Source organism: Pseudogemmobacter bohemicus, from assembly GCF_003290025.1.
Taxonomy (GTDB): Bacteria; Pseudomonadota; Alphaproteobacteria; order Rhodobacterales; family Rhodobacteraceae; genus Pseudogemmobacter; species Pseudogemmobacter bohemicus.
On record NZ_QNHG01000004.1, the window covers coordinates 333,886 to 391,556 of the forward strand.

Genomic DNA, 57,671 nt, shown 5'->3' on the forward strand with positions numbered 1-57,671 from the left:
AAAAGGCGCTGGTGCTGAACCTCGCCAATATCGTCAGCATCTCGACGGCCTATGCCATCCTGATCCGGCTGCCGCGCGAGATCTGTGAACTGCGCCAGCCGGTCTCGATGCTGTGGATCTTGCTGGCGGCGCTTGGGGGCGGGTTTGCCTCGGGTCTGATTGGCGGTTTGGCCAGCCCGCGCTACTGGGGCGGCGATGTGCTCAGCGGTATCGTCTACTGGACGGCCGGCGAATTCGTCACCTTCATCGCCTTTCTGCCGGTGATCCTGTCGGCCCCGCCCCTGGCCGAGATCAGGAAATACTGGTACCGGCTGGATCTGGTGAACCGCTCCGATCTGGTTCCCGCCATGATGGTACTGCTGTCCTTCATCGCCTCGCTGCTGATCGGCGGGCCCGGCGCGGTAGCCTTCCCGGTCCTGGCGCTTCTTTGGTGCGGCCTGACATGGTCGGTCTTTGCCACGGCGGTGCTGACGCTTGTGTTTGGGGTCATGGCGCTTGGGGTGATTGCCAGCGGTATGGTTCCGCATCTGCATGGCGTACCCGACAAGGCCGCGCTGTCCTCGTTCCGTCTGGGGGCCTCGGCGATTGCGCTGGTGCCGATCACCCTCGCCATCGTGATGCACAGCCGTAACGAGTTGACCGACCGCCTGCGCTATTTGGCCAGCCATGACGCGCTGACCGGGGCGACCAACCGGGCCGCATTTCACGAACAGGCCTCAAAACGGCTTGCTGCCGCTGATCGCAGCACGGCGATGATGATGATCGACCTCGACCATTTCAAATCGGTGAATGACACCTGGGGCCATGCCGCAGGGGACGAGGTTCTGCGCGAAACCGCGCGGCGCGTGGTCCGGATGCTGCGCCCGGGTGATCTCTTCGCGCGGGTCGGCGGTGAGGAATTCGTGGTGATGATCAACGAAGTCACCCTTGAACAGGCTCAATCGGTAGCCCAGCGCCTTCTGACTGTCATCTCCGAGCAGCCGGTCAGGGTGGGGAATCCGCCAATCCTGATCGCGGTCACCACCAGTATCGGGCTGGCCGTTGCGAGGCCCGGCAGCGCGAGCTCTCCCGATGCGCTGATGCAGCAGGCCGATCATGCGCTTTATCAGGCCAAGCATGACGGGCGGAACAGGGTGGTCACCGCCGGGCTGAATGGAAAGTAGCCCATTATGGGGCGGAGCCGCGTATCTCGCCTCAGAACTTCCTTGTGTCCATGCCAGGCCAGCCACTATTCGGGGCAGATTTCTCACGCGGATCCCCGGAATGACCCGATCATGTCACGAATCTGCCCGCTTCGCCGCGCAGATTGCCGTCAGAAAGGGCCTGACAGGGGCCCGGTTCTGACAGTTGCCAAAATCGGGTCAGCTGATCAATGGACGAAAAATGACGAGACAAGGGCCCGACGCCCCACCAGGAGCAGTTCAGTTATGATCGGAAAAATTTTCCTTAGCCTGGGCCTCACGGTCCTGCTCGCCGCCTGCGGCGGTGGCGGTGGCGGCTTTGAGACCAATTACAACCAGGTCGAGCAAAGCGTGGCCCGCAACTGGCGCGTTGCCAAAGTAGAGGTAGTGGTGCCGAATTCGCTGACCGTTTCGGAGAAGAACTCCTATATGCCGAATGCCGATATCGTCTGGCATGGTGATCCGACAGGCGATCGCCGGGCACAGGTGGCTGCGATCTTCCGCGATGCGATCGGGAAAGGCACTGCCGGCCTGCGCGGGAAACAGCCTGTAACCCTGCGCGTCGTGGTGACCCAGTTCCATGCGCTGACGCCGAAAGCGCGTGGTATGGGCGGCAATGTCGGGGTCCATGATATCCGCTTTGACGCCCGGATCTATGATGGCCGCAGCGGAGAACCGCTGACTGATAATTTCCCGATCAAGGCAGATATTGCAGCCCTGGTCGGCCAGAACGCAGCAGATGCCGATGCGCGCGGCTTCACACAGAAGGTCGAGATTTCCGAGCATCTGGAGACGGTGTTCCGCAACTGGCTCGGCGGCTATGGTGATGACCCGAGAAACAGCTTCAGCCGGCTTGGCCGCTGACTAAGGTAGTATTAAGACAAACGCCGCCTGTCCGCGCGACAGGCGGCGTTTTCATTTGTAAGCACAGCCCCGGCGCCAGACAATTTGATAAAATTATTCCACCCTGCAGACAGAATCATTGAACCCACATAAAGTCTGACTTAACGCTTGTGCAGTGGCGGATCACAACGCGCCGCCCCTCGGCCTGAACAGGCACTTTCGGGGAATTTCGGGTGTCTCAGCTCAGCGATACAATCACGGCGGAATCCTCTGATCAGCAGCGTCTGCTGGCCGAGCGGTTGCGCCGGTTGCGCAAGGCCAGCGGTCTGTCGCTGCGCCAGCTGGCCGATGCGACCGGCACCTCGGCCAGTTTCCTCAGCCAGCTGGAGCGCGGCCTGACCGGCGCCAGCACCTCAACCCTGATCCGCATCGCCAATGCCTTTGGCTGCTCGATAGCCGAGCTTTTCGCCGGCACCGACAGCGCGCAGAACCCGGTATTGCGCCGCCGCGACAGGCCCACGCTGCCCGAGATGAGCGGTCATCGCAAAGCGCTCCTCTCCCGCCGACCCCTTACCCAGTTCGAGGCCTATATCTCGGAATTCGAGCCCGGCGGCTCGACAGGCGACGAGGCCTATAGCCATGGCGATTCGCATGAGATGATCCTGGTGCTGGCCGGCCAGGTGCAGATTGATCTCGGCCCGCTCAGCTATCAGCTCGATGAGGGCGACAGTATCGAATTCCAAAGTTCGGTCCCCCATCGGGTTGCCAATTCCGGCACGGGCCCGGCCTCGGTGCTGTTCGTGACTTCGCCGCCCACTTCGACCACCGGCTATCTCGACACATTCCGCGCTGGCCACAGCGAAAAATCCGGGGACGACCGGGCGCAAGCCATCGCCCGGGCAGAACGACAATAAATATAACACTTCCAACACCTTACCAACAGGGAGCAACTGCCATGAAGCTGAAAACCCTTACCGGCCTCTCGCTGGCCCTCAGCCTCGGCCTCGCCGTCCAGGCCCAGGCCGAAGGCCCCGTCGCAGGCGAGACCGCTGAAGGCTCGCTTGCCGGCAAAACGCTGACTTTCGTGTCCTATGGTGGCATCTACCAGGACGGCCAGGTCGCCGCGCTTGAGGATTTCGTCGCGAAATCCGGCGTCACGCTGCTCTCGGACGGCCCGACCGAGCTGGCGAAAATCCAGGCCCAGGTCGAATCCGGCAATGTGATGTGGGATGTCGTCGATACCGGCGATTACATGCCCTATGTCCATTGCGGCACCCTGTTCCAGAAGCTGGATTTCTCAAAGCTCGACATTTCGAAAGTGCCCGAAGGTCAGGTCGGAGAATGCTCGGTCCCTGCGATGAACTACGCGGTCATGTTCCTCTACAATAAAGAAAAATGGCCGGAAAACGGCCCGACCTCCTGGGCGGATTTCTTTGATACCGAGAAATTCCCCGGCACCCGCGGCATCCCCGGCTATGCCGAGGCCGAGGGCTATATGATCGAGCTCGCGCTCCTGAATGATGGTGTGGCGAAGGCCGATCTCTTCCCCGCCGATATCGACCGTGGCCTGAACAAATGGCGCTCGATGCGCGATGATCTGGTGCTGTGGACCACCGGCGCCGAAAGCCAGCAGATGATGGAATCGGGCGAGGTTGACATGGTCATGGTCTGGTCCGGCCGGGGCAAGGGCGCGCTTGAAAATGGCGCCAATTACCAGCCTGTCTGGCAGGATTGGGTTGTCGTCAAGGATCAGATGACGATCCCGACCGGCGTGAAGGATGTCGATGCGGCCCATGCGCTGATCAATGCCTATCTGGGCGCCGCCGCGCAGACCAAAATGGCCGAGGACACCTCTTACTCGCCGATCAATATCGACGCGAAACCGCAGGTGGATGAGCTGACGGCCTCGTTTATGACCAACACCCCCGAAAAACAGGCGATGGCCTATAACCAGAATGTGCAATACTGGGTCGATAATTACGACGTGCTCAGCGAGAAATGGGCTGAGTTCATCGCGGGGAACTGACCCTTTCCGACAGCCGCGCGCCTGAGCCTGCGCGGCAAGACTGCGGCGACCTCTGCCAGGGTCGCCGCAGCACCAAATCACAAAAGCCCTGCGCGCGCGATCCGGAGAGGTCGCCCCCTGAGCCCTCAGGATCACCGGAGGATCCATGTCAGAGCCAGAATCCAGTTCCAGTTTCAGCCGGTTCCTCTCCGGCCCCGCGTTGCTGACCCTGCCGGCGCTGGCGATCCTGATCCTTGTGATGGCGGTGCCGCTGGGCACCGTGATCAGCCGCAGCTTTACCGAGGGCGAGACGGTCCTCGAGAATTACATCTGGTTTTTCAACACGCCGGTGAACATCACCGTGCTGATCCGCACCTTCCGCATCGCCGCCGTGGTGACGCTGGTTTGCGTGATCGTGGCCTATCCTTACGCCTATGCGATGTCGGTCGTGGGGCCGCGCCTGCGGCTGATCCTGATCATGTGCGTGCTGGTGCCCTTCTGGGTTTCGGGCGTCGTCCGCACGCTGGCCTGGGTGATCCTGCTGCAAGACAGCGGTGTGATCAACAAAACGCTGCTGGCGCTTGGGTTTGACAAGGTCAAGCTGATCCGCACCCAGCTGGGTGTGACCATCGGCATGACGCAGATCCTCTTGCCCTTTATGATCATGCCGCTTTATGCCGTGATGCGCGGCATCGACCTGCGGCTGATCCAGGCGGCGAAGAGCCTCGGCGCCCATCCGGTGAAAACCTTCTTCCAGGTCTATCTGCCGCTTTCCCTGCCCGGCGTCTTCGCCGGCGCCACCATCGTCTTTATTCTGGCGCTTGGCTTTTACATCACGCCGCTGCTTCTGGGCGGCCAGCAATCCTCGATGCTGTCCACGCTGGTGCAGCAACAGGTGCTGTCGCTGCTGAACTGGGGCCGGGGCGGCGCGATGGGGGTTGTGCTGCTGGTCGCGACCTTCGGCTTCCTGGCGCTGGCCGCGCCCTTCATGCGCCAGAAATACAAGATGAGCGGAGGAGCGAGGTGAAACACTTCAATCCTGGCAAGCTGCTCCTGGGCTTGAGCGTCGCGCTGATCGCGCTCTGGCTGCTCGCGCCGACCATCGTTGTCGTACCCATGTCTTTTGCCGAGAAGAAATCTCTGGCCTTCCCGCCATCGGGCTTCTCTTTGAAATGGTACGAGAATTTCTTCACCAATCCGCAATGGTTCAACAGTTTCATCACCTCGCTGAAGGTCGCGTTGATGGTTGCCGTGGTCGCCACCGTGATCGGCACCATGGCCGCTATCGGGATCGAGCGGATGAAATCCAGGGCCGGCGGCCTGATCCGCATGCTGCTGATCACGCCGATGGTGGTGCCGGGGGTCGTGCTGGCGGTGGGCGTTTACGCGGTCTATCTGACCACCGGCCTTGTCGGCACCTGGACCGGCTATGTGCTGGCGCATACGCTGCTCGCGATCCCCTTCGTGGTGATCGCGGTCGGGGCGAACCTTGCGGTTTTCGACCAGCGGCTGGAAACGGCGGCGGCAAGCCTTGGCGCCAACCGGCTGACCACCTTCTTCACCGTCACCCTGCCCCTGATCCTGCCCGGCATCCTGTCCGGCGCGCTTTTCGCCTTTGTCACCTCGTTTGACGAGGTGATCGTGTCCCTCTTCATCACCAGCCCGCAGCTCAAGACCCTGCCGGTGCAGATCTTCTCCTCGATGACCCGCGACGCCGATCCGACCGTCGCCGCCGTCGGCTCGCTGATCTTCCTGACCACCACGCTCATCATCGGACTGGGCCTTATCTTCGGAACCCGCAAGGGGCGTAAAACATGACCAATGAACGCAAAGGCGCGGCCATCGACATCGAGGCCTGCTCGAAATTCTACGGTAATTTCACCGCGCTGGATGATGTGTCGCTCAGGGTCGAGCCGGGCGAGTTCATGTCCTTCCTCGGACCATCGGGATCGGGCAAGACCACCACGCTGAACCTGATCGCGGGCTTCACCGATCTGTCGAAAGGCGAGATCCGGCTGGGCGAGCGCCCGATCAGCAATGTCCCGGCGCATAAGCGCAATATCGGCGTGGTGTTCCAGCATTACGCGCTGTTCCCGCATATGACCGTGGCGAAGAACGTGGCCTATCCGCTGCGGCAGCGCGGGGTCGCGAAGGCCGAGCGTGACCGCCTTGTCGAAGGTGCGCTGGCCAAGGTGCATCTGGAGAAATTCGCCCATCGCTACCCGTCCGAGCTGTCGGGCGGCCAGCAGCAGCGCGTGGCGCTGGCCCGCGCGATGGTGTTCGACCCTTCGGTTCTGCTGATGGACGAACCCCTTGGCGCGCTTGACAAAAAGCTGCGCGAGGTTCTCCAGCTGGAAATCCGCCGCATCCATCGTGAGCTCGGGTCCACTTTCGTCTATGTCACCCATGACCAGGAAGAGGCGCTGGTGCTGTCGGACCGCATCGCCGTCTTCAACAAGGGCCGGATCGAGCAGGTCGGCACCGGGCATCAGCTTTATTCGAACCCGGCGACACTCTTCGTTGGCCAGTTCATCGGCGAAAGTTCGATCCTGCGCGGCAGCCACCGGGTGAATGGCGATCAGACCGCGCTGGATATCGGCGGCGTCATCGTCTCGGCGCCGGGCACCCCGAAAACGGGCGGCGCCCAGGTGATCCTCCTGCGCCCCGAGGATGTCACCGTCCAGGCCCCCGGCACCGGCCCGCGCGACGGGCGAAGCAATGTGATCCAGGGCAAAGTGCGCGAGGCGATCTATCTCGGCTCGGCGATGAAATATGAGGTGATCCTTGCCGACGGCACGCCCATCGTGGCGCGCACCGCCACGCAAGGCGAGGCATTCGGGATCGGCGCCAGCATTGAGCTGGCCTGGAACCCGCTCGATGGCAGGCTCCTGACCGATGACGGCTCGGTAGGCGGGCATTAAGTCGGGGGCACTAACAGGTGATGAACATGCAAGCGAAAAAAAACGGCGGCGTCTCGTTCTGGTATGAGAATATCGGCGGCACGCCCGGCTACCGCGCAGCCCTGCCGGGCGATATCGAGGTCGATATCTGCATCGTGGGCGCCGGCTATACCGGGCTCTGGACGGCCTGGTATCTGACCGAGATCGAGCCTGGCCTGAAGATCGCTGTGGTGGAAAAGGAATTCGCGGGCTTTGGCGCCTCGGGCCGCAATGGCGGCTGGTGCTCGGGGGAATTTTCCTGGAGCCGCAACAAATACCTCTCCACCGGCACCCGCGAGGGCGTGATCGAATTCGAGCGCCAGCTGCGCGGCACCGTCGCCGAGGTCAAGCGGGTGACTGAAAAGGAAGGCATTGATTGCGACTTCCTGATGACCGATTGCCTGACCTTCGCCCAGACCCCGGCGCAATGGGAACGCCTGCAGGAAGATCACGCAACGGCGATGTCGTGGCAGGTGCCTGCGACGCGGCTGGAGCTGATCGACGGCGCCGAGGCCGCCTCGCGCATCCGGGTGCCGAATGCGAAAGGCGCGCTGGTGCGCCATAACGTGGCCCGGGTGCAGCCGGCGAAACTGGTGCGGGGCCTTGCCGAAGCGGTCGAGCGGCGCGGCGTCAGGATCTATGAACAAACTGCTGTCATCAGCATCGAAAAGGGCCGCGTGATCACCAGCCGCGGTACGGTGAAGGCCAAACGTGTGGTGCGCGCGACCGAAGGCTTCACCCATGGCATCAAGGGCCAGGAACGCGAATGGCTGCCGCTGAATTCGGCGCAGATCGTGACCGAGCCGCTGCCCGATGCCCTTTGGGACGAGATCGGCTGGGATCAGTTCCAGCTGCTGGCGGATGCCAGCCACGCCTATTGCTACTCGCAGCGCACCGCCGATAATCGCATCGTCATGGGCGGGCGCGGTGTGCCGTATCGGTTTGGCTCAAAGACCGATGTGAACGGCCAGACCCAGCCCGCAACGGTCGAGGCGCTGATCGAGATCCTTTACCGCATGCTGCCGCAGACCAGAGGCCTGTCGATCGATCACGCCTGGTGCGGTGTGCTGGGCGTGCCGCGCGACTGGTGCACCACCGCCGGCATGGACCCGAATACCGGCATGGCCTGGGCCGGTGGCTATGTGGGCCTCGGCGTTTCGACCTCGAACTTCTCGGGCCAGACGCTGGCCGACCTGGTGCTTGACCGCAAGACCGAGCGCACCACCCTCCCCTGGGTCAACCGCCGCCCGAAGAAATGGGAGATCGAACCCTTCCGCTGGCTCGGAGTCCACGGGATGTACTGGCTTTATCATCTCGCCGACCGCCAGGAGGCCCGCTCGGGCGGCACCAAAAGCTCGCCGCTTGCCAAATTCGCCAATAAACTGACCGGCCGTTAAGGCCGCAGGAGACAGCCATGATTGATCTTTCCGTCTTCACCGCCCTTGCAGGGATCGACCTCGGCCAGCTGAAAGACAAGCCGACCACGCTGAACCCGGGCCAGCAAGAGGCCGCCCATTCGCTCTGGACCTCGCCGGATGGCACGCTGGATATCGGCATCTGGGAATGCACCCCGGGCCAGTTCACCGCCGACCGTTCGGCTGCGGCCGAGTTTTGCTATTTCCTGCAAGGCAAGATCGTGATGACCCATCTCGACGGCACGAAAAAGACCCTCGGGCCGGGCGATGCGATCATGTTGCCGAAAGGCTGGAAAGGCACCTGGGAAATCCAGGAACATACCCGCAAGATCTACGCCTTTTTCGAGGGCTGAGCGCCCTTCTCCCTGACCGGAAGAAGACAGGGGGGCGATCACTCGCCCCCCTTTTCACAGCCTGGCGGGGCCGCGAAAGGGGTAATCAGTCTTCTTCGTCGCCGTGACGCTCGCCTTGCATCAGCGGGCGAAAACTGTCGCCGCGCCGGTCCTGGAAGGGCTCCAGCATGGCCCGCACCTCGCCCTGCGCCGGCAGTTGCGGTCGGAAACTGGCCGGCAGATATTTCAATGCCTTCAGACGCTTGAACAAGGCCGCGAAATCCACCTCGCCGACCGAACGGAAATCGGCCCGCGCCGCCTCGCCCGCCACCCAGTCATTCACGATGACATTGATCACATCGGGCGTCACCCCGATGAAATTGCGAAATTGCAGATCGTAATCGGCAATATTGGCCGAAGAGCGGCGCAGGATCATCGCGACCCGCCCGCCCGGAGGCATCACATAGGCCGCCAGATGCAGCGCCGATCCGTCCAGCGCCACGATCACTTTCGCTGCCTTGTAGCGCGCGATCTGCACCTCAAGCGGGTGGCGCTCGGGGTGGAAGATCTCGAAACCGGCGCGTTCCAGGTTTTCCTCGATCACCTTCTCGCCCAGGATGCCGCCCTTGATCGCCGGCAGGCGGGCGCGCGAGACATAGAGCTTCTCCCCCCCCTCGGCCGGGGCGGCGGCGCGCAGGCGGCTTTGCATGAAATCGCGGTAAGCGGGCGATCCGGCATAGCGCTCAAGCCAGCCGAAACCCAGCTCGGGCACGATCAGCCGCTCGACCCGCTGCACATCGCCGAAAGTGCGGACCGGGATGTCGATCCCGAGCAGCTTAAAGAACGGCGCCTGACCTTTGATCGCCTTTTCAATCGCCTTCACATCGCCGCGATAGGGCAGATAGAGGATGCTTTCCGGCGGTTCCGCCAGATGGTCCAGCGCCCAGAGCCTGGCCGAGGATTCCACCAGGAAATGGCCAAAATGGCCACGGAAATGACCGCCGTAAAGATGGGTTCCGGGCAAATCGCGGATGTTGTCCTTCGCCGAGATCACCGGTGCCGGGGTGGATTTCTTTGCCCGGATCCAGGCCTCTGACAGCGCGCACCAGTTCCCATCGGCATGAAGCACCCCCGAAGCCAGCGCCTGATCGTGATCGCGCTCGGGCACGATCAGCGCGCCTTGCAGGGTCAGGATCTCACCGGCAAAGGGCGGGCGCAGATCGGGATGCGGGACAATGCGGCGGCTGTCCTCGCCGCCTTGCCATGCATCGGCCTGCCGCGCGGCGGCTTTGCTTTCCCTGCGCGCGCGGCGTTCGGCGCGACTTATCGGGTTCTCGCCGCGCGCCATGCGCTCAAGCTTCCAGGCCAGCTTGCGCAGTTCAGGCCGGGCCGGATCGCGCTGGAAAATCCTGCGCGCGACAAGGGCGCTCAGCGCCGGATGGCCCCTGGTCTCGCCCGCGCGCAAGAGTGCGTTTTGCCAGATGCCGACCTCGCGCCGGCCGCGCATGTGACGGTTGACCGCCGGACGGTCCATGCGGCCCAGCACCAGGCCACTGATCAGATCCGACAGCAGCTCGACATGGCGAAATTCGCGCAACATGCGGTGGCCGGCGAAATTGAGATGCACTTTCTCGATATTCGCGCCCTGAAAGCGGTTGGCATGCAGCCGGTCGGTCGGGTTGAACGGGTCATAGATCAGCCAGACCCGCGCCGCAGCGGTCAGCGAGGCCGCCGCATCACGCAGGGGCAGATCCTGCCAGTCGTAACTTTTTGTGGGATGCGGATAGCGCGTGTCGAACGGCGCCAGATCGCGCGCAAGCGTCGATTGCGGCGAGAAAGCCACGACCTCGACCCCGGGCACCAGCGCCGACAAGGACAGGGCCGCGAAAGCCCCCATCGAGGTTCCGATAAATACAACCCGCCGGAATCGTTCAAAGAACCCCGCTTCACGCAGATCGGTGATCATCTGTTGCGCATCGGCATTGCGATACCAGTCGCGCCGCGAGGCAAGGATGCCAAGGATCGAGACATCCATTTTTATCGCGCGGCCCAGCAGCCAGGGCTGATGCGGTTCATGGGCGCCGATCGAGGTCACATTGTCGAAAGTCACCATCAACACATCGGGGTGACCACCGGCGCCTGCCTCGACGAACCAGGCATCGACCAGCCCGCCTTGCAGGAAGAAGCTGCTCTTTTGCGCGGCGGCGGCGGCAGACGGATCGGCCTCCGGCCTCGGCAGAAAAGCCGGGCGGGCGACGCGTTTCCTGGCCGGGGCGGCACCCTCTGCGGTAGCTTCTGCGGCACCCTCTCCGGCCCCCTCTGCGGCCATCTCCGCCGCCAGGTCTTCGCCCGTTCCATCCTTGTCGGTGTCGTCCATATCTGGCCCGCGTATATCTGGCCCGCCCATATCAGACCCGCCCATATCAGACCCGGCGCCAGACATGCACGCGTGAGGCGCTGTGCTCCTGGTCAAAGCTCAGGCCGGCGGCGGTGAAAAGGCTGGCGCATTCCTGCATCCCCTCGCGGCCGTAAACATCCTTGTGCATTTCCAGCACGAAAGTGTTGACCGCCGACAGATCGGCATGGCGAAGGAAATCCAGCTCCCCGCCCTCGATATCCATCATAATCGTGTCATGCGGGTATTCTTTGGTCAGATCGCTGTAGCGCAGCACCGGCACCTCGACCGCGCGGGTCTTCTTGCCCGGCAGTTCCGCCAGCGACGAGCCGAGGAAATTCCCCGCCACGTTGAAACTGACCGTCTCGGGCGCATCGGGCGCGCTGAACACCACCGCATGGCGGACCGAGATCACATCCTGCAACCCGTTATGCGCGTAAAGCCGGTTGATATGTGGCAAAAGGCCCGGATTGGCCTCGATCGACAGGATCGAAGCCGGCGCACAATTCTTTGCCAGCACAGCACCGACCACCCCGGCCCCCGCCCCCATCTCGAGGATGCGCGCAGCCTTGGGGATCACGGCAAGACCGCAGCGGATCTCCTGGCCCTCATAGCGGCCATTGTTCATCGCCTCGATCATGCGCGGGCCCAGGATGGGTGCATCGGGCACTTCGACACCATGACAGGTTGCGACGATGGTGATGGTTGCCTCGGTCATTCTTTAACTGCCCGTCTTTTTTACTGCTGCACTCTGCCAAATCATAACCGCAAGACTATGGCGGCAGTTGGGCGCAATCCATACGAAACCTGGCGATTGTTCTGCAATCGGGTAAGATCATAGGGGGAAAAACGTCGAAATTTCTCAGCTTTCCCGCCTTACCCCTGCCCGGAATGCCAGGCTAGACAGGGACAGAGCGCAGGAGACGTATAATGAGTGAGGCGAAAACAGGGGCCAGCGGGAAAGCCGGAAGCAAAGCGGCGGGCGGCAAGGCATCTGTGGGCAAGGCATCTGCGGGCGGGGCATCTGCGGGCGGGGCGGCTCAGGCAAAACCGGGCGCCGGAAAGCAGCAGGGTAAGGCGCAACCGGGCAAGGCTCAGCAGGTTAAGGCTCAGCAGGTTAAGGCCCGGCAGGCTGACGCCCCGCAGGGCAAATCCGCCCAGGGCAAGCCGGCGAAGGGCAAATCCGCCCCACCGCTCCGCCCCGGCGTGACACGCGGCGCCTCGGAGATTTTTGCCACCGTTCCCTTTTCGCTGCAACGCCATGCCAGTCCGCATGGCCAGGTCACTGCGGTTTCGATGATGAAGGATGAGGGCCCCTATGTGATCGAATGGGTGGCGCATCACCTGGCGGTCGGCTTCTCGGATCTGGTCGTCTACACCAATGACTGCTCGGACGGCACCGATGACATGCTGATCCGGCTGGAGGAGCTGGGGCTGGCCCATCACCGCCGCAATGTGATCCCCGAAGGCATCCGCCCGCAGCCCTCGGCGCTGAACTATGCCCAGGAAGAACCGGTCGTGGGCCAGTCCGACTGGGTGATGGTGTTTGATGCCGATGAGTTCCTGTCGATCCGTTACGGCGACGGCACGCTGGATGATCTGATCGCCGCCGCCAAAGCCCAGGACGCCAATGGGATCGTGGTGACCTGGCGCATTTTCGGCTCGGGCGGGGTCGTCGACTGGTCCACCGCGCCGGTGTCAGAGCAATATCTGTTGGCCGCGCCGCAGGACTGGAACAAGGGCTGGGGCGTTAAGACGCTGTTCCAATTCGATCCGGAGAACTGGAAGCTCGGCATCCACCGCCCCAAGATGAAGACCAAAGCCATCAAGGCCGGTTTTGCCGATCAGGTGAAATGGCTGAACGGCTCGGGCCGCGAGATGGAGGATTACTTCAAGTTTCGCGGCTGGCGCTCGATCACCCGGACGGTCGGCTATGACTGGGTGCAGCTTAATCATTATGCGGTGAAATCCGTGGACAGCTACGCGATCCGCAAGCTGCGCGGCAATGTCAACAATAAGAAAGATAAGTATAATTCGGATTACTGGTCGCTTCAGGACCGCAATGAGGTCCGTGACGACACCATGCTGCGCTATACGGCGCGGCGGGACGAGATCATTCTGGAACTGCTGAAAGATCCGGTGCTGGCGCGGCTGCATCAGGCGGCGCTGGCGCGGGTGGATCAGCGCCTCACTGAAATCCGCGGCACCGAGGCCTATACCGCCCTGGTCGCCGATCTGGCCAGGGCCAGCCAGGTGCCGATCCATGAGATCGTCGCCAAACCGCCCCAGGCGCGCGACCCGGAAAAGATCGCCGCCCTGATGAGCGATATCGAAAAGACCCGCAATGAGGCCGCCCGCGAAAAGCGCAAATCCGAACCGCGCGAGGCGGTGGAGGCGCTGCCCTCGGGCCTCTATGTCAGCCAGCCGCGCGCCAATGCCGCCTATGCCGGCGAATGGGTGGCGAACCATGGCGTCGAATTGCCGCTGGATCCGGGTGTGTTCACCGCACCCGGCCTCGCCCTGATCGCGAAGGGGAAGTTTGATCGCGGCCTCGCACGGCGCCTGCCGCAGATCCTGCCGCAAAAGGCGCGGGTGACCGAGGCCGGCGCCGGGATCGGCTTTTTGTCGGCGCATCTGGCCCAGGTTCGCCCCGATCTGCAGCTGAGCGTGACCGAGGCCGATCCGGAACTGCGCCGGATGCTGGATCTGGTCTGGTCCCGCAATGACCGGCGCCCGGGTGACAGGCTGAGCCTGTTTGAGGACAGCGCCCTGCCCGGACTGATCGCCGCGACCGCGCCCGATGTGCTTTTGCTGGCCGATCCGCGCATCACGCCCGAGCTGCTGGCCCGCATCCTTGCCGGCGTAAGCCCGGTGCAGATCTATCTTTACGGCCGCCTTCTGGACGCCGGCCGCCCCAGGCTGGACGAGTATGCCGCCGTGATGGAGGAGGGCTATATCGCTGCCCCAGGCTTTGATGCCGGGCTGACATTGTTCCGGATCGCGAAAAACTCCGCCGGGGCTGCCGCATCGTGATACGCGTGAAAATTCACCTTCCCGCCACCATTGCGCCACAGGAAAACCCTCGCACCAGGGTCAGTTCATGGTCAAATTCAGCCGGGATCCGAGCAGGTCTCTTTTGGGGGATGCAGCAATACTGTATCCATAAACGAAACAATAAAGGTTGAGGTTCCGCCCTTGTCGACCCCCACACGCCGCCCCGTCGCCTCTCTCTGGATTGGCCCGCGCCTGCATTACCTGAACCAGCTTTGCCTCCTGAGCCATGTGCGCCACGGCCATCCGACCACGCTTTACTGCACGGAAGAGGTCTCGAATGTCCCCGAAGGGATTGAGGTTCGCCCTGCGACCGAGATCATGGATATCGACATGGGCATCGTGGCGCAGACCTCGGAGAGCTTTCTGTCGAACGTCTTTCGCTACAAGATGATCCAGAAAACCGATGCGGTCTGGATCGACTGCGACGCCTATTGCCACAAGCCCTTTCCCGACGAGATGCAGAATATCTATGCCGGCCACGGTTTTCGCGGCGCGCTGAATTGCGGTGTCGTCTATATTCCCAGGGATGGCGAGCTGATCCATCAGCTGCTGGATTACTACGACAACCTCCCCGAGGCGCCGGCCTGGTTCAACAAACAGCAACGCAAGCGCATCGAGAAACAGGATCGCTCGCTGCCGCAGGCCGTCCGGATCTACAATGCCGAGCGCACCGCTTTCGGCCCCCAGGCTTTCACCTATTTCGCCCAGCAAACCGGCGATTACGAGAAAGCCCTGACGCCGGATGTCCTCTACCCGGTGCCCTTCCAGCTGAATGATGTGTTCTATGACCCTTACGGCCGGGTCGAGGGGCATTTCACCGACAAGACGCTGTCGGTGCATCTCTATACCAATGGCACCAAGCCCTGGTGGCGCAAAAACCCGCCGCTGCCGAATTCCTATGCCGCCCGCATGTGCGAAGAGATCGGCGTCGATCCGGCAAAGGCGCTGGAGGAGTAATGGCCGCCCGCAAACAGATCGGGGCCGGGTCCGAGGCCGGGGACGGCGATCCAAAATCTCAGGCCGGGAAATCTCAGGCCGAACAGAAGGCAGAGATGATGATCCGCCGTCAGAAGCGGAACATGCGCAAGGCCTGGGCCGAGGGCTATCTGACCGGCATCTGCGCCATGCTGCAGCCGGGCGATCTGGCGGTGGATTGCGGCGCCAATATGGGGGTGGTGACCACGCAGCTTGCCGCCACCGGCGCCGATGTCATCGCCTTTGAACCCGACCCCGATTGCTTTGCCGTGCTGGAACAGAAATTCGGCAGCGCCGCGAATGTCACACTGATCAATGCCGCCGTGGGTATCAGCGCCGGCACCGTCCGGCTGATGCGCGCGGGGAATTTCGATGCCAATCCGGTGGGCGCTTCGGTGAAGAACACCATCCTTGATGGCGGGCGCGGCATTGATGCGGGCAATTCGGTCGAAGTGCCACTGATCGACTTCCCCGCCTTCCTCCGCGAAAAGGGGCAGATCAGCTTTCTCAAACTCGATATCGAAGGCGCCGAGCTGGATATCCTCGAAACCATGGAGCGCGACGGGCTGTTCGGATCGGTGAAAAGTCTGGTTGCGGAAACCCATGAGCGCAAATTCCCTGATCTGCGCCCAAGATTTCGTGACCTGCGCCGGCGGGTTGCCGGGCAATATCCGCCCACCCATGTCAATCTTGACTGGATCTGACGCGCAAGGCGCTGAAAGCCGGTGCGGCTTTTCCCCGTCTTTGATTGCCTCTGCCGCAGCCGAGACCGCAGCAGGCGCCGGGCGGCAGGGCTCGTCAGATGTCCTCAACCGTGACTGCGGGCCGCAGCCGCATCACATCGGCCGGGCGGCACAGCTGGGTGGCATCGGTCGAAACAGCGGCGGCAGCGGCAGCCGCAGCCAGGGCCAGGGCCTCATCATCACTTTGCCCGCGCGCGAGTGACAGAACGAGGCCCGCGACAAAACTGTCCCCTGCCCCGACCGCCGATTTCACTTTGACCTTCGGCACATTGGCAAAGATGCGGCGGGTGGCGGTGGCAAGGATATTGCCCTCGGCGCCGCGCGCGATCACCACTTTCTGCGCCACGCCCCGACGGGCCAGTTCCTGCGCGAAATCCGCCGTCGCCTCGCGATTTTCCAATGCGTGGCCGGTCAGGCTTTCGGCCTCTTCGGCATCCATCCGCAAGACCTCCAGCCCGGTGATCGGGGTCCTGACCGCCTCGGCCAGCGGCGTGCCTGACGTGTCCAGCACCACCCGGCAACCCGGCATCGCCGCCGCCAGTTGCGCCGGGAAATCGCCAGGAACCCCTGGCGGCTGGCTGCCCGAGATCACCGAATAGCCCCCCGGTCGCGAGGTGGCACGCAAGAGCGTGAAGACGCGGCTCTGTTCGGCCTCGCCCCAGAGCGGGCCCGGCAGCATGAAACGGTATTGCTGGCCGCCGGCCTCTTCGGTCACGGTCAGCGATTGCCGCGTCTCGCCCGGGCCGGGCAGCGTCAGGAAGGTGACCCCCGCCTCACGGATCAGACCGGAGAGCCGGTCGCCGGTCAGGCCGCCGATCGCCACCAGCGCCAGGCTGTCGCCGCCAAGCGCGAGAATCGCCCGGCTGACATTCAGCCCGCCACCGCCCGGATCCAGCATCGGCTCGGCGCAGCGCAGCTTGTGCCCCGGAATCAGTTTCGGCACTTCCGTCGCCATATCCAGCGCCGGATTGAGGGTCAGGGTCAGGATCGGGGCCTGGTCACTCATCAGCGGACTTCCTTGCTCTGGTCCGGCCTTGCGGCATCATCCTGATTGTTTGCGCTAACGGTGCGCCGAAGGCAAGAGAATCGCCAGGCCCGGGACCACAGATCCCGGTCGCTGGCGGCGGCTGCGGAATTTTACACTGAATTGCCGGTTTCAGCCGCACAGACCAATTAAACATCCTGTTTTCTGCCAGGTGCAACATCTGTGAGCAGTCCAGGGCCGACAAAACGTGGCAGGCTGTCGGGAAAGGCGATCCGGACAGCGAACAGGCTATGGAATGGTCACAGATCATCCGGGTTCAGAGGAGAGAAATCAGCCAAAACGGGTTTTCCGGACTTGTCACTTGTTGACCGTGAGGAATATCTATTTATTATCGAGAATAATGACGCTCCGACCTCCTCAGCCGGGTCCGCCGCCCGCGTGAAGAGTGCAGCCGGCGCCCGACCAGCGGGCACCAGGGCTGAACCGGGGCGGAAAGCGGAAAGGGAATCTGGTGGCATCCGGAGGAAACAAGGATGCGCCAGCGGAAAAAGGCCAATGGGAGAGAGCCACAATGGCGTTCAAATCTGATATCGAGATTGCGCGGGAAGCGAAGAAAAAGCCGATCCAGGAGATCGGCTCGAAACTCGGGATCCCCACCGAACATCTGCTGCCTTACGGCCATGACAAGGCAAAGGTCGGGCAGGATTTCATCCGCTCGCTGGAAGGCAAGCCCGATGGCAAGCTGATTCTGGTGACCGCGATCAACCCGACGCCGGCCGGCGAAGGCAAGACCACCACCACGGTCGGCCTCGGCGACGGCCTGAACCGCATCGGCAAGAAAGCGGTTATCTGTATCCGCGAGGCCTCGCTTGGCCCGAATTTCGGCATGAAGGGTGGCGCGGCCGGCGGTGGCATGGCCCAGGTCGTGCCGATGGAGGAGATGAACCTCCATTTCACCGGCGATTTCCACGCGATCACCGCAGCGCATAACCTGCTGTCCTGCATGATCGACAACCATGTTTATTGGGGCAATGAGCTGGAAATCGACCAGCGCCGCATCGCATGGCGCCGCGTCATGGATATGAACGACCGAGCGTTGCGCGATACCGTGATCTCGCTTGGCGGCGTGTCGAACGGCTTCCCGCGTCAGACCGGCTTCGACATCACCGTGGCCTCGGAAGTTATGGCGATCCTCTGCCTGTCGCGCGATCTGGAAGATCTGCAAAAGCGTCTGGGCGATATCATCGTGGCCTATACCCGCGACAAAAAGCCGGTCTATTGCCGCGACATCAAGGCCGATGGCGCGATGACGGTGCTGTTGAAAGACGCGATGCAGCCGAACCTGGTGCAGACGCTGGAGAACAACCCGGCTTTCGTCCATGGTGGCCCGTTTGCGAATATCGCACATGGCTGCAACTCGGTCATTGCGACCCGCACCGCGCTGAAACTCGGTGAATATGTCGTGACCGAGGCTGGCTTCGGGGCCGACCTTGGCGCCGAGAAATTCTTCGACATCAAATGCCGCAAGGCAGGGCTGAAACCGGCGGCTGCGGTGATCGTGGCAACGGTGCGCGCGATGAAGATGAATGGCGGCGTCGCCAAGGCCGATCTCGGTGCCGAGAATGTCGATGCGGTGAAGAAGGGCTGTCCGAATCTGGGTCGCCACATCGCGAATGTCAAAGGCTTCGGTGTGCCGGTCGTGGTCGCGATCAACCATTTCTACTCGGATACCGATGCCGAAGTCGAAGCGGTGAAAGCCTATGTTGCCGAGCAGGGTGCCGAGGCGATCCTGTGCAAACACTGGGCGCAGGGTTCGGCCGGGATTGAGGATCTGGCGAAGAAAGTCGTCGAGCTGGCCGAAGGCGGCAAGTCGAATTTTGCACCGCTCTATCCCGACGATATGGGGCTTTTTGCCAAGATCGAGACCATCGCGAAACGCATCTATCACGCGGGCGATGTGATCGCGGATAAATCGGTGCGCGATCAGCTGAAGGCCTGGGAGGCTGCCGGCTATGGCAATCTGCCGGTCTGCATGGCGAAGACGCAATATTCGTTCTCGACCGATCCGAACCTGCGGGGCGCACCGACCGGGCATACGATCCCGGTGCGCGAAGTCCGTCTCTCGGCGGGTGCCGGCTTCGTCGTGGCGATCTGCGGTGAGATTATGACCATGCCGGGCCTGCCGCGCGTGCCGGCAGCCGAGACCATCCGCCTGAACGAGGCGGGCCATGTCGAGGGTCTGTTCTGAGCTGTCGCTCAACTTGAAAACCGGGCCGGGGGGCTTTGTTTCCCCCGGTCTCCCCGGATCCTGATCCGGGGGACAAATGGAAAGCGGCCGGGGGGCTTTGCGCCCCCCGCACCCCCCGCAGAGTATTTAAGTCAAGAGGAAGAGGGCTTTTCGCTGTGGGCTTGCTGGCATAAGTCAGGGGGCAAAGAATGCGGAGGGCCTTTTGATGCGTGAGCCGGAGAATTGTTCGACCATGGCGGAGATCCGTGCGGGGATTGACGCGCTGGATCTGGAGCTGGTGCGGCTTTTCGCAAAGCGCGCGCGGTTCATCGACCGGGCGGCGCAGATCAAAGCAGGAGTCGATCTGCCGGCGCGGATCCCGGCCAGGGTCGAGGAAGTGGTGGCCAATGTGCGCGCCCATGCGAAGGCCGAAGGGCTGCCGCCGGACCTGGTAGAGAAGCTCTGGCGGCGGCTGATCGACTGGTCGATCGCGCGCGAGGAAAACACCCTGGGGCCGGACAGCCTCAGAGACCGTAACGGATAAGGCGGCCCTCGCAAGACCGGGCCGGGCGTCACACGAGGGAAGGACAGGCGGATGGCGGCGAAGGTGATCGACGGCAAGGCTTTTGCCGAAGGGGTGCGGGATCAGGTGGCAGCGCATGTCGCCCGGCTGAAGGCGGAAAAGGGCCTCGTCCCCGGCCTTGCTGTGGTGCTGGTGGGCCAGGACCCGGCCTCGGCGGTCTATGTGAAGAACAAGGGCATCCAGACCAAAGCCTCGGGGATGAACTCGTTTGAATACAAGCTGGACGCGGGTACTTCCGAGGCCGATCTGCTGGCTTTGATCGACAGGCTGAATGCGGATCCTGCGGTGCATGGCATCCTCGTGCAGCTGCCGCTGCCGGGACATCTGAATTCCGAGCTGGTGATCAACCGGATCGAACCTGCGAAAGATGTCGACGGGTTCCATATCTCGAATGTGGGTCTTTTGGGGACCGGGCAGAAGTCGATGGTGCCCTGCACGCCCTTGGGCTGTCTGATGATGCTGCGCGATCACCATGGCACGCTGGCCGGGCTGAATGCGGTTGTGGTCGGGCGCTCGAATATTGTCGGCAAGCCGATGGCACAACTCTTGCTGGGCGACAGCTGCACGGTGACGATTGCGCATAGCCGCACCAAAGATCTGGCGGCAGTCTGCCGTGGCGCGGATATCCTGGTCGCAGCTGTCGGTCGCCCCGAAATGATCACCGGCGATATGATGAAACCGGGTGCGACGGTGATTGATGTCGGCATCAACCGGATCGAGCGCGACGGCAAGGCAAAGCTGGTCGGTGACGTGCATTACGAGAGCGCGGCCGCTGTTGCCGGCGCCATCACCCCGGTTCCGGGCGGCGTCGGCCCGATGACCATTGCCTGCCTTCTGGCCAATACGCTGACGGCAGCCTGCCGCGCCAACAACCTCCCCGAGCCCGAAGGCCTGACCGCGTGACTGTAAGCGACCATCGTTTCATCGACGGCAAATCCGTTCAGAGCCGCATCCTTGCCGAGGTTCGCGCGAAAGTGCAGGAGGCCAGCGCCACCCGCCCGGTCGGGCGGCTGGTTTCGGTCTCGATCGGCCCCTCGCCAGAGGTTGCGGTCTATGTCCGGAACCAGGCGCGGGGTGCTGCGGCAGCAGGGATCCCTTTCGACCAGCAGCTCTGGCCGTCTGACATCACCCAGGATGAGGCCAAGCGGCTGATCGTCGAGATGAATGGCCGCGACGACGTGCTGGGGATCATCCTCCAGCGCCCGGTGCCGGCGCATATCAATGTCCGCTCGCTGCAATCCGCCATCCACCCGCTGAAGGATGTCGAGGGGATGAACCCCGCCTCCATCGGCAATATCGTCTATAACGACGTCGCTATGGCGCCCTGTACGGCGGCGGCGGCGGTGGAGCTTTTGCGTGAGACCGGCCTGGAGATGAAGGGCCTTGAGGTCGTGATGATCGGCCATTCCGAAATCGTTGGCAAACCGGCGGCGTTTCTTCTGATGGCCGAGGGCGCGACGGTCACCGTCTGCCACCATATGACGCGCAATCTGGCGATGCATTCCAGACGCGCCGATGCGGTGGTGGTGGCGGTCGGCCGCGCGCATCTGATCGGGCCGGATATGATCAAGCCGGGGGCTGCGGTGATTGATATCGGCATCAACCAGGTCACCGATCCGGATGGCTCGGTCAGGATCGTCGGCGATGTCGATACTGACCGCGTCAAGGAGGTTGCGGGTTGGATCACTCCGGTCCCGGGCGGCGTTGGCCCGGTCACGGTGGCTATACTGATGCGCAACGCGGTCACGGCGCATCAACGCCAGATTGCGGCGGGATGGCTGCAAAGCTGACCTGCCGGCCCCGCCCGGGCCTCGCCGCTTAACGCGTAAACCAGGCTGCAGTTTCCGTTGACTTGCGCTGGCCCGGGTCTAGAATATTCCTCAGCGTAAAATTATTTTCTGCATACGCCCAAAGCGTGATGGAGGATGCGATGCTCGACCAGGCTTATCCCGAGGTGATCCCGGGCCCGCCCAGACCCAGCCAGATCATCCGGCCCGCCGGGCTGATGCTGCCCAAAGGCACCGAGCGCTATTCGGTGCCGGGTGCCGGCGCGATGATGATCCGTATCGGCACCGGCGACCGCATCACAGTGGTCAATGATGAGGGTGGCCAGCCCTGCGAGGTGCTTGCCGCCGGCCCGGATGGGCGGATCGACCCAGGCCTTCTGGGGCTTGGCGCCGACAGCGACGCCGCCGGGCTGAAAGCCCTGCTGGCCTCGGGCGAGCCGAGCCTTGCCCGCATGCGCCAGGGGCTGGAGCGTCTGGGCCTTGATCTGGCCGGTGCAAAAGCCAGCCGTTTCTTTGCCGCTGACACGCCAGCCCGCACTGCGGTGGATTTCACCGCCAGCCGCGACGGCTTTCTGGTCGTCGCCGCGCCGGGTGGAGATATGGACCCGGACGGCCAGGACACCGCCACGCCGCTGACCGTTTTCGTCAAACGTGCGGAAGTGAATTTCTCGCTGAAATCCGAGCTGCCGGACCCGCTGGCAGATCCGCTGCAAGAGGTCCGCGTGCATTCCGCCACCGCCGAAGCCTATGTGGTCAAGGCCGGTGAATATATCCAGATCCTCGACGTAAACGGCCGTCAATGCACGGATTTCCAGTGTTTCGACGCCCGCAAGCTGGATCGCGGGATTGAGCATGCGCTGGACGTCACCACTACCCGCTCGGTCATGGGCCATGCCTATCCGATGCCGGGCCTGCATGCGAAATATTACGACCAGGATTTCACCCCGCTGGTCGAGGTGATCCAGGACACTTGCGGCCGCCATGACGCGTTCTCTGCCGCCTGCTATGCCAAATATTACGATGATATCGGCTATCCGGGCCATGTGAACTGCACCGAGAACTTCAACGCAGCGCTCGCCCCCCATGGCGTCGCAGCGCGCGGCGGCTGGATGGCCGCGAACTTCTTCTTCAACACCGGCGTTGATGATCATGGCGTCATGTATGCCGATGAGCCCTGGTCACGCCCGGGCGATTATGTCCTTTTGCGCGCCATGACAGACATTGTCTGCGTGAATTCGGCCTGCCCCGATGACACCTCAGCCGCCAATGGCTGGAATCCAACCGACATTCACGTCCGCACCTATGCGGCGACCCAGAAATTCAGCCGCGCCGTTGCCTTCCGCGCGACCCCAGATTCGGAGCCGAAAATGACCAGGGAAACCGGGTTCCACGACCGCCTGTCGAAACTCACCCGTAACTTTGTCGAATATAAAGGGTTCTGGCTGGTGAATTCCTTCGCCGAGGCCGGCCCGACCGAGGAATATCTTGCCGCGCGGCAGAAATCGGTGGTGATGGACCTTTCCGCGCTCCGGAAATACGAGATCACCGGCCCGGATTCCGAGGCGCTGATGCAATATACGCTGACGCGCGACGTGAAAAAGCTGACCACGGGCCAGATCGTCTATTCCGCGATGTGCTACCCGCATGGCGGCATGATCGACGATGGCACGATCTTTAAACTTGGCGACAATAATTTCCGCTGGGTTTGTGGCGACGAATATTCCGGCACCTGGCTGCGTGAACAGGCCGAGAAACTCGGCCTGAAAGTGCTGATCCGCGATTCGACCGACCAGTTGCACAATCTTGCCGTGCAGGGGCCGGAGAGCCGGGATCTCCTGAAAAAAGTGATCTGGACCCCGCCGCATCAGCCTGAAATCGGCGAACTCGCCTGGTTCCGTTTCACCGTCGGCCGGATCGGCGATCACCAGGGGATCCCGGTCGTGGTATCGCGCACCGGCTATACCGGGGAACTCGGCTATGAGGTCTGGTGCCACCCGAAACATGCAGGCGAAGTCTTTGATGCGATTTGGGAAAAAGGCCCGGAGCACGGCCTTCGCCCGATGGGGCTGCTGGCACTGGATATGCTGCGGATCGAGGCCGGGCTGATCTTCGCGAATTACGATTTCACCGATCAGACCGACCCGTTCGAGGCCGGAATCGGCTTTACTGTACCGCTGAAGGGCAAGACCGATGACTTCATCGGCCGCGACGCGCTGATCCGGCGCAAAGAGAACCCGATGCATAAATTCGTGGGTCTCGACATCGACGCGAATGTCTCGGTCGGGCATGGCGATTGCATCCATATCGGGCGCGCGCAGATCGGGGTGGTGACCTCGTCGATGCGCTCGCCGCTGCTGAAGAAGAACATCGCGCTGGCCCGGGTGGATATCTCGCATTCCGAACCCGGCACCGAGGTCGAGGTCGGCAAGCTTGATGGCCAGCAAAAACGCCTTCCCGCGAAAATCGTGACGCTGTCGCATTACGACCCGAAGAAAACCCGGCCGCAGTCGTGAGACGCGTGTTGTGAGCAGCATTCTCGACCAGATCGGCGGCGAGGAGGTGCTTCGGCGCCTCGTCAACCGGTTCTATGACCTGGTCGAGTCCGAGCCGCGCGGGCGACAGATCCTGCATCTGCATTTTCGCGGCCATGGGCTGAGCCATGTGCGGGAAGAGCAGTTCAACTTCCTCTCGGGATTTCTGGGTGGCCGCCGCTATTATCTTGAAAAACATGGGAATATGGATGTGCGACTGATGCATACCCATATCCCGATCCGGGAAGTTGATGCCGGGGACTGGCTGGCGCTGATGGATCAGGCGATCGCCGATTGCGGATTGACCGGCCCGCATGTGGAGCGGATGCGCGCCACATTCACCCGCGTCGCGCATGTGCTGGTCAATGACCTGCCGGCCTCGGGCATTCCGGCCTGAGCCATCTCAGCCGATCAGCAGGATCTGCACATCGGCGACATTGGTGCCGCTTGCCCCGGTAATCAGAAGATCGTCTGATGCCGCCAGCGCCTTGTTGGAATCGTTATTCGCAAGCAGCGCCTCCGGGTCGCCCCTGGCCCGCATCCGCGCCGCCGATCCGCCATCGACAAGGCCCCCCGCCGCCTCGGTCGGCCCGTCGCGCCCATCGGTGCCCCCCGAAAGAAACACCCAGTCGCGCCCCGCCAGCCGTTCGCCCATCAATGCGACTCTCAGCGCAAGCTCTTGATTTCGACCACCTTTGCCATCGCCGCGCAGGGTCACGGTAGTCTCACCGCCCCAGATCAGGCAGCTGCCGGCCGGCGCCTTTTCGGCCGCGCTCAGGATGATTTTCGCCGCAGCCCCCACATCGCCCTCAAGCGCGACATCGGCCAGCAGGGCGGTGGCCCCTGCCGCGTCACGAACGGCCTCGACGCTCTTGCGGTTGGAGCCGATCAGCATATTCAGCGCTGCGGTCGGGGGGGCGCCGCTATCGTCCGGCGCGCTCAGATGTGTCTGTACCGAAGCCGGCAGCCGCTCCCAAAGGCCGGCGCCCGCAAGGATCGCCCGCGCCTCGGCCCGCCCTCCCAGCGGCGCCACCGTTGGCCCGCTGGCAATCGTCCGCAGGTCATCACCGATCACATCCGAGAGGATCCAGGCCGAAACCGGCGCCGGGGCCGCCAGCCGCAACATGCCGCCGCCTTTCAGCTGCGACAGATTCTGGCGAATCAGGTTCATCTGGGTGATCTCCAGCCCGCCCGAGAGCAAAAGCCGGTTGACCTCTGCCTTGTCGGCCAGGCTGACGCCCTCGACCGGCGCCGGCAACAGGGCCGAGCCCCCGCCGGAAATCAGCGCGATCACCCGGTCGCCCGCCCCTGCTCCACGCAAGGCGGCGATCACCGCCTCACCGGCGCGCAAGCCGTTCTCATCGGGCACCGGATGGCCCGAGGCAAAGACCCGCACGCGGTCAAACCCCTCGGGCAGCGCCGCCGCATTCTCGTAATTCGTCACCAGAATGATGTCGGCATCCGGGCGCAGATGCCGCATCGCCTCGGCCACCATCGGCACCGCAGCCTTGCCGACGGCGATGACGATCTGGCGTCCCCCCCCATCAGCAAAGCCGGGCGTGTCGGGAAAGGGCGCCGCCTCCAGCGCATAGAAAAGCGCCAGCCCCGGATCGGCCGCCTTCACCGCAAGCGCGAAATACGCCTGCGCCTCTTTGCGCAGCGCCGAAACGTCGGTCCTGGCTGCGCCCTCCCCCATGGTCATGGCTTACCCTGCGATTTGTTTGGCTTTCTCCACCAGAACTTCTGCCTGACGGATCGAGGCATAGTCAATCAGCCGCCCGTCGAGCGAGACGGCGCCCTTGCCTTCCGACGCGGCTTTCGCCATCGCTTCAAGAATGCGTTTCGCGCGGGTGACCTCGGCCTCCGACGGGCTCATCACCTCATTGGCGAGATCGACCTGGCTTGGATGGATCGCCCATTTGCCCTCACAGCCCAGCACCGCCGCCCGTTTCGCCGCCGCGCGGTAGCCGTCCGGATCCGAGAAATCGCCAAACGGCCCATCGACCGGCCGAAGCCCGTTCGCGCGCGCCGCAACCACCATCCGCGCCAGCGCGTAATGCCACATATCGCCCCAATGGACCGCGCGGGTGCCGTCCTCCAGCGGATCGGTCAGCACCGAATAATCCGGGTTCACGCCGCCGATGATCGTGGTGCGCGCCCGGGTCGAGGCCGCGTAATCCGCCACCCCGAAATGCAGGCTCTCATTGCGTTTGGACGCGCCGGCGATCTCGGTCACATTCTGCATGCCCAGAGCGGTCTCGATGATATGCTCGAAACCGATGCGCTTTTTGTACCCCTTCGCGTCTTCGATCTGCGTCACCAGCATATCGACGGCATAGACATCCGCCGCAGTGCCGACCTTGGGGATCATAATCAGATCGAGCCGCTCTCCCGCCTGTTCGACCACATCGACCACGTCGCGATACATGTAATGGGTGTCGAGCCCGTTGATTCGCACCGACAGGGTTTTCTTGCCCCAGTCCATCTCGTTCAGGGCCTTGATGATGTTCTTGCGGGCCTGGGCCTTGTCATCGGGCGCCACCGCGTCCTCCAGATCCAGGAAGACGACATCCGCACTGGATTGCGCCGCCTTTTCAAAGAGTTGCGGCTGACTGCCCGGGACGGCCAGCTCGCTGCGGTTCAGCCGTGCCGGTGCCTGTTCGATCGGGTGAAAGCTCATCTGGGGTTCCTCCTCCGCTGATGTCTGTGCTGGCCCAATGCGAGAAATAAAATTACTTTCCTGTCAAGAAATATTATTTCTGAGCCGTGAATGCGAGTCGCGCCACCCCCGCATCGCCAGCCTGCTGATGCGAGTAAAACCAGGCAATCGCCTGGGCCCGGCTATGGACGCCGAGCTTCTCGTAAAGGTTCGATAAGTGAAACTTCACCGTATTGGCCGAGATGCCGAAATCGCCGGCCAGATCGCGGTTGGTCAGCCCGCGCGCCAGCGCCTCCAGCAGCGATTTCTCGCGCCTTGTCAGCTGATGGATCGGGTCGGTCTGCAACTCGCGCACGTCGAGAAAGGGGAAAACCATCTGGCCCGATGCCACCGCCAGGCAGGTATCGACCAGTTTTTCCACCGAGGTGGAGCGCGCGACGAAACCGGCGGCGCCGGCGATCATCGACTTCCGGGGCAGCTCGCCATTCTGGTCATCGCCATAGACGATCAGCCGGGGCGCATTGGGCTGATCACGCAGCACCTCGATCAGTTTCTGGCCGCCAAGCGCGGGGATTCGCCAGTCGATGATGCCCAGTTCCACCGGCACCCGCATCACCGCGCCCAGAAACCCCTCGGCGCTGGAGGTGGTGGCAACCAGAGAGAATCGGCTGTCTCGGTCAAAGATCTCGGACATCGCGCCCAGGACCAGCGGATTGCTGTCGGCCAGCGCGAGCGAGATCTGTTTTGATACCGGGCTAAGCGATTGCATTTACAACCCTTCCGTTATGAAACCCACCCGTTTGGGCGGGGGTATTTTCGGTATACAACCGTATATCCAGACTTTCGGGCAGGTTTTTCTCTACCCAAACAGAAGCCCAAAAGCAGGATGTAATTCCGTTGTGAAACTTTCATAACAAGTATTCCCTGAGGTCAACGACTATTCATGGCGTGAAGGAAATAACCCGACGCCGACCCATGGGAGGACTGCTATGCAAGGTATCCGCGGCCTTTTCGTCCCCGGCCCCACCAATGTTCCCGAGGCGATTCGCAAGGCCATCGACGTGCCGATGGAGGATCACCGCTCGCCCGATGTGCCGGCTTTGGTGCTGCCGCTGTTCGAGGATCTGAAGAAGGTTTTCCTGACCGAGACCGGCCAGGTCTTTGTCTTCCCCGCAACCGGCACCGGTGGCTGGGAGGCCTCGATCACCAACACGCTTTCCCCCGGCGACAAGGTGCTGGCGCCGCGTTTCGGACAGTTCTCGGTGCTCTGGGTTGACCTCTGCACCCGGCTTGGTCTCGATGTCGAAACCATCGACTGCGAATGGGGCACCGGCGTGCCGCTGGACAAGCTGGCCGAACGGCTCTCGGCGGATAAAAAGCGCGAGATCAAGGCGGTGTTGGCGACCCATAACGAGACCGCGACCGGGGTGACCTCGGACATTGCCGGTGTTCGAAAAGTGATGGATCAATGCGATCACCCGGCTTTGCTTTACGTTGACGGCATCTCGTCGATCGGCTCGCTGGAATTCCGCATGGATGACTGGGGCGTCGACCTGGCGGTGGCGGGCTCGCAAAAGGGCTTTATGATGCCGGCCGGTCTCGCGATCATCGGCGTCAGCCAGAAGGCGCTCAAGGCCTCGAAAACCAACGGGCTGCGCCGGTGCTACTTTGATTTCAAAGACATGACGACAACCAACGCGACCGGCTACTTCCCCTATACGCCGCCGATGAACATGCTTCGGGGCCTGCGCGCCTCGCTGGACCGGATCGGGGCCGAAGGGATCGAGAATATCTGGGCGCGGCATAAATTCCTTGCCGAAGGCGTGCGCCGCGCGGTCTCGGCCTGGAATATGACGCTCTGCGCGAAAGAGCCGAAATGGCATTCCGACACCGTCAGCGCCATCGTGGTGCCCGAGGGGCATGACGCCCGCAAAGTGATCACCCGCGCCTATGAGCGCTATGGTCTGTCGCTGGGCGCCGGGCTGTCGGTGGTGGCGGGCAAGGTCTTTCGCATCGGCCATCTCGGCGATCTGAACGAGCTGATGCTGATGATGGCGCTTGGCGGCGCCGAGATGTCGATGCGCGATGTGGGGATCCCGGTGGAGGCGGGTTCCGGCGTCGCGGCGGCGGAAGAATTCTGGCGCAAATCCAATTCGCGCGGCATGGCGCTGGCAGCGGAATAAGCCGTTCCCCTGGCTGCGGCATAGCTCGCAGCCAGGCAGATACCGCAAAAAAGCGGGACAAATCACAACCATAACCGGTCAGGGAGGGCCGCGCATGGATATCCATGAATATCAGGCGAAAGAGATTCTTCATCGTTTCGGTGTAGCGATTCCGGATGGGGCGCTTGCCTATAGCCCGGAACAGGCTGCTTACCGCGCGCGGGAAATGGGGGGCTCGCGCTGGATCGTGAAGGCCCAGGTCCATGCCGGCGGACGTGGCAAGGCCGGCGGCGTCAAGATCTGCTCCTCGGAACATGAGATCCAGGACGCCACCAATGACATGTTCGGCCGCCGCCTCGTCACCCATCAGACCGGCGAGGAAGGCAAAGGCATCTACCGCATCTATGTCGAGGCGGCGGTGCCGTTTGAGCGCGAGATCTATCTCGGCTTTGTGCTCGACCGCTCGTCGCAACGGGTGATGATCGTCGCCTCGTCAGAGGGCGGCATGGAGATCGAGGAAATCTCGGCCACCCGCCCCGAAAGTATCGTGCGCTCGACGGTGGAACCTGCGGTGGGGCTGCAGGAATTCCAGGCCCGCGAGATCGCCTTCGCGCTGAACATCCCGACCGACATGATCCAGCAGATGGTCCGCACGCTGCAAGGCTGCTACCGCGCCTTCACCGAGCTGGACGCCACCATGGTCGAGATCAACCCGCTGGTGATCACCGCCGACCGCCGCATCCTGGCGCTCGACGCGAAAATGACCTTTGATACCAATGCCCTGTTCCGCCACCCGGCCATCGCCGAGTTGCGCGACAAGAGCCAGGAAGACCCGCGCGAAAGCCGCGCCGCCGACCGGGGGCTTTCCTACATTGGGCTTTCGGGCAATATCGGCTGCATCGTGAACGGCGCCGGGCTGGCGATGGCCACGATGGACACGATCAAACTCGCCGGTGGCGAGCCCGCGAACTTCCTTGATATCGGTGGCGGTGCGACGCCCGAGCGGGTGGCGAAAGCGTTCCGCCTCGTGAACTCGGATGAGAATGTCCAGGCGATCCTTGTGAACATCTTTGCCGGTATCAACCGCTGCGACTGGGTTGCGGAAGGTGTGGTCCAGGCGCTTCAGGCCAATCCGGTTGACGTGCCAGTGGTGGTGCGCCTTGCCGGAACCAATGTCGAAGAGGGGCTGAAGATCCTCGCGAAAAGCGGCCTGCCTATCATCCGCGCCACCTCGCTGATGGAGGCGGCCGAGCGCGCCGTCGCGGCATGGAAGAATGACCAGACCCAGAACACCCGGATGAGGATCGTGAAATGAGCATCTTTCTCGACAGAAATACCCCCGTCATCATCCAGGGCATCACCGGCCGCATGGCGCAGTTCCACGCGAAGGAAATGTTGGATTATGGCACCAACCTGGTTGGTGGCGTCGTTCCCGGCAAGGCTGGCGAGACCGTTCATGGCGTACCGGTGTTCGATACTGTCAAGCAGGCGGTAGAGGCCACCGGTGCCGAGGCGAGCCTCGTTTTTGTCCCCCCGCCCTTCGCCGCCGACAGCATCATGGAGGCCGCAGATGGCGGTATCCGCTATTGCGTTTGCATCACCGACGGCATCCCGGCCCAGGACATGATCCGCGTCAAACGCTACATGATGCGCTACCCGAAAGAACGGCGCATGGTGCTGACCGGGCCGAATTGTGCCGGCACCATCTCGCCCGGGAAATCGCTGGTGGGCATCATGCCGGGCCATATCTACCTGCCCGGCCATGTCGGCATCGTGGGTCGCTCGGGCACGCTGGGCTATGAGGCCGCGCAGCAGCTCAAAGATCGCGGCATCGGGGTTTCCACCTCGGTGGGCATAGGTGGCGACCCGATCAACGGGTCAAGCTTCCGCGATATTCTCGAGCAATTCGAGAAGGATCCGGACACCCATATCGTCTGCCTGATCGGCGAAATCGGCGGACCGCAAGAGGCCGAAGCCGCCGCCTGGATCCAGGAGAACATGACGAAACCGGTGGTCGCCTATATCGCCGGCCTCACCGCGCCCAAGGGCCGCACCATGGGCCATGCCGGCGCGATCATCTCTGCCTTTGGCGAAAGCGCCAGCGAGAAGGTCGAGATCCTGTCGGCCGCGGGCGTCACCGTGGCCGAAAACCCCTCGGTCATCGGGGAAACCATCGCCCGCGTGCTGAACGCCGCCTGAACCGCAAGTCTGAAACCAATTCGGGGGGAAACGCATCATGGCTGCAAAACCAAAGGTTCTTGTCACCCGCCGCTGGCCCGCCGCGGTCGAGGCGAAAATGTCGGAGATTTTCGACACCGATCTGAACCGGGGCGACCAGCCTCTGGGGTTCGCCGAGTTCCGGGACGCCTTTCGCAGCTATGATGCGGTCTTGCCGACGGTGACCGACAAACTTCCCGCCGAGGCCTTTTGCGAGGGCTCGGCGCGGGTGAAAATCCTTGCAAATTATGGGGTTGGATTTTCGCATATTGATACCGGGTCGGCGAAAGACCGGGGCATCGTGGTGACGAATACGCCCGATGTTTTGTCGGAATGCACCGCCGATATTGCGATGACGCTGATGCTGATGGTGGCGCGGCGTGCCGGCGAAGGTGAACGCGAGGTCCGCGACGGCAAATGGACCGGCTGGCGCCCGACCCATATGATCGGCACGCGGGTCTCGGGCGCGACACTGGGGATCATCGGCTTCGGCCGGATCGGCCAGGCCATGGCGCAACGGGCACATCATGGGTTTGGGATGAAGATCCTCGTCCAGAACCGCTCCCAAATCGCGCCCGAGGTGCTGGCGCGCTACAATGCGGTGCAGGTGGCAAGCATCGAAGATCTGCTGCCCGCCTGCGATTTCGTCTCGCTCCACTGCCCCGGCGGTGCCGCGAACCGGCATCTGATCAATGCCCGGCGCCTTGACATGATGCGCCCGGGGGCTTTCCTGATCAACACCGCGCGCGGCGAAGTGGTTGATGAACATGCGCTTTCCCGCGCGCTCTGGTATGGCACCATTGGCGGCGCCGGGCTTGACGTATTTGAGCGCGAGCCGCAGATCCCCGCCGATCTTCTGAACAGCGACAACCTTGTGATGCTGCCGCATCTGGGCTCTGCCACCCGCGAGACCCGCGAGGCGATGGGGTTCCGCGTCTTTGAAAACCTGGTCGATTATTTCGAGGGTCGCGCGCCCCGCGACAGGGTGGCATGATGAACCGGGCGCTGCCTGATCTCGCTTTGCCCGATGACAGTGACGCAGATGCGCTGCGGCGGCTTTTGCATGAGCTGCTCGCCGAAGTGGTAAGCCAGCGGGCACCTGAGGTTGCGGCCTGGATGCGTGCCGGCGCCACCGATCCGATCCCCGCCGATGACCGCGCGATCCCCTATCTTCAGGCACTGAATATCCGCTTTCAGCTGTCGCGCATCGCGGAAGAGAATGACGGGATGCGCCAGCGTCGCCGGATCGAGGCGCGCCAGGGGCCGGAAAATGTGCCCGGCTCTTTCGCGGCGGCCTTTGCCGGGCTGGCGCAGCAGGGGCTGGATGCGGCGGCGACCGATGCCGCGATTGCGAAGCTCGCGGTGGTGCCGACAATGACGGCGCACCCGACCGAGGCGAAACGGGTCACCATCCTGGAAATCCACCGCCGCATCTATCGCCGCCTGGTCGAGCTGGAAACCCAACGCTGGACACCGCGCGAACGCGAGGCGCTGCATGTCGAAATCCGCTGTGAAATCGAGCTGTTATGGCTGACCGGCGAATTGCGGCTGGAACGCCCCAGCCTCACCGATGAGATCAACTGGGGCATGCAGTTCTTCCGCAACAGCCTGTTCGATGCGGTGCCGCAGCTTTATGAACGCTTCCTCGACGCGCGCGCGCAATTCGCGCCCTCTGCCGCAGCGACCGAACGTCCCTGTCTGCGCTTCAACACCTGGATCGGCGGCGATCGCGACGGCAACCCGAATGTGACCGCCGAAGTGACGCGCGCGGCGCTTGGCGCGGGGCGGCTGGCGGCGCTGACCTGCCATATCGACGGCGTCGAGCGCGCGGCCCAGAGGCTGAGCATTTCCTGCCGCATCGTACCGGTTCCCGAGGCGAATATGGCCGCGCTGAGCGCCATCATCGCGCAAAATGGCTGCGCCACGCCCCATAGCCAGCGCAATCCGAATGAGATTTTCCGCCAGGCGCTGAGCGCGATCCTCGCCCGGCTGATTGACTGCCGGGACAGCCGCGACGGCTATCGCGGCCCGCATGAGCTGATCGCCGATCTGAGCATTGTGGAAGCCGGTCTGCTGGCCATCGGCGCCGGTGATCTTGCCAGGGCCTGGATCAGGCCTGTCCGTTGGCGCGCCGAGGTTTTCGGTTTTCGCACGACCTCACTGGATCTGCGACAAAACTCCACTATTATCAACGCGGTGCTGGATGAGATCTGGACCGCTCTGGGCGTCTCTGCGCGGACAGGCACGCCAGCCGCTGCCGTCGAGATCCGCCGCGCCCTCGCCGATCCGGAACTGCCTCGGGTTGATGCCGCCGGTCTTGGCCCTGTCGCGCAGGACCTGCTGGCGCTTTTGCGTCTGACGCGGGAAAGCAGCCATGACCCCGAGGCTTTCGGCCCTTTCATCGTCTCGATGGCGCGCTCGGCCGAGGATATTCTGGCCGTCCATCTGCTGACACGTTATACGGCCGGCCCCTGCCCCGGCGCGCCGGCCCTGTCGGTGGTGCCGCTGTTCGAGACGATCGCCGATCTGCGCGCCGGACCGGAAATTCTGGAAACCCTGTTGGAAAACAGCGCCTTCCGCTCTGGCCTGCGCGAGAGACGCGGCGCGGTCGAGGTCATGCTGGGCTATTCCGATTCCGGCAAAGACGGTGGGTTCCTGTGCTCCACCTGGGAGCTGCACCGCGCCCAGCGACGCATCACCGCGACACTGGCCGCCCATGGTTTCCGGCCCGCCTTCTTCCACGGGCGCGGCGGATCGGCCAGTCGGGGCGGCGCGCCGACCGAGCGCGCCATCGCAGCGCAACCCGCCGGCACCATCGGCGGCGCGCTGAAGCTTACCGAACAGGGCGAGGTTGTCTCGGCTAAATATGCCAATCGCGGCACCGCCCTCTACAATATGGAGTTGCTGACGGCCGCCGTCCTGACCCATACCGCCGGCTCCGGTCGTCAGGGGGAGGCGGGCAAGCCGGAACAGGATGAGGCGTTGGTCGCGCTGTCCGGCATGTCGCAGGCGGTCTGGTCTCGGCTGGTCGAAAGCCCCGGCTTCGTGCGCTATTTCGAAGAGGCAAGCCCGGTGGGGGAATTGTCGGCGCTGAAACTCGGCTCGCGGCCGGCGCGGCGGCATGGGGCGAAGACGCTCGCCGATCTGCGGGCGATCCCCTGGGTTTTCGCCTGGTCGCAGAACCGGCATATGCTGACCGGCTGGTACGGGTTCGGCGCGGCGATTGCGTCTTTCCTCATGGTTCGTGGCGAGGCGGGCGAGGCGCTGCTGGCCCGGATGTTCGACACCAACCCCTTGTTTCGCATGGTGGTTGATGAGGTGGAAAAAAGCCTCGCCCAGGCCGATATGGAGGTCGCAGCCGGCTATGCCGGGCTGGTCGGTGACCGCGCGCTGGCGGAAACCCTGTTCGGGGCGATCCGCGAGGAATATAGCCGCAGCTGTGCCGCGATCCTCAGGCTGACCGGGCAGGAGCGCCTTGCGATGCGATTCCCGAATTTCCGCGAGGGGTTCGAGCGCAACAGAGTCGCGCTGGACCAGCTCAACCGCTTGCAAATCGGGCTTTTGCGTCATGCGCGGCAAAGCGACCGGCAATCGGTTTCGGTGCCACTGCTGCAAAGCATGAATTGCATCGCCGCCGGTCTTGGCTGGACCGGCTGAACCCGTCATTGACCCAGGCCCTGGCGCTGATCCAGGGCGTTGTTCCAGGACCAGAAAGAGGCCAGATATGCCCGATACCCGCTTTCAAAGCTCCGGCTTTTTCACCGAATCTCTTTCCTCTCGCGACCCCGATCTTTTCGGCGCGGCTCGGTCCGAGCTTAGCCGTCAGCGCGATGAGATCGAGCTGATCGCGTCCGAGAACATCGTCTCGCTCGCGGTGCTGGAGGCTCAGGGCTCGGTTCTGACGAACAAATATGCCGAGGGCTATCCGGGCAAGCGCTATTACGGCGGCTGCCAGTTTGTCGACATTGCCGAGACGCTTGCGATCGAGCGCGCCAAAGAGCTTTTCGACTGCAAATTCGCCAATGTGCAGCCGAATTCCGGCAGCCAGATGAACCAGGCCGTCTTCCTTGCGCTGCTGAAGCCGGGCGATACTTTCATGGGGCTCGACCTGAATTCGGGCGGCCACCTGACCCATGGCTCGCCGGTCAATATGTCCGGCAAGTGGTTCAACGTGGTCTCTTACGGGGTGCGCCAGCAGGATCAGCGCCTCGATATGGACGAGGTGCGCAAACTTGCCCTCGAGCATAAGCCGAAGCTGATCCTGGCGGGTGGCACCGCCTATAGCCGTGAATGGGACTGGGCCGCCTTCCGGGCGATTGCTGATGAGGCCGGCGCTTACCTCCATGTTGATATGGCGCATATCGCGGGCCTTGTGGCCGGCGGCGTGCATGCCTCGCCCCTGCCCCATGCCCATGTGGTGACCACCACGACCCACAAGAGCCTGCGCGGCCCGCGTGGGGGGATGGTGCTCACAAATGATGAAGATATCGCTAAGAAAATCAATTCTGCGGTCTTCCCCGGCCTGCAGGGCGGCCCGCTGATGCATGTGATCGCGGCCAAGGCCGTGGCCTTTGGCGAGGCGCTGCGCCCCGAATTCAAGGCCTATGCCGCCCAGGTGAAAACCAATGCGGCCGCGATGGCGGATGAGCTGATGAAGGGCGGCATCGACATCGTCTCGGGCGGCACCGACAACCATCTCTGCCTCGCCGATCTGCGCCCGAAAAAGGTGACCGGCAAGGCGGCCGAGGCGGCTCTGGGTCGCGCGCATATCACCTGCAACAAGAATGGCGTGCCGTTCGATCCGGAGAAGCCGTTTGTGACCTCCGGTATCCGCCTCGGCGCGCCGGCCGGAACCACGCGCGGCTTTGGCGAGGCCGAATTCCGTCAGATCGCCCGCTGGATCACCGAGGTGGTCGACGGCCTGGCCGCCAATGGCGAGGACGGAAACGCCTCCGTCGAGGCGAAGGTCAAAGCAGAGGTCAAGGCACTCTGTGACCGATTCCCGCTATACCAAACGCTCTGAACGCTTTCACTTATCGAACATTCTCGTCGAAAAATTCCGCAAATTATGCCGATATTTTTCGTATTTCCAACATTATGCAAAAGACAGGGGCGCCGGATCGTACCGGCGCCCCTTCTGATCGGAACCTCTCTTTTTGCGCCAGAGCGGACCGGTCAGTTCTGCAGATAGCTTTCCATCGTATCGTCCAGCGCATCCTTCCAGGGCGTGTGATGTTTCGGCGCCATGGTGCCGGTGATCACCGATTTGTAGGAATTGTTGCGGAAGCCCATGATGTCCTGCTTTTTGTGATCCTTCCATTCGAAGAAGATCTCACAGGCGCCATCGACGTCGAAGCTCGGATAGTCGGTCTCTTCGATCAGTTCCTTAACATAGTCACCCTGATACTGGATCGCATCATGCGCATCAGCGCCGGCATCCTCGCGCGCAACGCGGTCAGCCACATCGGCCAGCATCACCTCTTTCGACTCCGGCAGCGCGATCCGCCCCATGATCACGTCGCGGGCCCACCAGGCCTGGGCGTCGAACATGTTGAAGGTAAACCATTGATCCTGCATACCGATATAGAAGAGCGCCGGATTGTGGACATAGGCCACGCCCTTATAAAGGTCATTGGTCGCCAGCCGGTTCGCCGTTCTCAGCCGCAGTCCATCGGGCAGGAAGGGAAAGTGGTGCTTGTAGCCGGTACACAGAATGATCGCGTCGATCTTCTTGGTGGTGCCGTCGCCAAAGGTTACGATATTGCCTTCAACTTTCTGCATATTGGGCTTTTCTTCCCAATTATCCGGCCATTTGAAGCCCATCGGCGCCTTGCGATAAGTGTTGGTCACCGATTTCGCACCGTATTTCCAGCATTGCGAACCGATATCCTCAGACGAATAGGAGGTTCCGACCAGCAGCACATCCTTGCCGGTGAATTCGCGGGCATCGCGGAAGTCATGGGCATGAACGATGCGGCCGTTGAAACGCTCGAATCCCGGGAATTCCGGCACGTTCGGGGTCGAGAAATGGCCGGAGGCAACGATCACATGGTCGAATTCTTCGGAATAGCAGTGATCTTTCGGCAGATCCTGGACAGTGACGGTGAATTTCTTCGCCTTCTCATCCCAGTCCACCAGCCGGACCACGTTTTCAAAACGGATCCATTTGCGGACACCTGCCTTTTTTACACGCCCTTCGATATAGTCGAGCAACACCGCACGCGGCGGGTATGAGGCAATCTGCTTGCCAAAATGCTCTTCAAAGGAATAGTCAGCAAATTCAAGCCCCTCTTTCGGGCCATTCGACCAGAGATAGCGGTACATCGAGCCATGAACCGGTTCGCCATACTGGTCCAGACCAGTACGCCAGGAATAGTTCCACAGCCCACCCCAGTCGGACTGCTTTTCAAAGCAGACAATCTCGGGGATTTCAGCGCCTTTGGCTTCTGCGGACTGAAAGGCGCGCAGCTGCGCAAGCCCCGAGGGGCCCGCTCCGATGACGGCGATTCTCTTACTCATGCGATTGCTCCCGTTGGTCTGAACCAGTTTGCGGATTGGTTCTTTATTGACTGCACCAATTACGCGACAGGATTGCCAGCATGTCAACAAATCTTCATGCTGGGAAAGAGATTCCTGTCGGAATCGCCGCCCTCCGGGTGGTCTGGCGCTGAAACAGGGGGCAGGGGATGACGGGCACGGTCAGTCTGGCGCAGCGTCTGGCGGTCGGGGGGCTGGTGCGGCGGCTTGAGACCGAGGGCGGCCAGCGGATTCCTATCGGTTTTCTGGCGCCGCTCAGCGGTCAGGTGCGATCCTGGGGGTTGCCGGGGCTTTATGGCTGCCAGATCTGGGCCGATCAGATCAATGCATCTGGCGGGATGATGATCGGTGGCCGGCGCCACCAGGTCGAGATCATGGCAGAGGATTGCGGCTATGATCCGGACCGCGCCCTGACCGGCGCGCGTCGCCTGGTCCAGGACGGCAATGTGCGGTTCCTGATGATGCTGGGCGGCGACTCGCTGCGCCGGCTGCGGCCCTGGCTGACCGAGCGCAAGATCCTGACCTCAACGCTCCTCCCCAGCGACCTGTCCCCCGACACCCCCTATCTGATCGCGCCAAGCGAGACCCATCCCCTGTTCAACGTCACCGCCGTCGGCTGGCTGGCCTCGACCCATCCCGATCTGAAACGGGTGGCTTTGTGCAGCCAGATGGATGAGCTTGGCCTGCCCTCGCTGGCCACCTATCGCGCGGCTTTCGGCGCCGGGGAATTTCAGATCACCAAAGAGATCCGCTACCCCAATACCGGCGGCGATGCAGAGGAAATCGTGGCCGCCATGCTGGCGAGCGATCCGCAGATCCTGTGCTGGTGCACCAGCCATACGCCAATGGTCCATGCGCTGACCGAGGCTGCTTTCCGCCAGGGATTTACCGGCCAGATCCTCTCCTGCACCGCCGATGGCTACCGCGAGCTGATCGGGAAAACCTCGGCCGCTTTCATGGAGGGCTTTCTCTTCCAGTTCCCCGATTTCGACGACCCGGCGCTGCAGGACAAAAGCTTTTTCTTCAACCGCCCGATGCAATTCCATACCGAATATGAGCGGCGCTTTCCCGGTTCCTGGGGCTCGGTCTCCTGGGAATATGCCGCGACGCTGGATCTGTGGCATATGGCGGTGCAAAAGGCGGGCACGGTGGCGCCGGTCTCGGTGCTGGCGGCGATGAAACATGGTGGCCGGGGGGAACACGCTTTCGGCCATGCGCGCTGGCTCGGAAGCGATTTCTACGGCAATGACAATCTGCTGGCAGGTGACTGGCCGGTGGTGCGGATCACCGGCGGCCAGGCGCGGATTGTCGGTTTCGGCTCGATCCCGGCCTGGCTGAGCGAGCATGGTGCGCGGCTGCGGCAGGAAATGGAGGCGCTTGGCCAGATGTGGTATCAGCGCCAGGGCAAGGATCCGCTGCCGATCCGCGACACCACGCTGGACAGCGCTGCCTCGGCAGAGCCTAGTCTTCCTGCATCAGAAGCTTCTGCTCCTCGATCAGTAAAAGCTTGGTGAATTCAACCGCACTTTCGATGTCGCGCGCGGTCAGCGTGTTGAAAAGCGTGTTGTAATAGCGCTGGCAGTCCTGGATGCGTTTGGGCGTCAGGAAACGGCGGTTCAATGCGGCGCGAAAGGCCTGATGGCGGGCCGCGATCACCAGATCATAGCAGGCCGCGATCAGCGGATTGCCGGTGCCGCGCGCGATCTGGCGGTGGAATTCATCCTCAAGCCGGGCGAATTCACTGGCATCGGTGGTCACCGCCTCCATGGCAGAGAGCACCTCCCCCAGGGTCTCGATCTCGCGCGGCGACATGGCGATGATGGCGAGGCGGATCATCTCGGGCTCAAGAATGCCGCGCATCACCTGCAAATCGAGCGGGCTGGTCTCGGCCGCCACATCGCCCACGTCGATATCCTCATGGCGCGACAGCCCGGTGACAAAGCTGCCCGACCCCGCCCGCCTCCGGATAACACCCTGATTTTCCAAAACATCCAGCGCCTCGCGCACGGTGTTGCGCGCAACGCCCAACTCACCCGCAAGAGTGCGCTCGGAGGGCAGCCGCTCATCCACCGCATATTCCTGCGAGGTGATCCGCGCCAGCAGCGTCTCGGCCACGATCCGGACGGTCGCGCCAAGCGACTGATCGGCAAAGAGCACTGTCACCTGTTCCGGCCTGCGCATCCGCGCCTCTCCTGTTCCTGCTGGCCCGGATATCATCAGAAGCGCCGCGCGGGTGCAACCGAATGAAAAAAGCGCGCCCGTCAGGGCGCGCAGGTCCAACGAACCGGCTCAGGTCCGGCCCGCCAGGGGATCCCATAACCTCAGATATCGAGGGTATTTTGTTTTTCCCATTGTGTGAAATGTCCGCAATATTCGTTCCATTCCTGTGTTTTCATTTTGATGAATGCGGCTGAGAATTCTTCGCCTAGGGCTGCTTTGAGGCCTGTATCGGCATCGAAAGCGCGGATGGCGTCGAGGAGGTTTAGGGGCAGTTTGGGGGCGTCTTTGACGAGGTGGCCTTCGGTGTAGAAGTTGATGTCGGAGCGCGGGCCGGGGTCTGCATTGGTGCGGATGCCGTCGAGGCCTGCGGCGAGGATGACGGCCTGCATGAGATAGGGGTTTGCGGCGCCATCGGGGAGGCGGAGTTCAAACCGGCCCGGGCCTGGGACGCGGACCATATGGGTGCGGTTATTGCCGGTCCAGGTCACCGAATTCGGGGCCCAGGTGGCGCCCGAGGAGGTGCGGGGCGCGTTGATGCGTTTGTAGGAATTGACTGTCGGGTTGCAGATCAGCGCCAGCGCCGAGGCGTGTTTCATAATGCCGCCGAGGAAGGCACGGCCCTGATCTGAGAGGCCCAACTCCTTGGAATCATCGGAAAACGCGTTCGACTTTCCGTCCATGGTCCAGACCGAGATATGGGCATGGCAGCCATTGCCGGTCTTGCCCATCAGGGGCTTGGGCATGAAGGTGGCGCGCAGCCCGTATTTCTCGGCCAGGACGCGGGTCATGAACTTGAAGAAGGCGTGTTTGTCGGCGGTGGCCAGCACGTCGTCGTATTTCCAGTTCATCTCGAACTGGCCATTCGCGTCTTCGTGGTCGTTCTGATAGGGCTCCCAGCCGAGATCGAGCATCGCATCGGCGATCTCTTTGATCAGGTCATAGCGGCGCAGAAGGGCGTTCTGATCATAGCAGGGCTTGGTCGCATCATCGAATTCGTCGGCGACGGCAGACCCGTCGGGGTTCAGCAGGAAGAATTCCGGCTCCACCCCGGTTTTGACGCGCAGGCCCATCTCTGCGGCCTCATCGACCAGTTTGCGCAAGACATTCCTCGGCGCCTGGTCGAGGGGTTTTTCTGACATGACCGGGTTCGAGGCAACCCAGGCGACCTCGGGGTTCCAGGGCAGCTGGATCACGGTCGAGGGGTCGGGGACGGCCAGCATATCGGGATGCGCCGGCGTCACGTCGAGCCAGGTCGCAAAGCCCGCGAAACCGGCGCCATCCTTGCACATATCAACAATGGCGGCGGTGGGGGCCAGCTTGGCGCGCTGATAGCCCAGGAGATCGGTGAAGGAGATCATAAAGTAGCGGATGCCATTGGCTTCGGCATATGCCTTCAGCTCGGCTCCGGTTTGCGGCTTTGCGCTTTGCCCTTTGTCCAAGGCCATTTTGTGGGATTCCCTGTTGTTTTGATGGCAGCTGACCCGTCGAGGGGCTGGCTGATGTTGCGAAAGGGAAAGCCGGCCCCGAGGGACCGGCTTGCCAGAATATCAGTACCCGCCGCGTCCCGGGATCCAGCTGGTCCCCGCCAGCGGCACGCCGGCCATGGCGGCGGCCTCTACCGTCAGGGCACAGAGATCCTCGGGTTCGAGGTTGTGGACATGGTTCTTGCCGCAGGCGCGGGCGATGGTCTGGGCCTCCAGCGTCATCACCTTGAGGTAATTCGCGAGCCGCCGCCCCGCCTGAACCGGGTCGAGGCGCTTTTGCAGCTCGGGGTCCTGGGTGGTGATACCGGCCGGGTCCTTGCCCTCATGCCAGTCATCATAGGCGCCGGCGGTGGTGCCGAGCTTTTGGTATTCCGCCTCCCAATGCGGGTCATTATCGCCCAGAGCGATCAGCGCGGCGGTGCCGACCGCGACCGCATCGGCGCCAAGCGCCAGCGCCTTGGCCACATCGGCGCCGGTGCGGATACCGCCCGAGACGATCAGCTGCACCTTGCGATGCATGCCCATATCCTGCAGCGCCTTGACCGCCTGGGGCAGCGCCGCCAGCGTCGGCTGGCCGACATGTTCGATGAACACGTCCTGCGTTGCCGCCGTGCCGCCCTGCATACCGTCGATCACCACCACATCGGCGCCCGCCTTGACCGCCAGCGTGGTGTCGTAATAGGGCCGTGCGCCGCCGATCTTGATATAGATCGGCTTCTCCCAGCCGGTGATCTCACGGATCTCGAGGATCTTGATCTCAAGGTCGTCAGGGCCGGTCCAGTCGGGGTGACGGCAGGCCGAGCGCTGGTCGATCCCTTTGGGAAGATTGCGCATTTTGGCAACCCGGTCCGAGATCTTCTGGCCCAGAAGCATGCCGCCGCCGCCGGGCTTCGCGCCCTGGCCGACCACAAGCTCAATCGCATCGGCACGGCGCAGGTCATCGGGGTTCATGCCGTAGCGGGACGGCAGATACTGGTAGACGAGGGTTTTGGAATGCCCGCGTTCCTCGGGCGTCATGCCGCCATCGCCGGTGGTGGTCGAGGTGCCCGACAGCGTCGCGCCGCGCCCCAGAGCCTCTTTGGCGGCGCCCGACAGCGCCCCAAAGCTCATCCCCGCGATGGTTACGGGGATGTCCAGCGTGATCGGCTTTTTGGCGAAACGGGTGCCGAGGACAACCTTGGTCTCGCAGCGCTCGCGGTAGCCTTCCAGCGGATAGCGCGAGATCGAGGCGCCGAGGAACAAGAGGTCGTCGAAATGCGGCAGCTTGCGCTTGGCGCCACCGCCGCGGATGTCATAGATGCCGGTCGCGGCCGCGCGGCGGATCTCGGAATTGATCTCCTGGCTATAGGTCCAGGACTGGCGCGGCACGGTTTGCGGGATCGTCTTCTGTTCGTCTTTCATGGCCGATCCCTCAGTAAGCCGACGCATTGTCGATGTTGAAATTATAGAGCTTGCGGGCCGAGCCGTAGCGTTTGAACTCTTCCGGCTTTGCATCCGCCCCGGCCTGGGCCAACAGGTCCTGGAGGATCGCGATATGCTCGGGGCGCATCTCTTTCTCGATGCAGTCGGCGCCGAGCGATTTGACCGATCCGCGCACGAAAAGCCGCGCCTCGTAAAGGCTGTCGCCAAGCGCGTCACCGGCATCGCCCAGCACCACGAGGTTCCCCGATTGTGCCATGAAAGCAGACATATGGCCGATATTGCCATGCACGACGATATTGATGCCCTTCATCGAAATGCCGCAGCGCGAGCTGGCATTCCCCTTGATCACCAGCAGCCCGCCATTGCCGGTCGCACCCGCATATTGGCTGGCATCGCCCTCGATGATGACGGTGCCGGACATCATATTCTCGGCGACACCAGGCCCCGCCGAGCCCTTCACCGTCACCGTCGCCTGCTTGTTCATGCCGGCGGTGTAATAGCCGGTCGAGCCCTTCACGGTGACCTCGATCGGCGCATCAAGCCCGACGGCCAGCGCGTGGCTGCCCTTCGGGTTCACGATCTCCCAGGCGGTGGCATTGGTCTGGCCTTTGGTGGCCTGCAAGGTCGCGTTCAGGTCGCGCAAGGTGGTGGTTGCAAGGTCAATCGTCTGCATATCAGTGCTTCCAGAAATAGACGGTTGCGGGTTCGGGTTCCCAGACGCGGGCGTCCTCGATCCCCGGAAGATTGACCAGCGCGCGGTATTCCGAGCCGAAAGCGACATATTGGTCGGTCTCGGCCATCACGGCCGGCTTGCAGGCGATCGGGTCGCGCACCACGCCGAAACCGTCCTTGGTGCCGACGACGAAAGTGTAGAAGCCATCAAGCACATCAAGACCGGCGCGCAGCGCATCGCCCAGCTCAACCCCCTGGGCGAGCTTGTGCGACAGCCAGGCGGCGGCCACTTCGGTGTCGTTTTGCGTCTCGAAGGTCATCCCCTCGCGGATCAGCTCGCGGCGCAGGCTGTTATGGTTCGAGAGCGAGCCGTTATGGACAAGGCACTGATCCATCCCCGTCGAGAACGGATGCGCCCCCATCGTGGTGACCGCCGATTCGGTCGCCATCCGCGTATGGCCGATGCCGTGACGGCCCGACATCTGGGAAACCCCGAACCGCGCCGCCACGTCTTTCGGCAGCCCGGTCTCTTTGTAGATCTCGATGGAATCGCCGGCGCTCATCACCCGCAGATCCGGGCGCAAACCCGTCAGCGCAGCCCGCGCCGCCGCCGATTTGTCCGAAGGAAGCGACAGGATCGCATGCGTATCCTTGCGCGAAAGCGACACCGGCCCGCCAATCGCGCCGCCAAGATCCTCGGCCAATGTCGCGAAATCCCGTTCCGCAAAAGCAGACTGAACCGTCAGCTTCACAAGACCCGTATCATCCCCGTAAACCGCGATCCCCGCTGAATCAGGACCGCGATCCGTCATCGTGATCAGCATATCCGTCAGCAAACGCCCAAGTTCAGGCTCAAGCGAACGGTCCTTCAGAAAAAGTCCAACAATGCCACACATGGCAACGGCTCCTAATATTGCTCTGGCGCAATGCAATCCTAACAACCTCTCAAACAAACACACAAGAAATAAAATTGAATAAGGGGAATATTTTTACGCTCGGGCAGCGATTCCCGGTTCAGCGTTGCGGTTCAGCCTTTTGCCCCATCTGGTTCCCCGCATCAGTGGCCTGATGCGGGCTGATCTGTCGGGAAAACCCCCTGAAAATGCAGACCGCAGACCATGGATTGCCTGGCATTTGGGCAGAAATGCCGCCCGACAGGACCGGAAACAAAAGGAAGTTTTCAGCCTTTGCCATGGGGTTAGCGAGAAACCTGCCTGACGTTCCTTCCCTGAGGGGAATAGTTTTTTCCTGAATAGTTGATTTTCACCGCGCTTGCTCGCAATGTAGCCCTGCACACCAGACCAGATCGACAACCGGTATGATCTGGCGCGGCAAGTGGTCTGCCATCTGGTTCTTTGTGACGGCCCGTTTCACGGCAGGCGCTTTTCTCTTGCGGGGAAGTTCACCCATCCCGGCAGAAAAGCGACCCGGAACTCTGGCGGCACGGGAACGGAAGGCGGGCGATTTATCCGGCGCTTCCGGAACGCAGCCTGGCTGCAGACGGAACACCGCAAAACCGGCCAGACGATCCGGCCAGACAATACTGGCCGGCCCAAAGACCGGAACGACCGGCTTTTGCCGGAAAGACCAGAAACCGGCCCCATGAGAGGTGCCGGACCCACAACAGGGAGTGCGTATATGGAAGGAACTGCCACGTTCTTTGCGGAACAGGTGACCCTCAACCAGCTTGTCCAGAACCTCGTCTATGCGTCTGGCACTGTGGGGGCGCTGATGGTTGTCGCCGGGCTTTTGATGATCGACGCCGGCACCACGCGAAGTGCAAACCTCTACAACTCCACCATCGAGAAAATGGTGGGGTTTTTCATTGGATTCGCGACCTATTTCGCGGTCGGCTTCGGCTTTTGGGCCGGGCAATACTACATCATGGGCGGCGCCACGATGATGGATTCGCTGAGGGACTGGTGGTTCTTTGGCGCGCTGTCGAATGCCCATGCGCAAAATGTCGATCCGGCGGTCTTCCCCGGGCTGAACACTTTCCAGATCTTCATCTTCTTCCTCGCCACTTTCGCGGGGATCGTGAACGTTCTGCTGCATTTCGCGGTGTCCGAGCGGATGAAGGCCTCGGCCTTTTACATCACCTGCGTGGTGGCGACGGTGGTGTCCTCGATCCTCAGCTGGGCGGTCTGGGGCTCGGTCGGGCCGCTGACCAATGCCGGCTTCCATGACTTCTTCGGGATCGGCTTCGTCTATATCTTCCCCACGGGCATCGCGATGGTGCTGGTGCCGCAGCTCGGGAAACGCCCCGGCATGTTCGCACCGCACCCCAAAGTGCCCTCCTACCAGGCCCCCTCGATCGGTCTGGCGGCGACCGGCCTGATCACCATCTTCTCGGGCCTGCCGATGGTGATTCTCTCGTGTCTGTTCTTCGTCGACCCCGAAGCCCGTGCGATTTCGGTCACCATGGCCGATACTTCGCTGGGGATCGCGTTCAACAATTATGCCCTGGCCTGGGCCGGTGGCGCCATCACCGGTGCGGCGATTTCCTACAAGACGAAGAATTACATCTATCTGCTGTTCGGACCGCTTGGCGGTTATGTCGCGGGTGCGCCCGGCTTCGACGTCTGGCTGCCCTGGCAGATGTTCTTCGTCGCCCTTGGCGCACCGCTGTTTTGCTGGCTGGTCTATGACTTCACCTCGAAGCGCCAGATCGACGAGCACAAGCTCTTCCCGCTTTTCATCGGGGCCGGTTTCTATGGCCTCGTGATGATCGGCCTCTTCAAGGCCGGCACCCCGCGCGGCGGCTATTGGGGCATCACTGAGGGACCCTATGCCTATCAGCATGGCGAAATCAGTCTGTTGATGCAGCTGGCCGGTTTTGCGCTTTGCCTTGGCGTCGGTGTGATCACCGGGCTGATCCTGTCGGTGGTGCTGAAAGCCACGACCGGGCTCAGAGTGCCGGAAGAGGAGCAGGCCGAGGGTCTCGACAAGCTCCGCTGGGGGCTTGATAGCGGCAAGTAAACACGGGCAGAGGCCCGGGTGACCAGCAGGCCGGCGGGCGCAACCCCGCCGGCTTTGCCATGCCGGGTCTGGCGGCTGCACAAAACGGGGGCAGTTGCGCAAGACCTGTTCTGCAATGGGTGAATGACAGATATATATTCCCTGTCAGGAAACCTTTTTTAACATGAATGTTGATTTTCTGATCCCGACCTTTCAGAGTGAGTCGCAACATTCATCAAAAAACGACGGGAGGAATCATGACCAATTCCTGGAGATTCTCTGCACTGGGCGACCGCCACCGCGCCCTTGGCTCGGAGCTGGAAGACTGGAGCGGCATGGGCACAGCCTGGTCTTATACGTCGGGCGATCCGACCGCTGAATATATGGCGATCCGCACCAGGGCCGGGCTGATGGATGTCTCGGGCCTGAAAAAAGTGCATCTGGTCGGCCCCGCCGCCAGCCATGTGATCGAGCGCGCCACCACGCGCAATGTGGAAAAGCTGATGCCGGGCCGCTCGGTCTATGCCTGTATGCTGTCAGATGGCGGCAAATTCGTCGATGACTGCGTGATCTACCGCACCGGGCCGAATGCGTTCATGGTGGTCCATGGTGCCGGCGCCGGGCACGAGCAGCTGACCATGTATGCCCAGGGCCGCGATGTGCATGTGCGCTTTGACGACAACCTGCATGACCTGTCGCTGCAAGGCCCGCTGGCGGTGGATTTCCTGGCCAAGCATGTGCCGGGCATCCGCGATCTGGCCTATTTCAGCCATATGCAGACCTCGCTTTTCGGCAAGCCCGCGATGATTTCGCGCACCGGCTACACGGGCGAGCGCGGCTATGAGCTGTTCGTGCGCGGCCAGGATGCGCCGATGATCTGGGACAAGATCCTCGCCGAGGGCGGCGAGCAAGGGATCATCCCATGCCGCTTCACCACGCTCGACCTGCTGCGCACCGAGAGCTACCTGCTGTTCTTCCCCTATGACAACAGCGAGATGTATCCGTTCGACGATCAGCCCGGCGGCGATACGCTGTGGGAGCTGGGGCTCGATTTCACCGTCTCGCCCGGCAAACAGGGCTTCCGCGGTGCGGATGAGCATTACCGCCTGAAAGGGAAAGAGCGCTTCAGGATCTGGGGCCTCAAGCTTGAAGGCACCAATGTGCCGGGGAATGGCGCGCCGGTCTTCAAAGGCGGCAAGCAGGTCGGTGTTGTCACCCAGGCGATGCATTCGCCCCTGAACAACCACACCGTGGCGATTGCCCGCCTGCCGGTTGACTGCGCGAATAATGACACCAAACTGGTGGTGAATTGCGCCACCCATGGCGAGATCGCGGCTGTCAGCCACTCGATGCCCTTCTACGACATCGAGAAAAAGCGCCGCACCGCCAAGGGCTGACCGCCGGGGGCTGATCCCTGATACGGACAGACCTGTCTGTCGATCCCTCTCCCCGCCGGGTCCCCTGGCGGGGAGACACATCATCCCCCAGGGAGGAAGGCCCGTCAGAGGCTTTGGGGTGTGGGAGGCCGACGAAGCCGACAGCCCCGCTTTGCGGTTCTGTCATGCCAGAGCGAAAGAAGAAGAATGTCGCAAACGCAAGCAGACGAAGTTATGAAATCCCGCCCGCTCTATGGCACGCTCACGCCAAAGCAGGGCTCGTCCCATTTCATTGTGGCCGATGGCGAAGGCGGCGACGCGGTGGCGGCGCTGCTGAATGCAGCCCCCGATATGAAACCGCTGGCGCATATCGTCTATATTCCCGGTGCGAATGGCACCGATCTGACCGCCCTTCTCGAAGGGCTTGGCGCGCGTGTCTTCCATCCGGCCCCCAGTTATGCATCGGCCTCGCAGCGCATCCGCAAGGTGCTGGGCGATGCGCATATGGGGTTACAGCTTTATGTGGCCGGCACCGAGGGGCTGATCGGCCAGGTGCAGCGCGACGCTATTGCGGCCGGCCTGCCCCATGATGCGCTGACGACCGAACAGCGCGGATCAAAGGCGCGGCGCGTGCAATGCGTCCATTGCAAGGGCATCACGGAAAACGTCACGCTCGACCCGTTCGTCTGTTCGCATTGCGGGCTGAACCTCTTCGTGCGCGACCATTACTCGCGCCGCCTCGCCGCCTTCCAGGGCGTCTGTATCGACGCCGAGGACCCCGGCGAAGTGCCCCCTTCCGAGGAGCGTTTCAAATGAGCGGCCAGACAAGACTGACTGTGATCGTGACCGAGGTGGTCGCGGTCAACAGCCTGATCAAACGCTTCCGTTTCGTGCGCGAGGATGGCGGGCTGATGCCCGGATTTTCCGGCGGCGCCCATACGGTTGTCGAAATGGATGACAATGGCACCCGCCGCCTGAACGCCTATTCGCTGATGTCGGATCCGGCGGATACGTCGGGCTATGAGATTTCCGTGCGCCGCGACGATACCGGGCGCGGCGGTTCGCTGTTCATGCATAACGGTGTGAAGCCGGGCATGAAGATGGTGATCTCGCAGCCGGTGAACCTTTTCGGCCTGGATCTCAGGGCAAAGAAGCACCTGATGATCGCGGGCGGCATCGGCATCACCCCCTTCATCGCGCAGATGGCGCAGCTTGACAGCCTTGGCCATCGGTTCGAGCTGCATTACGCCATGCGCGACCGCGAGCTCGGCGCCTATATGAAAGAGCTCTCCGCCCGCCATGGGGAGCGGGTTCATGCCTATTATGACCTGGAAAAACAGGCGATCGACCTCGCCAACCTGTTGAAAATACAGCCCCTTGGCACGCATCTTTATGTTTGTGGACCGAAGGGGATGATCAACTGGGTGCTCTCGACCGCGAAAGCGATGGGCTGGCCGAAAGGCGCGCTCCATTCCGAGGAATTCCTTGCGCCGCCGGTGGGCGAGGCGTTCAAAGTCGAACTCTCGCGCTCGAAAATCACCGTCGAGGTCGGGCCGACCCAGTCCATGCTGGAGGCGCTGGAAGCCGCCGGCGTCGATGCCCCCTATCTCTGCCGGGGCGGTGCCTGCGGGCAATGCGAATGCAGGGTCACCGCCTCTGACGGCGAGATCCTGCATTATGACCACTGGCTTTCTGACGAGCAAAAAGCCGCGAAAACCCATATCATGCCCTGCGTCTCGCGTTTCAAAGGCGAGCGTCTGGTGATCGAACTCTGAAGGAGGATGCGATGAGCCTTGATGACGCGTTCAAAGACCCGTTCTTCCGCGATGAGAGCTTTTTCGGCGATTTCAGCTATAAGAATTCGCCCCATGCGGTGAACCGCTTTCCCTTCCCCTTCCCCGAAGACGATTACATGTATTCGGTGAATATGGAGCCGCATGTGAAGGGCCGGCCCGGCTCGATCTTTGAACATTACTTCGACGTGGATGAACATTACGTCTCGGAGATGCGCGACCGCGCCCGGGTGCTGGAGCAAGACCCGCTGCGCTGCCAGTCCTTGCCGCATATGACGCTTGCGGGCTGGGATCTTCTTGAGCTGATCATGGAGAAATTCGCGGAAGAATACCCCCAGTGGTTCGCGCTGACCAAAGACAGCAATCGCTGGCACTGGATCAACCGGCCGCTGGGGATTGACCAGAAATTCACCTTCCTCGACGAATCCACCCTGCCGATGGGGCCGTTCGAATATATCACCCGCCAGGCCCAGGGCGATTTCACCCTGCAGGACCAGCGCGAGGACAATCTCTGGATCGAGGCGGGGATGGTGACCTCCCAGGCCGACTGGAGCCTTGATTTCGACATCGGGATGAATTTCCACGAATGGCATGCGCCGGTGCCGCTGGCGCATCAGATGGGGATCTTTGACCGCGCGCTGAAATTCCTGCTGGCTTTGCAGCATGGCGCGCCGGTCAGGCGCTTCAACTGGACGATGACGGTCGATCCGCTGCTGGATACCAGCCCCGAGAATTACCACAAATGGGGTCCGACCAAGACCACGCTGACGCCGGAAAACATCGGCAAACGCCAGCATCTGCGGGTCGAGCTGCAAACCCTGATCCGGCTGCCGCGCTCGAACGCGATCTGCTTTCCGATCCGCTGCTATCTGATCAGCATGGACGATCTGGTGACCAGGCCGAAATGGGCGCGGCGCTTCCACCGGGTGATCAAAACGGTGCCGGATGAACTGGCGACCTATAAGGGCTTCATCCGCAACAAGCCGATGATCCTCGATTATCTGTCGAAATTCGATGATGGCGCACCCACCTCGCCCGGCTGGTGGCCCGAAGACTGATCCCGCTCCGCGCCGCCCCTCATCCGGGCGGCGCTGGTCTATCTGCGCGCGCCTTGCCATATAGCAGGGATGGAACGCCTGCCCGTCACCGAGATTCTGCCTGAGCTGCGCGCAGCCCTTGCCCGCGCCGGTCGCGCCGTGTTGCAGGCGCCACCTGGGGCGGGCAAGACCACGCTGGTGCCACTCGACCTGATGGCATCGGGCCTTTACCCCGGCCGCATCCTGATGCTGGAGCCGCGCCGCCTCGCCGCCCGTGCCAGCGCCGAGCGTATGGCGGAAACCCTGGACGAGGCGGTCGGAGACCGCGTCGGTTACCGCATCCGGGGGGAGGCGAAGACCTCCGCCCGGACCCGGATCGAGGTGGTGACCGAGGGCATCCTGACCCGCATGATCCAGTCCGATCCTGAACTGGCCGGCATTTCCTGCATCATCTTCGACGAGTTTCACGAGCGCTCGCTCCATGCCGATCTGGGCCTTGCGCTGGCGCTTGAGGTGCGGGCCGCGCTGCGCCCCGATCTCGCGCTGCTGGTGATGTCGGCCACGCTTGACGCGGGCCCGGTCGCGAGCCTGATGGGGGACGCGCCGATGATCACCGCCGAGGGCCGCGCCTTTCCCGTCGAGACCCGCTGGCTGCCCCGCCCCGTCGATGCCGCGTTGCGTTTTGACGCCGCCATGGCCGGGCTGATCCGGCAGGCTCTGGAAGAAACGGCCGAAGGTGGGCTGCTGGCCTTCCTGCCCGGCGAAAGCGAGATCCGCCGGGTCGAGGCACGGCTGCAAGATCTTGCCGGCATCGCGCTCCGCCCGCTTTTCGGCGCGATGGATTTCCAGGCGCAGCGCGCGGCGCTGGCGCCGGTTCCGGGGCTCAGGCGCGTGGTGCTGGCGACCTCGATCGCGGAAACCTCGCTGACGCTGCCGGATATCCGCGTGGTGGTCGATGGCGGCCGCGCGCGCCGGGCCAGGTTCGACCCCGCCTCGGGCCTGTCGCGACTGGTGACCGAGCGCGTGACGCGGGCCGAGGCCGAGCAGCGCCGTGGCCGCGCCGGAAGGGTGGCCGCCGGGGTCTGCTACCGGCTCTGGAGCAAGGGCGAGGAAGGCGGTCTGGCCGCTTTTCCGCCGCCGGAAATCGCCTCGGCCGACCTGACCGCGCTGGCGCTTGAGCTGGCGGAATGGGGGTCAGAGGATCTCCCCTTCCTGACGCCGCCGCATCCCGGCACGCTACGCGAGGCGCGCGAATTGCTGACCGCACTTGGCGCGCTGGACCGCGCGGGCTCGATCACCGATCACGGGCGGCAGCTGTCGCGCCTGCCCGTCCATCCGCGCCTTGGTCATATGCTGGTGATCGCCGGGCCCGAAGCCGCCCCCCTTGCCGCGCTGGCCGAAGAACGCGACCCGATGCGCGGTGCCGGGCCGGATCTGAACCTGCGGCTGAAAGCGCTTGAACGCCCGCCGGAAAGTGCCAATCGCGCAGTGATCGAGCGCATCCGCCAGGAGGCGCGTCGCCTCGCCCGCGCGGTGCCGAAGGGCACAGAGCGCGGGCTCAGCATCGCGCAATGGGCTTCTCTGGCCTGGCCTGACCGTATCGGGCTCAGGCGCAAGGGCGATGCGCCGCGCTATCTTCTGGCCAATGGCAAAGGCGCGGTGATCGGGGCCGGCACCGCGCTGGCAAAGGAACGGCTGATCATCGCGACCGACCTTGACGGCGATCTGCGCGAGGCCACGCTGCGCCTTGGCCTTCCCCTCAGCGAGGACGAGCTTCGCGCCGTGCATGGAGCAAGCATCATCTGGTCGGATGAGGTGATCTGGAACAGCCGTGAGAACCGCGTCCAGGCGCTGCGGCGCGAGCGGTTCGGCGCGCTGGTGCTGGCCGAGCGCCCCTGGACCGACGCGCCGCCCGAGGCGCTGGCCCGCGCGGCGCTGGAGGGGCTACGCGAAAACGGCCTCTTCTGGTCGCCAGGGGCGGCACGACTGCGCGCCCGCATCCGGCTTACCCGGGGCGAGGACTGGCCCGAAGTCAGTGACGAGGCGCTGCTGACCTTGGCGGAAGACTGGCTGCTGCCGCATATGACCCGCGCCCGCAGCCTTCAGGACCTGAAGATGCTGGACCTGATCGAGCCGCTGAAAGCCCATATCGGCTGGGACCGCATGGCCGAGGTGAACCGCCTCGCGCCCGCTCATTTCACCACGCCTTTGGGGCGTGAGGTGCCGATAGACTATGACGGCGACCATCCCGCGATCGAGGTGCGGCTGCAGGAGATGTTCGGCGTCACCACCCATCCGCGCGTCGGTCAGAACCGGCTGCCGCTCCGGATCACGCTTTTGTCGCCGGCCCGCCGCCCCGTGCAGGTGACACTGGATCTGCCGGGTTTCTGGGCCTCGTCTTACGCCGATGTCAGGAAGGACATGCGCGGGCAATATCCGAAACATCCCTGGCCCGAGGACCCGCGCGAGGCGGAGCCGACACTCAGGGCCAGGCCGCGCGGCTAGGCACCGGAGGATGCCCCCTTCCCGCCGCTCGCGGCCCAGGATAGGGATGCCGGCGCCAACAGAGGTGAGGCCAGCCATGACCCGGACAGAAGCAAACCGCGCCCGCTGGGCGCTGGCCACTATGTTTGCGGCCGGAGGCATGCTGGTGGGCGCCTGGGCGCCGCAGATCCCGCTTTTGCTGCCCAAACACGGGATCGACAAGACCATTCTGGGGCTGTTGATCCTGGGGCTTGGCGTTGGCGCGATGCTGGCGATGCTGATCGCCGGCAAGGCGATACCGAAATATGGCACGCTGCCGTTGCTCAGGCTGGCGGCTTTGGCGCAGATTCCGGTGCTGCCGCTGGTGATCTTCGCGCCCTCGCTGCCGCTGCTGGCGCTGGCCATGGTGATCTTTGGCCTGATGATGGGCTTTCTCGATGTGATGGCCAATTCCAACGCGGTCGAGATCGAACGCCAGCTTGGCCGCGCGGTCATGTCCTCGCTGCACGGGTTCTGGAGCCTTGGCGGCTTTCTCGCCGGCACGCTTGGGGCCTGGATCATCGTGAAAACCTCGGGTGAGACCCAGGCGCTGGTGGCGGCGGCGGCGATTGCCACACTGGTCCTGGCGGCGATGCCTTTCCTGCGCGGCGCCCCCCCAGAGCCGCAACCCGCAGCCGGAGAGGTCGCGCAGGGCGAGGAGAGCTTCCTGCCGAAGGATCCCGGCATCTGGATCCTTGGCTTGATGGCGCTGATGGCCTTTGTGCCCGAAGGCTCGGTGCTGGACTGGGGCGCGCTTTATCTCGGCGAGGCCTTTGGCGCGGATGAATTCACTGCGGGCCTCGGCTATGCCTTCTTTGCCGCGACCATGGCGATCATGCGCTTTCTGGGCGACAAGGTGCGGAACGTCTTCGGCGGGGTCAGGACCTTCTTTGTCTCGGCACTGGTGGCGGGCACCGGGCTTGCGCTGGCGGCGGCGGCGCCGGGCTCCTGGATCGCGATTATCGGCTTTGCGATGTCGGGTCTGGGCTGCGCCAATCTGGTGCCGGTGATCTTTTCGGCCGCCGGCAACTACCCCGGTCAGCGCGCCGGAGCGGCGCTTTCGGTGGTGACCATGGTGGGCTATGCCGGCATTCTGATGGCGCCGGCCTCTATCGGCTGGCTGGCCACGCATTTCGGCCACCGCGCAACCTTTGGCGGCCTTGCGGTGATGGTCTTTCTGCTGGCGGCGCTGGCCGGAAAAACCGCCAGCGCCGATCATCGTCAGGTGGCCTGAAGGTCAGAGCCAGCCCTGGTCATTGCACTGGGCCTCCGGGGCCGGTCAGACCCCGAGGCACCAGCGCATCACCGCCTTTTGCGCGTGAAGGCGGTTCTCGGCCTCGTCAAAGATCACCGAATGCGGGCCATCCATCACGGCTGAGGTTGCCTCGTCATTCCGATGCGCCGGCAGGCAATGCATGAAGAGCGCATCCGGTTTGGCGCGGCTCATCAGCTGTTCATTGACCTGATAGGGGCGCAGCTGGTTATGCCGGCGCTCACGCGCGGATTCCGGGTCATGCATCGAGACCCAGGTATCGGTGACCACCAGATCGGCGCCCTCGACGGCGGTGAACGGGTCGCGCTGGATGGTGACCTTTGATCCTTTCGAGCGCGCAAAATCGAGCCATTTCGATTCCGGGTCCAGGGTCTCGGGGCCGGTAAAGGTGAAATCAAAGCCGAACTGCCCCGCCGCATGCAGGAAGCTTGCGCAGACATTGTTGCCGTCGCCGGCCCAGACCACCTTACGGCCACGGATCGGGCCGCGATGTTCCTCATAGGTCTGGATATCGGCCATGATCTGGCAGGGATGGCTGCGGTTTGTCAGCCCGTTGATCACCGGCACTGTCGCATGTTCCGCCATCTCAAGGAGCGTATCCTCCTCGAAAGTGCGAATCATAATCAGATCGACATAGCGCGACAGCACTTTGGCGGTGTCGGCGATGGTCTCGCCATGGCCAAGCTGCATCTCTTTGCCCGAGAGCACCATGGTCTCGGCGCCAAGCTGGCGGGCGCCAACATCGAAAGAGACGCGGGTGCGGGTCGAGGGTTTTTCAAAGATCAGCGCGACCATGCGGCCTTTCAGCGGCTGGTCATCATCGGGGGTGCCCCTGGGGCGGTCCTGGCGGGCCGCCTTCATCGCATGGGCCTTGTCCATCATCGCCCTGAGATCATCGGTCGAAGTGGTGTGGATATCGAGGAAATGTTTCATTTCGGTTCGCTTTTTGGCAGGTCGGGCGGCGGGGGCCAGCCCCCGCACCCCCGGGATATTTAAGGACAGATGAAATCAGGCGGCCTTGAGGCTTTCAGCGACCTGGTCGAGGCGGTTCAGGGCCTCGGTAATATCTTCGTCGGGGATGTTGAGCGCCGGCAGCAGGCGCAGGACATTGTCGGCAGCCGCGACGGTCAGAAGGCCGGCCTTGTAGCCAGCATTGACCACATCACCCGGTGCGGGCACGCATTTCAACCCGAGCATGAGGCCGTCGCCGCGCAGTTCGGTGAAGATATCTGTGTGGCGGGCGATCAGGGATTCGAGGCCCTGGCGCAACAAGGCGCCTTTGCGGGCAACCTCGGCGAGGAAGGCGGGGTCGGAGACGATCCCGGTGACTTTTGCTCCGACCGCACAGGCCAGCGGGTTACCGCCATAGGTGGAGCCATGGGTTCCTGCGGTCATGCCTTTCGCGGCGCGTTCTGTCGCAAGCACCGCGCCGAGCGGGAAGCCGCCGCCGATGCCCTTCGCCACCATCACAATGTCGGGCGTGACGCCACTCCATTCATGCGCGAAGAGGCGGCCGGTGCGACCCATGCCGCATTGCACCTCATCAAGGATCAGGAGCGTGCCGGTCTGATCGCAGAGCGCCCGGATCTCTTGCAATAGCGCAGCGGGCAGCGGGCGGATGCCGCCCTCGCCCTGGATCGGCTCGACGATCACGGCACAGGTCTGTTCGGTGATGGCGGCGCGGATGGCGTCGATATCGCCCCAGGGCAGCTGGGTGAAGCCGGGCATCAAGGGGCCATAGCCCTTGACCATCTTCTCGGACCCCGCCAGCGCGATGGCGCCGGTGGAGCGGCCATGGAAGGCGCCCTCAAAAGCGATGAAGCCGGTGCGTTCGGGCTCGCCGTTCTCGTAATGGAACTTCCGCGCCATCTTGATCGCGAGTTCAGCCGTTTCCGTGCCGGAATTGGTGAAGAACACCGTATCGGCAAAGCTGCGGTCGACCAGCAGCGCGGCCAGCCGTTCCTGTTCCGGGATCGTATAGACATTCGAAACATGCCAGAGCTTGCCGGCCTGTTCGGTCAGCGCCGCCACCAGTTCCGGCGCAGCATGGCCAAGCGCGTTCACCGCAATACCGGCGCCGAGATCGAGATACCTTCGGCCATCCGCCGCCTCCAGCCAGCTGCCCTGGCCTTTGACAAAGGCGATGGGCGCGCGGTTATAGGTCGGAAGCACGGGCGTGATCATGGTTTTCCCTCAGGAATGGAAGCCAAAGGCGTAAAGCCGGGGCAATGGGGGTGTCAACATGAGGATTTGAGTCCTGCGTGGTGACGGGCCGGTGACAGATGCGGGGTATTGCCCTGATAACCGGCGGGCAGGCCGGGACCGTCGCCTCAGCGGCGTCGCGAATGGATAGACTGGGTCACATTCATGGTCATAGCCGCCTGTTAGCGTGAATGCGGGGCTCTGTAAACGGTTTTGTCTGCAAACCGCTTTGCCGCCTTGCGCTGTCATGCGAGGCTCATGCCATGAGCGAACCCGAACTGATCCTCACCGGCTGGCGCCACAGCCTGTATACGGCCATCGTGCGGCTGACCCTGGCAGAAAAGGGCGTGTGCGCGCGGTTTGTCGAGGCGGATCCCTTTGCGACCCCAGAGGCTGCAGGGCTGTCGCCCTTTGGCATGGTGCCGGTGCTGCGCCAGGGCGATTTCGCGCTTTACGAGACGGCGGCGATCTGTCGCTGGATTGACGAGGGTTTTCCCGGCCGCGATCTGCAGCCAAGGGGGCCGCGGGCGCGGGCGCGGATGGTGCAGGTGATTGCGATCATGGATGCGCATGGGTTTCGCCCGATGCTGCGCGACCATTACGGCGCCGGGGTCTTTGCCCTGGCCGAGGGAGCGCCGCCGGACCCTGCCCGCAGCGCCGCCGGCCTTGTCGCAGCAGCGCCCGTCCTCGCCGCGCTTGAGGCGATTGCCCGCGAGGGGCTGGTGCTTTTCGGCCCGCTGACGCTGGCCGATCTGCATCTTGCGCCGATGATGCTGGCCTTTACCCGCAGCCGCGAGGGCGAAGCCGCGCTGATGCGCTTTCCGGCGCTTGCAGGCTGGTGGCTCCGGACCTCGCGGCGCCCACATGTCGGGGCCTGCCTTGCCCCGCTGCCGGTGCCGGAACCGCGCAACGGGATTTGATTCGCTATCCCCTTGCGGCCCCCTGCCCCCTCCCCTTATTATGCAGCGGTTATCAGACAGGCGGAGAGGCATATGTCCTGGACGGACGAGCGGGTTGAAACCCTCAAACGCATGTGGGGCGAGGGTCAGTCGGCCAGCCAGATTGCCAAAGAGCTTGGCGGTGTCACCCGCAATGCGGTGATCGGCAAGGTGCACCGGCTTGGCCTGTCGAACCGCGTTGG

The 57,671-nt window shown here is 63.0% G+C and carries 48 protein-coding genes (2 of these 48 only partly in view); 34 read left to right on the plus strand and 14 right to left on the minus strand.

The features are described 5' to 3' along the window. The 9 genes from DRF71_RS20670 to DRF71_RS20710 all read left to right on the plus strand — a co-directional run. On the plus strand, window positions 1–1,163 hold the 3' portion of the coding sequence (locus tag DRF71_RS20670; protein ID WP_112312430.1) for a GGDEF domain-containing protein. The gene continues 259 nt to the left of window position 1, outside the view; the window shows 1,163 of its 1,422 coding nt (coding positions 260–1,422); its start codon lies off the left edge, out of view; its stop codon occupies window positions 1,161–1,163. A gap of 264 nt (window positions 1,164–1,427) precedes the next feature. Then, window positions 1,428–2,045, plus strand: a complete 618-nt coding sequence (locus tag DRF71_RS20675; RefSeq protein ID WP_112312431.1) for a DUF6778 family protein — start codon at window positions 1,428–1,430, stop codon at window positions 2,043–2,045. A 212-nt stretch (window positions 2,046–2,257) separates the two neighbouring features. Then, window positions 2,258–2,938: a helix-turn-helix domain-containing protein gene (locus tag DRF71_RS20680; RefSeq protein WP_198672300.1), complete on the plus strand. Its 681-nt coding sequence runs from the start codon at window positions 2,258–2,260 to the stop codon at window positions 2,936–2,938. Between the two features lie 41 nt (window positions 2,939–2,979). Next, window positions 2,980–4,050 (plus strand): extracellular solute-binding protein, encoded by a 1,071-nt coding sequence (locus DRF71_RS20685; protein WP_112312432.1) that lies wholly within the window; start codon window positions 2,980–2,982, stop codon window positions 4,048–4,050. 145 nt (window positions 4,051–4,195) lie between these two features. Then, window positions 4,196–5,056 (plus strand): ABC transporter permease, encoded by an 861-nt coding sequence (locus DRF71_RS20690; RefSeq protein WP_112312433.1) that lies wholly within the window; start codon window positions 4,196–4,198, stop codon window positions 5,054–5,056. Continuing rightward, window positions 5,053–5,847 (plus strand): ABC transporter permease, encoded by a 795-nt coding sequence (locus tag DRF71_RS20695; RefSeq protein ID WP_112312434.1) that lies wholly within the window; start codon window positions 5,053–5,055, stop codon window positions 5,845–5,847. The genes DRF71_RS20690 and DRF71_RS20695 overlap by 4 nt, the downstream gene beginning before the upstream one ends. Further along, window positions 5,844–6,950 carry an ABC transporter ATP-binding protein gene (locus tag DRF71_RS20700; RefSeq protein ID WP_112312435.1) on the plus strand — a complete coding sequence of 369 codons (1,107 nt, stop codon included), beginning with the start codon at window positions 5,844–5,846 and terminating at the stop codon, window positions 6,948–6,950. The genes DRF71_RS20695 and DRF71_RS20700 overlap by 4 nt, the downstream gene beginning before the upstream one ends. A gap of 26 nt (window positions 6,951–6,976) precedes the next feature. Continuing rightward, a complete protein-coding gene (locus DRF71_RS20705) occupies window positions 6,977–8,365 on the plus strand; it encodes an NAD(P)/FAD-dependent oxidoreductase (protein WP_112312719.1) in 1,389 nt (462 codons plus the stop codon). 17 nt (window positions 8,366–8,382) lie between these two features. Then, the gene (locus DRF71_RS20710) at window positions 8,383–8,736 is read left to right on the plus strand and encodes a cupin domain-containing protein (protein WP_112312436.1); all 354 of its coding nucleotides are present in this window, start codon (window positions 8,383–8,385) and stop codon (window positions 8,734–8,736) included. An 85-nt stretch (window positions 8,737–8,821) separates the two neighbouring features. On the opposite strand, the gene DRF71_RS20715 is transcribed toward DRF71_RS20710, so the two are convergent. Together DRF71_RS20715 and DRF71_RS20720 are read right to left on the minus strand one after the other, a co-directional pair. After that, on the minus strand, window positions 8,822–11,092 hold the full coding sequence (locus DRF71_RS20715) for a glycosyltransferase family 61 protein (RefSeq protein WP_157971213.1): 2,271 nt from the start codon (window positions 11,090–11,092) through the stop codon (window positions 8,822–8,824). Between the two features lie 46 nt (window positions 11,093–11,138). Then, complete coding sequence (locus DRF71_RS20720) at window positions 11,139–11,828, minus strand: FkbM family methyltransferase (RefSeq protein ID WP_112312438.1); 690 nt, start codon at window positions 11,826–11,828, stop codon at window positions 11,139–11,141. Between the two features lie 212 nt (window positions 11,829–12,040). Here DRF71_RS20720 and DRF71_RS20725 point away from each other — a divergent pair, with 212 nt between their 5' ends. The 3 genes from DRF71_RS20725 to DRF71_RS20735 all read left to right on the plus strand — a co-directional run bounded on the left by DRF71_RS20725 (window position 12,041) and on the right by DRF71_RS20735 (window position 15,843). Next, window positions 12,041–14,143, plus strand: coding sequence for a glycosyltransferase family 2 protein (locus tag DRF71_RS20725; protein ID WP_232831615.1), 2,103 nt, complete (start codon window positions 12,041–12,043; stop codon window positions 14,141–14,143). A 162-nt stretch (window positions 14,144–14,305) separates the two neighbouring features. Next, complete coding sequence (locus tag DRF71_RS20730; RefSeq protein ID WP_112312439.1) at window positions 14,306–15,121, plus strand: hypothetical protein; 816 nt, start codon at window positions 14,306–14,308, stop codon at window positions 15,119–15,121. Next, entirely contained in the window at window positions 15,121–15,843 is a 723-nt protein-coding gene (locus DRF71_RS20735; protein WP_232831616.1) for an FkbM family methyltransferase, read from the plus strand. The genes DRF71_RS20730 and DRF71_RS20735 overlap by 1 nt, the downstream gene beginning before the upstream one ends. A 94-nt stretch (window positions 15,844–15,937) precedes the next feature. Here DRF71_RS20735 and DRF71_RS20740 read toward each other — a convergent pair whose 3' ends face one another. After that, window positions 15,938–16,888: a 1-phosphofructokinase family hexose kinase gene (locus DRF71_RS20740; protein WP_112312440.1), complete on the minus strand. Its 951-nt coding sequence runs from the start codon at window positions 16,886–16,888 to the stop codon at window positions 15,938–15,940. A 550-nt stretch (window positions 16,889–17,438) separates the two neighbouring features. Here DRF71_RS20740 and DRF71_RS20745 point away from each other — a divergent pair. The 6 genes from DRF71_RS20745 to DRF71_RS20770 all read left to right on the plus strand — a co-directional run bounded on the left by DRF71_RS20745 (window position 17,439) and on the right by DRF71_RS20770 (window position 24,392). After that, window positions 17,439–19,115, plus strand: a complete 1,677-nt coding sequence (locus DRF71_RS20745) for a formate--tetrahydrofolate ligase (protein WP_112312441.1) — start codon at window positions 17,439–17,441, stop codon at window positions 19,113–19,115. A gap of 205 nt (window positions 19,116–19,320) precedes the next feature. Next, window positions 19,321–19,638 (plus strand): chorismate mutase, encoded by a 318-nt coding sequence (locus DRF71_RS20750; protein ID WP_112312442.1) that lies wholly within the window; start codon window positions 19,321–19,323, stop codon window positions 19,636–19,638. Between the two features lie 51 nt (window positions 19,639–19,689). Then, window positions 19,690–20,580, plus strand: a complete 891-nt coding sequence (folD, locus tag DRF71_RS20755; RefSeq protein WP_112312443.1) for a bifunctional methylenetetrahydrofolate dehydrogenase/methenyltetrahydrofolate cyclohydrolase FolD — start codon at window positions 19,690–19,692, stop codon at window positions 20,578–20,580. Continuing rightward, window positions 20,577–21,467: a bifunctional 5,10-methylenetetrahydrofolate dehydrogenase/5,10-methenyltetrahydrofolate cyclohydrolase gene (locus DRF71_RS20760; RefSeq protein WP_112312444.1), complete on the plus strand. Its 891-nt coding sequence runs from the start codon at window positions 20,577–20,579 to the stop codon at window positions 21,465–21,467. Before folD ends, DRF71_RS20760 begins: the two co-directional genes overlap by 4 nt. Before the next feature lie 140 nt (window positions 21,468–21,607). Then, window positions 21,608–23,977 carry a DUF1989 domain-containing protein gene (locus tag DRF71_RS20765; protein WP_112312722.1) on the plus strand — a complete coding sequence of 790 codons (2,370 nt, stop codon included), beginning with the start codon at window positions 21,608–21,610 and terminating at the stop codon, window positions 23,975–23,977. A gap of 10 nt (window positions 23,978–23,987) precedes the next feature. Further along, the gene (locus DRF71_RS20770; protein WP_112312445.1) at window positions 23,988–24,392 is read left to right on the plus strand and encodes a group II truncated hemoglobin; all 405 of its coding nucleotides are present in this window, start codon (window positions 23,988–23,990) and stop codon (window positions 24,390–24,392) included. A gap of 6 nt (window positions 24,393–24,398) precedes the next feature. Here DRF71_RS20770 and DRF71_RS20775 read toward each other — a convergent pair whose 3' ends face one another. From DRF71_RS20775 to DRF71_RS20785, 3 genes are all read right to left on the minus strand, one after another. Further along, on the minus strand, window positions 24,399–25,697 hold the full coding sequence (locus tag DRF71_RS20775) for a glycerate kinase type-2 family protein (RefSeq protein ID WP_232831617.1): 1,299 nt from the start codon (window positions 25,695–25,697) through the stop codon (window positions 24,399–24,401). Between the two features lie 3 nt (window positions 25,698–25,700). Then, on the minus strand, window positions 25,701–26,675 hold the full coding sequence (locus DRF71_RS20780) for an HpcH/HpaI aldolase/citrate lyase family protein (protein ID WP_112312446.1): 975 nt from the start codon (window positions 26,673–26,675) through the stop codon (window positions 25,701–25,703). Between the two features lie 73 nt (window positions 26,676–26,748). Next, window positions 26,749–27,423 (minus strand): response regulator transcription factor, encoded by a 675-nt coding sequence (locus DRF71_RS20785; RefSeq protein WP_112312447.1) that lies wholly within the window; start codon window positions 27,421–27,423, stop codon window positions 26,749–26,751. 220 nt (window positions 27,424–27,643) lie between these two features. On the opposite strand from DRF71_RS20785, the gene DRF71_RS20790 reads away from it, so the two are divergent. The 6 genes from DRF71_RS20790 (at window position 27,644) to glyA (ending at window position 36,056) form a co-directional block, all read left to right on the plus strand. Continuing rightward, entirely contained in the window at window positions 27,644–28,837 is a 1,194-nt protein-coding gene (locus tag DRF71_RS20790) for an aminotransferase class V-fold PLP-dependent enzyme (protein ID WP_112312448.1), read from the plus strand. 94 nt (window positions 28,838–28,931) lie between these two features. Further along, window positions 28,932–30,131 (plus strand): malate--CoA ligase subunit beta, encoded by a 1,200-nt coding sequence (locus DRF71_RS20795; protein ID WP_112312449.1) that lies wholly within the window; start codon window positions 28,932–28,934, stop codon window positions 30,129–30,131. After that, window positions 30,128–31,015, plus strand: a complete 888-nt coding sequence (gene sucD / locus DRF71_RS20800) for a succinate--CoA ligase subunit alpha (protein ID WP_112312450.1) — start codon at window positions 30,128–30,130, stop codon at window positions 31,013–31,015. The genes DRF71_RS20795 and sucD overlap by 4 nt, the downstream gene beginning before the upstream one ends. A gap of 37 nt (window positions 31,016–31,052) precedes the next feature. Next, complete coding sequence (locus DRF71_RS20805; RefSeq protein WP_112312451.1) at window positions 31,053–32,027, plus strand: 2-hydroxyacid dehydrogenase; 975 nt, start codon at window positions 31,053–31,055, stop codon at window positions 32,025–32,027. After that, window positions 32,027–34,690 carry a phosphoenolpyruvate carboxylase gene (locus DRF71_RS20810; RefSeq protein WP_112312724.1) on the plus strand — a complete coding sequence of 888 codons (2,664 nt, stop codon included), beginning with the start codon at window positions 32,027–32,029 and terminating at the stop codon, window positions 34,688–34,690. The genes DRF71_RS20805 and DRF71_RS20810 overlap by 1 nt, the downstream gene beginning before the upstream one ends. Before the next feature lie 67 nt (window positions 34,691–34,757). Further along, window positions 34,758–36,056, plus strand: a complete 1,299-nt coding sequence (gene glyA / locus DRF71_RS20815) for a serine hydroxymethyltransferase (RefSeq protein WP_112312452.1) — start codon at window positions 34,758–34,760, stop codon at window positions 36,054–36,056. 152 nt (window positions 36,057–36,208) lie between these two features. Here glyA and DRF71_RS20820 read toward each other — a convergent pair whose 3' ends face one another. After that, window positions 36,209–37,552, minus strand: coding sequence for an NAD(P)-binding domain-containing protein (locus tag DRF71_RS20820; RefSeq protein WP_112312453.1), 1,344 nt, complete (start codon window positions 37,550–37,552; stop codon window positions 36,209–36,211). A 167-nt stretch (window positions 37,553–37,719) separates the two neighbouring features. Between DRF71_RS20820 and DRF71_RS20825 the strand changes: the two genes are divergently transcribed. Further along, window positions 37,720–39,084, plus strand: coding sequence for an ABC transporter substrate-binding protein (locus DRF71_RS20825; protein WP_112312454.1), 1,365 nt, complete (start codon window positions 37,720–37,722; stop codon window positions 39,082–39,084). Here DRF71_RS20825 and DRF71_RS20830 read toward each other — a convergent pair. From DRF71_RS20830 to DRF71_RS20850, 5 genes are all read right to left on the minus strand, one after another. Continuing rightward, the gene (locus tag DRF71_RS20830) at window positions 39,032–39,751 is read right to left on the minus strand and encodes a FadR/GntR family transcriptional regulator (protein WP_112312725.1); all 720 of its coding nucleotides are present in this window, start codon (window positions 39,749–39,751) and stop codon (window positions 39,032–39,034) included. The two genes, DRF71_RS20825 and DRF71_RS20830, sit on opposite strands and share 53 nt — an antisense overlap. 140 nt (window positions 39,752–39,891) lie before the next feature. Next, complete coding sequence (gene glnT / locus DRF71_RS20835) at window positions 39,892–41,235, minus strand: type III glutamate--ammonia ligase (protein WP_112308689.1); 1,344 nt, start codon at window positions 41,233–41,235, stop codon at window positions 39,892–39,894. A gap of 102 nt (window positions 41,236–41,337) precedes the next feature. Then, window positions 41,338–42,675 carry an FMN-binding glutamate synthase family protein gene (locus DRF71_RS20840; RefSeq protein WP_112308690.1) on the minus strand — a complete coding sequence of 446 codons (1,338 nt, stop codon included), beginning with the start codon at window positions 42,673–42,675 and terminating at the stop codon, window positions 41,338–41,340. Between the two features lie 10 nt (window positions 42,676–42,685). Continuing rightward, window positions 42,686–43,369: a GltB/FmdC/FwdC-like GXGXG domain-containing protein gene (locus tag DRF71_RS20845; RefSeq protein WP_112308691.1), complete on the minus strand. Its 684-nt coding sequence runs from the start codon at window positions 43,367–43,369 to the stop codon at window positions 42,686–42,688. A gap of 1 nt (window position 43,370) precedes the next feature. Next, on the minus strand, window positions 43,371–44,264 hold the full coding sequence (locus DRF71_RS20850; protein WP_112308692.1) for a class II glutamine amidotransferase: 894 nt from the start codon (window positions 44,262–44,264) through the stop codon (window positions 43,371–43,373). Window positions 44,265–45,006: 742 nt separating this feature from the next. Here DRF71_RS20850 and DRF71_RS20855 point away from each other — a divergent pair. From DRF71_RS20855 to DRF71_RS20885, 7 genes are all read left to right on the plus strand, one after another. Continuing rightward, the gene (locus tag DRF71_RS20855; RefSeq protein ID WP_112312455.1) at window positions 45,007–46,347 is read left to right on the plus strand and encodes an ammonium transporter family protein; all 1,341 of its coding nucleotides are present in this window, start codon (window positions 45,007–45,009) and stop codon (window positions 46,345–46,347) included. Between the two features lie 236 nt (window positions 46,348–46,583). After that, complete coding sequence (locus DRF71_RS20860; protein ID WP_112312456.1) at window positions 46,584–47,723, plus strand: aminomethyltransferase family protein; 1,140 nt, start codon at window positions 46,584–46,586, stop codon at window positions 47,721–47,723. 213 nt (window positions 47,724–47,936) lie between these two features. Then, window positions 47,937–48,518, plus strand: coding sequence for a dimethylamine monooxygenase subunit DmmA family protein (locus tag DRF71_RS20865; RefSeq protein ID WP_408634560.1), 582 nt, complete (start codon window positions 47,937–47,939; stop codon window positions 48,516–48,518). Beyond that, on the plus strand, window positions 48,515–49,477 hold the full coding sequence (locus DRF71_RS20870) for a PDR/VanB family oxidoreductase (RefSeq protein ID WP_112312458.1): 963 nt from the start codon (window positions 48,515–48,517) through the stop codon (window positions 49,475–49,477). The genes DRF71_RS20865 and DRF71_RS20870 overlap by 4 nt, the downstream gene beginning before the upstream one ends. 11 nt (window positions 49,478–49,488) lie before the next feature. Then, window positions 49,489–50,553, plus strand: a complete 1,065-nt coding sequence (locus DRF71_RS20875; RefSeq protein ID WP_112312459.1) for a heme-dependent oxidative N-demethylase family protein — start codon at window positions 49,489–49,491, stop codon at window positions 50,551–50,553. Between the two features lie 69 nt (window positions 50,554–50,622). After that, window positions 50,623–53,037, plus strand: a complete 2,415-nt coding sequence (hrpB, locus tag DRF71_RS20880) for an ATP-dependent helicase HrpB (RefSeq protein ID WP_112312460.1) — start codon at window positions 50,623–50,625, stop codon at window positions 53,035–53,037. A 76-nt stretch (window positions 53,038–53,113) separates the two neighbouring features. Beyond that, window positions 53,114–54,289, plus strand: coding sequence for an MFS transporter (locus tag DRF71_RS20885; protein ID WP_112312461.1), 1,176 nt, complete (start codon window positions 53,114–53,116; stop codon window positions 54,287–54,289). Between the two features lie 45 nt (window positions 54,290–54,334). Here the strand turns inward: DRF71_RS20885 and argF are convergent, their stop codons facing one another. Together argF and DRF71_RS20895 are read right to left on the minus strand one after the other, a co-directional pair. Then, complete coding sequence (argF, locus tag DRF71_RS20890; protein ID WP_112312462.1) at window positions 54,335–55,261, minus strand: ornithine carbamoyltransferase; 927 nt, start codon at window positions 55,259–55,261, stop codon at window positions 54,335–54,337. A gap of 75 nt (window positions 55,262–55,336) precedes the next feature. Continuing rightward, a complete protein-coding gene (locus tag DRF71_RS20895) occupies window positions 55,337–56,512 on the minus strand; it encodes an aspartate aminotransferase family protein (protein ID WP_112312463.1) in 1,176 nt (391 codons plus the stop codon). Window positions 56,513–56,793: 281 nt separating this feature from the next. On the opposite strand from DRF71_RS20895, the gene DRF71_RS20900 reads away from it, so the two are divergent. Next, entirely contained in the window at window positions 56,794–57,450 is a 657-nt protein-coding gene (locus tag DRF71_RS20900; protein WP_112312464.1) for a glutathione S-transferase family protein, read from the plus strand. 72 nt (window positions 57,451–57,522) lie between these two features. Further along, on the plus strand, window positions 57,523–57,671 hold the 5' end (the start) of the coding sequence (locus DRF71_RS20905) for a GcrA family cell cycle regulator (protein WP_112312465.1). The gene runs 475 nt beyond the window's last position; 149 of the gene's 624 nt are visible here — the first part of the coding sequence; its start codon is at window positions 57,523–57,525; its stop codon lies beyond the right edge, outside the window.

Coding starts and splice junctions, on each gene's coding strand:
- DRF71_RS20675 (WP_112312431.1), top strand. CDS start 1,428: ATGATCGGAAAAATTTTCCTTAGCCTGGGCCTCACGGTCCTGCTCGCC.
- DRF71_RS20685 (WP_112312432.1), top strand. CDS start 2,980: ATGAAGCTGAAAACCCTTACCGGCCTCTCGCTGGCCCTCAGCCTCGGC.
- DRF71_RS20690 (WP_112312433.1), top strand. CDS start 4,196: ATGTCAGAGCCAGAATCCAGTTCCAGTTTCAGCCGGTTCCTCTCCGGC.
- DRF71_RS20700 (WP_112312435.1), top strand. CDS start 5,844: ATGACCAATGAACGCAAAGGCGCGGCCATCGACATCGAGGCCTGCTCG.
- DRF71_RS20705 (WP_112312719.1), top strand. CDS start 6,977: ATGCAAGCGAAAAAAAACGGCGGCGTCTCGTTCTGGTATGAGAATATC.
- DRF71_RS20710 (WP_112312436.1), top strand. CDS start 8,383: ATGATTGATCTTTCCGTCTTCACCGCCCTTGCAGGGATCGACCTCGGC.
- DRF71_RS20715 (WP_157971213.1), bottom strand. CDS start 11,092: ATGGACGACACCGACAAGGATGGAACGGGCGAAGACCTGGCGGCGGAG.
- DRF71_RS20720 (WP_112312438.1), bottom strand. CDS start 11,828: ATGACCGAGGCAACCATCACCATCGTCGCAACCTGTCATGGTGTCGAA.
- DRF71_RS20725 (WP_232831615.1), top strand. CDS start 12,041: ATGAGTGAGGCGAAAACAGGGGCCAGCGGGAAAGCCGGAAGCAAAGCG.
- DRF71_RS20735 (WP_232831616.1), top strand. CDS start 15,121: ATGGCCGCCCGCAAACAGATCGGGGCCGGGTCCGAGGCCGGGGACGGC.
- DRF71_RS20740 (WP_112312440.1), bottom strand. CDS start 16,888: ATGAGTGACCAGGCCCCGATCCTGACCCTGACCCTCAATCCGGCGCTG.
- DRF71_RS20745 (WP_112312441.1), top strand. CDS start 17,439: ATGGCGTTCAAATCTGATATCGAGATTGCGCGGGAAGCGAAGAAAAAG.
- DRF71_RS20750 (WP_112312442.1), top strand. CDS start 19,321: ATGCGTGAGCCGGAGAATTGTTCGACCATGGCGGAGATCCGTGCGGGG.
- folD (WP_112312443.1), top strand. CDS start 19,690: ATGGCGGCGAAGGTGATCGACGGCAAGGCTTTTGCCGAAGGGGTGCGG.
- DRF71_RS20765 (WP_112312722.1), top strand. CDS start 21,608: ATGCTCGACCAGGCTTATCCCGAGGTGATCCCGGGCCCGCCCAGACCC.
- DRF71_RS20775 (WP_232831617.1), bottom strand. CDS start 25,697: ATGACCATGGGGGAGGGCGCAGCCAGGACCGACGTTTCGGCGCTGCGC.
- DRF71_RS20780 (WP_112312446.1), bottom strand. CDS start 26,675: ATGAGCTTTCACCCGATCGAACAGGCACCGGCACGGCTGAACCGCAGC.
- DRF71_RS20785 (WP_112312447.1), bottom strand. CDS start 27,423: ATGCAATCGCTTAGCCCGGTATCAAAACAGATCTCGCTCGCGCTGGCC.
- DRF71_RS20790 (WP_112312448.1), top strand. CDS start 27,644: ATGCAAGGTATCCGCGGCCTTTTCGTCCCCGGCCCCACCAATGTTCCC.
- DRF71_RS20795 (WP_112312449.1), top strand. CDS start 28,932: ATGGATATCCATGAATATCAGGCGAAAGAGATTCTTCATCGTTTCGGT.
- sucD (WP_112312450.1), top strand. CDS start 30,128: ATGAGCATCTTTCTCGACAGAAATACCCCCGTCATCATCCAGGGCATC.
- DRF71_RS20805 (WP_112312451.1), top strand. CDS start 31,053: ATGGCTGCAAAACCAAAGGTTCTTGTCACCCGCCGCTGGCCCGCCGCG.
- DRF71_RS20810 (WP_112312724.1), top strand. CDS start 32,027: ATGAACCGGGCGCTGCCTGATCTCGCTTTGCCCGATGACAGTGACGCA.
- glyA (WP_112312452.1), top strand. CDS start 34,758: ATGCCCGATACCCGCTTTCAAAGCTCCGGCTTTTTCACCGAATCTCTT.
- DRF71_RS20820 (WP_112312453.1), bottom strand. CDS start 37,552: ATGAGTAAGAGAATCGCCGTCATCGGAGCGGGCCCCTCGGGGCTTGCG.
- DRF71_RS20825 (WP_112312454.1), top strand. CDS start 37,720: ATGACGGGCACGGTCAGTCTGGCGCAGCGTCTGGCGGTCGGGGGGCTG.
- DRF71_RS20830 (WP_112312725.1), bottom strand. CDS start 39,751: ATGCGCAGGCCGGAACAGGTGACAGTGCTCTTTGCCGATCAGTCGCTT.
- glnT (WP_112308689.1), bottom strand. CDS start 41,235: ATGGCCTTGGACAAAGGGCAAAGCGCAAAGCCGCAAACCGGAGCCGAG.
- DRF71_RS20840 (WP_112308690.1), bottom strand. CDS start 42,675: ATGAAAGACGAACAGAAGACGATCCCGCAAACCGTGCCGCGCCAGTCC.
- DRF71_RS20845 (WP_112308691.1), bottom strand. CDS start 43,369: ATGCAGACGATTGACCTTGCAACCACCACCTTGCGCGACCTGAACGCG.
- DRF71_RS20850 (WP_112308692.1), bottom strand. CDS start 44,264: ATGTGTGGCATTGTTGGACTTTTTCTGAAGGACCGTTCGCTTGAGCCT.
- DRF71_RS20855 (WP_112312455.1), top strand. CDS start 45,007: ATGGAAGGAACTGCCACGTTCTTTGCGGAACAGGTGACCCTCAACCAG.
- DRF71_RS20860 (WP_112312456.1), top strand. CDS start 46,584: ATGACCAATTCCTGGAGATTCTCTGCACTGGGCGACCGCCACCGCGCC.
- DRF71_RS20865 (WP_408634560.1), top strand. CDS start 47,937: ATGAAATCCCGCCCGCTCTATGGCACGCTCACGCCAAAGCAGGGCTCG.
- DRF71_RS20870 (WP_112312458.1), top strand. CDS start 48,515: ATGAGCGGCCAGACAAGACTGACTGTGATCGTGACCGAGGTGGTCGCG.
- DRF71_RS20875 (WP_112312459.1), top strand. CDS start 49,489: ATGAGCCTTGATGACGCGTTCAAAGACCCGTTCTTCCGCGATGAGAGC.
- hrpB (WP_112312460.1), top strand. CDS start 50,623: ATGGAACGCCTGCCCGTCACCGAGATTCTGCCTGAGCTGCGCGCAGCC.
- DRF71_RS20885 (WP_112312461.1), top strand. CDS start 53,114: ATGACCCGGACAGAAGCAAACCGCGCCCGCTGGGCGCTGGCCACTATG.
- argF (WP_112312462.1), bottom strand. CDS start 55,261: ATGAAACATTTCCTCGATATCCACACCACTTCGACCGATGATCTCAGG.
- DRF71_RS20895 (WP_112312463.1), bottom strand. CDS start 56,512: ATGATCACGCCCGTGCTTCCGACCTATAACCGCGCGCCCATCGCCTTT.
- DRF71_RS20900 (WP_112312464.1), top strand. CDS start 56,794: ATGAGCGAACCCGAACTGATCCTCACCGGCTGGCGCCACAGCCTGTAT.